Origin of the sequence: Hydrocarboniphaga daqingensis (genome assembly GCF_900129825.1) — a bacterium.
GTDB classification, from domain to species: Bacteria; Pseudomonadota; Gammaproteobacteria; order Nevskiales; family Nevskiaceae; genus Hydrocarboniphaga; species Hydrocarboniphaga daqingensis.
In genome coordinates, this window is sequence record NZ_FQWZ01000006.1 from 255,127 (window position 1) to 301,989 (window position 46,863).

At 64.3% G+C, this 46,863-nt stretch carries 38 protein-coding genes and 1 pseudogene (1 of these 39 only partly in view); 19 read left to right on the top strand and 20 right to left on the bottom strand.

Annotated features, from left to right (window positions below):
• The 3 genes in view from BUB09_RS17025 to BUB09_RS13355 are tightly spaced (at most 52 nt apart) and all read left to right on the top strand, a layout consistent with a single transcriptional unit that may run on beyond the window.
• Positions 1–2,516: the 3' portion of a hypothetical protein gene (locus tag BUB09_RS17025; protein WP_139250283.1), read on the top strand. 574 nt of this gene lie to the left of the window's left edge; the window shows 2,516 of its 3,090 coding nt (coding positions 575–3,090); its start codon lies off the left edge, out of view; it ends in the stop codon at positions 2,514–2,516.
• A gap of 52 nt (positions 2,517–2,568) precedes the next feature.
• Entirely contained in the window at positions 2,569–8,907 is a 6,339-nt protein-coding gene (locus BUB09_RS13350; protein WP_139250284.1) for a DEAD/DEAH box helicase, read from the top strand.
• Positions 8,908–8,910: 3 nt separating this feature from the next.
• A complete protein-coding gene (locus tag BUB09_RS13355; RefSeq protein ID WP_072898222.1) occupies positions 8,911–10,581 on the top strand; it encodes an NERD domain-containing protein in 1,671 nt (556 codons plus the stop codon).
• Positions 10,582–10,605: 24 nt separating this feature from the next.
• Here BUB09_RS13355 and BUB09_RS17680 read toward each other — a convergent pair whose 3' ends face one another.
• A complete protein-coding gene (locus tag BUB09_RS17680) occupies positions 10,606–10,779 on the bottom strand; it encodes a DUF4113 domain-containing protein (RefSeq protein WP_084083426.1) in 174 nt (57 codons plus the stop codon).
• Between the two features lie 46 nt (positions 10,780–10,825).
• Between BUB09_RS17680 and BUB09_RS17730 the strand changes: the two are divergent.
• Positions 10,826–11,937 (top strand): annotated as a pseudogene (locus tag BUB09_RS17730) (IS3 family transposase).
• 113 nt (positions 11,938–12,050) lie between these two features.
• Here the strand turns inward: BUB09_RS17730 and BUB09_RS16810 are convergent.
• The 10 genes from BUB09_RS16810 to BUB09_RS13415 form a co-directional block, all read right to left on the bottom strand.
• Positions 12,051–12,665: a hypothetical protein gene (locus BUB09_RS16810; protein WP_175550201.1), complete on the bottom strand. Its 615-nt coding sequence runs from the start codon at positions 12,663–12,665 to the stop codon at positions 12,051–12,053.
• 238 nt (positions 12,666–12,903) lie between these two features.
• The gene (locus tag BUB09_RS13375; RefSeq protein ID WP_217650304.1) at positions 12,904–13,323 is read right to left on the bottom strand and encodes a hypothetical protein; all 420 of its coding nucleotides are present in this window, start codon (positions 13,321–13,323) and stop codon (positions 12,904–12,906) included.
• Between the two features lie 51 nt (positions 13,324–13,374).
• The gene (locus tag BUB09_RS13380) at positions 13,375–13,686 is read right to left on the bottom strand and encodes a hypothetical protein (RefSeq protein ID WP_072898225.1); all 312 of its coding nucleotides are present in this window, start codon (positions 13,684–13,686) and stop codon (positions 13,375–13,377) included.
• A 585-nt stretch (positions 13,687–14,271) separates the two neighbouring features.
• Positions 14,272–14,877 (bottom strand): hypothetical protein, encoded by a 606-nt coding sequence (locus tag BUB09_RS13385; RefSeq protein WP_072898226.1) that lies wholly within the window; start codon positions 14,875–14,877, stop codon positions 14,272–14,274.
• Complete coding sequence (gene tldD, locus BUB09_RS13390; RefSeq protein WP_072898227.1) at positions 14,874–16,316, bottom strand: metalloprotease TldD; 1,443 nt, start codon at positions 16,314–16,316, stop codon at positions 14,874–14,876. The genes BUB09_RS13385 and tldD overlap by 4 nt, the downstream gene beginning before the upstream one ends.
• Positions 16,317–16,381: 65 nt before the next feature.
• Positions 16,382–17,206, bottom strand: coding sequence for a carbon-nitrogen hydrolase family protein (locus BUB09_RS13395; RefSeq protein WP_072898228.1), 825 nt, complete (start codon positions 17,204–17,206; stop codon positions 16,382–16,384).
• Between the two features lie 96 nt (positions 17,207–17,302).
• Positions 17,303–17,890 carry a phosphatase PAP2 family protein gene (locus tag BUB09_RS13400; protein ID WP_072898229.1) on the bottom strand — a complete coding sequence of 196 codons (588 nt, stop codon included), beginning with the start codon at positions 17,888–17,890 and terminating at the stop codon, positions 17,303–17,305.
• A gap of 27 nt (positions 17,891–17,917) precedes the next feature.
• A complete protein-coding gene (locus BUB09_RS13405; RefSeq protein ID WP_175550202.1) occupies positions 17,918–21,757 on the bottom strand; it encodes a YhdP family protein in 3,840 nt (1,279 codons plus the stop codon).
• 147 nt (positions 21,758–21,904) lie between these two features.
• Positions 21,905–23,377: a ribonuclease G gene (gene rng, locus BUB09_RS13410; protein WP_072898231.1), complete on the bottom strand. Its 1,473-nt coding sequence runs from the start codon at positions 23,375–23,377 to the stop codon at positions 21,905–21,907.
• Positions 23,374–23,979, bottom strand: a complete 606-nt coding sequence (locus BUB09_RS13415) for a Maf family protein (RefSeq protein WP_072898232.1) — start codon at positions 23,977–23,979, stop codon at positions 23,374–23,376. The genes rng and BUB09_RS13415 overlap by 4 nt, the downstream gene beginning before the upstream one ends.
• Positions 23,980–24,227: 248 nt before the next feature.
• Here BUB09_RS13415 and BUB09_RS13420 point away from each other — a divergent pair, with 248 nt between their 5' ends.
• The 8 genes from BUB09_RS13420 to BUB09_RS13455 all read left to right on the top strand — a co-directional run bounded on the left by BUB09_RS13420 (position 24,228) and on the right by BUB09_RS13455 (position 33,308).
• Positions 24,228–24,539: a rhodanese-like domain-containing protein gene (locus tag BUB09_RS13420; RefSeq protein ID WP_072898233.1), complete on the top strand. Its 312-nt coding sequence runs from the start codon at positions 24,228–24,230 to the stop codon at positions 24,537–24,539.
• A gap of 62 nt (positions 24,540–24,601) precedes the next feature.
• Complete coding sequence (locus BUB09_RS13425; RefSeq protein WP_072898234.1) at positions 24,602–26,035, top strand: TolC family outer membrane protein; 1,434 nt, start codon at positions 24,602–24,604, stop codon at positions 26,033–26,035.
• A gap of 112 nt (positions 26,036–26,147) precedes the next feature.
• Positions 26,148–28,259 (top strand): alpha/beta hydrolase family protein, encoded by a 2,112-nt coding sequence (locus BUB09_RS13430; protein ID WP_072898235.1) that lies wholly within the window; start codon positions 26,148–26,150, stop codon positions 28,257–28,259.
• A 10-nt stretch (positions 28,260–28,269) separates the two neighbouring features.
• Entirely contained in the window at positions 28,270–28,917 is a 648-nt protein-coding gene (fsa, locus tag BUB09_RS13435; RefSeq protein ID WP_072898236.1) for a fructose-6-phosphate aldolase, read from the top strand.
• A complete protein-coding gene (locus tag BUB09_RS13440) occupies positions 28,914–30,656 on the top strand; it encodes a M28 family metallopeptidase (RefSeq protein ID WP_084083427.1) in 1,743 nt (580 codons plus the stop codon). The genes fsa and BUB09_RS13440 overlap by 4 nt, the downstream gene beginning before the upstream one ends.
• An 88-nt stretch (positions 30,657–30,744) precedes the next feature.
• Complete coding sequence (locus BUB09_RS13445) at positions 30,745–32,391, top strand: ABC-F family ATP-binding cassette domain-containing protein (protein WP_072898237.1); 1,647 nt, start codon at positions 30,745–30,747, stop codon at positions 32,389–32,391.
• Positions 32,391–32,942 (top strand): YaeQ family protein, encoded by a 552-nt coding sequence (locus BUB09_RS13450; protein WP_072898238.1) that lies wholly within the window; start codon positions 32,391–32,393, stop codon positions 32,940–32,942. Before BUB09_RS13445 ends, BUB09_RS13450 begins: the two co-directional genes overlap by 1 nt.
• A gap of 81 nt (positions 32,943–33,023) precedes the next feature.
• Positions 33,024–33,308, top strand: coding sequence for a hypothetical protein (locus BUB09_RS13455; protein WP_072898239.1), 285 nt, complete (start codon positions 33,024–33,026; stop codon positions 33,306–33,308).
• A 71-nt stretch (positions 33,309–33,379) separates the two neighbouring features.
• Here BUB09_RS13455 and BUB09_RS13460 read toward each other — a convergent pair whose 3' ends face one another.
• Positions 33,380–33,823, bottom strand: a complete 444-nt coding sequence (locus BUB09_RS13460; RefSeq protein ID WP_072898240.1) for a PA2169 family four-helix-bundle protein — start codon at positions 33,821–33,823, stop codon at positions 33,380–33,382.
• A 115-nt stretch (positions 33,824–33,938) separates the two neighbouring features.
• A complete protein-coding gene (locus BUB09_RS13465) occupies positions 33,939–35,357 on the bottom strand; it encodes a dihydrolipoyl dehydrogenase (protein ID WP_072898241.1) in 1,419 nt (472 codons plus the stop codon).
• A gap of 121 nt (positions 35,358–35,478) precedes the next feature.
• Between BUB09_RS13465 and BUB09_RS17230 the strand changes: the two genes are divergently transcribed.
• Both BUB09_RS17230 and alkB read left to right on the top strand, forming a co-directional pair.
• On the top strand, positions 35,479–35,619 hold the full coding sequence (locus BUB09_RS17230) for a hypothetical protein (protein WP_175550203.1): 141 nt from the start codon (positions 35,479–35,481) through the stop codon (positions 35,617–35,619).
• Positions 35,620–35,672: 53 nt separating this feature from the next.
• The gene (gene alkB, locus BUB09_RS13475) at positions 35,673–36,317 is read left to right on the top strand and encodes a DNA oxidative demethylase AlkB (RefSeq protein ID WP_072898243.1); all 645 of its coding nucleotides are present in this window, start codon (positions 35,673–35,675) and stop codon (positions 36,315–36,317) included.
• 20 nt (positions 36,318–36,337) lie between these two features.
• Here alkB and BUB09_RS13480 read toward each other — a convergent pair whose 3' ends face one another.
• The 4 genes from BUB09_RS13480 to BUB09_RS13495 are packed head-to-tail and all read right to left on the bottom strand — an operon-like array spanning position 36,338 to position 39,223.
• Complete coding sequence (locus BUB09_RS13480) at positions 36,338–37,279, bottom strand: MBL fold metallo-hydrolase (protein WP_084083428.1); 942 nt, start codon at positions 37,277–37,279, stop codon at positions 36,338–36,340.
• Positions 37,276–37,638, bottom strand: a complete 363-nt coding sequence (locus BUB09_RS13485; protein WP_072898244.1) for a DUF1304 domain-containing protein — start codon at positions 37,636–37,638, stop codon at positions 37,276–37,278. Before BUB09_RS13485 ends, BUB09_RS13480 begins: the two co-directional genes overlap by 4 nt.
• 40 nt (positions 37,639–37,678) lie before the next feature.
• Positions 37,679–38,335 (bottom strand): glutathione S-transferase family protein, encoded by a 657-nt coding sequence (locus BUB09_RS13490; RefSeq protein ID WP_072898245.1) that lies wholly within the window; start codon positions 38,333–38,335, stop codon positions 37,679–37,681.
• A gap of 27 nt (positions 38,336–38,362) precedes the next feature.
• Positions 38,363–39,223: a uroporphyrinogen-III synthase gene (locus BUB09_RS13495; protein WP_072898342.1), complete on the bottom strand. Its 861-nt coding sequence runs from the start codon at positions 39,221–39,223 to the stop codon at positions 38,363–38,365.
• Positions 39,224–39,464: 241 nt separating this feature from the next.
• Between BUB09_RS13495 and BUB09_RS13500 the strand changes: the two genes are divergently transcribed.
• From BUB09_RS13500 to BUB09_RS13520, 5 genes are all read left to right on the top strand, one after another.
• The gene (locus BUB09_RS13500; protein WP_072898246.1) at positions 39,465–39,737 is read left to right on the top strand and encodes a hypothetical protein; all 273 of its coding nucleotides are present in this window, start codon (positions 39,465–39,467) and stop codon (positions 39,735–39,737) included.
• A gap of 1,272 nt (positions 39,738–41,009) precedes the next feature.
• A complete protein-coding gene (locus BUB09_RS13505; RefSeq protein WP_072898247.1) occupies positions 41,010–41,912 on the top strand; it encodes a DMT family transporter in 903 nt (300 codons plus the stop codon).
• A gap of 70 nt (positions 41,913–41,982) precedes the next feature.
• Positions 41,983–42,861: an alpha/beta fold hydrolase gene (locus BUB09_RS13510; protein ID WP_072898248.1), complete on the top strand. Its 879-nt coding sequence runs from the start codon at positions 41,983–41,985 to the stop codon at positions 42,859–42,861.
• Positions 42,858–43,661: a DODA-type extradiol aromatic ring-opening family dioxygenase gene (locus tag BUB09_RS13515; RefSeq protein WP_072898249.1), complete on the top strand. Its 804-nt coding sequence runs from the start codon at positions 42,858–42,860 to the stop codon at positions 43,659–43,661. The genes BUB09_RS13510 and BUB09_RS13515 overlap by 4 nt, the downstream gene beginning before the upstream one ends.
• A gap of 102 nt (positions 43,662–43,763) precedes the next feature.
• On the top strand, positions 43,764–44,729 hold the full coding sequence (locus BUB09_RS13520; RefSeq protein WP_072898250.1) for a hypothetical protein: 966 nt from the start codon (positions 43,764–43,766) through the stop codon (positions 44,727–44,729).
• 25 nt (positions 44,730–44,754) lie between these two features.
• On the opposite strand, the gene arfB is transcribed toward BUB09_RS13520, so the two are convergent.
• The 3 genes from arfB to BUB09_RS17235 form a co-directional block, all read right to left on the bottom strand.
• Positions 44,755–45,177 carry an alternative ribosome rescue aminoacyl-tRNA hydrolase ArfB gene (gene arfB, locus BUB09_RS13525; protein ID WP_072898251.1) on the bottom strand — a complete coding sequence of 141 codons (423 nt, stop codon included), beginning with the start codon at positions 45,175–45,177 and terminating at the stop codon, positions 44,755–44,757.
• A gap of 7 nt (positions 45,178–45,184) precedes the next feature.
• Positions 45,185–45,964 carry a glutathione S-transferase N-terminal domain-containing protein gene (locus BUB09_RS13530; RefSeq protein ID WP_072898252.1) on the bottom strand — a complete coding sequence of 260 codons (780 nt, stop codon included), beginning with the start codon at positions 45,962–45,964 and terminating at the stop codon, positions 45,185–45,187.
• 95 nt (positions 45,965–46,059) lie between these two features.
• Positions 46,060–46,863 (bottom strand): Calx-beta domain-containing protein (locus tag BUB09_RS17235; RefSeq protein WP_281249929.1); only part of this gene is annotated, 804 nt, incomplete at its 5' end.

Consider the following 46,863-nt stretch of genomic DNA (forward strand, 5'->3'; position numbering starts at 1 on the left):
CAGCCAAACTCTCAGCGCAGCAATTTCAAGCATTGAAATCAGAGATTGGGAGAAGTTACTTCCTGACAAAGTCGTTGCGTGACGCTGCGACTCACTCGTTCGGAAAATACGACGAACCACTTAGCGCTCGAATCCAGGATCTGGTGGATGACTGGGACGGGACTGTTCCTTCGAAACTGCGCACGACTTCTGCGTTGCACTCGAGTCAAAGTCGCGAAGATGACCATCACAATGCCGATGAATTGGCAATCCAGATTTGCTTACTTCCTGAGGGTCAAGGCGATATTGTGTGGCAAGTGGGTCTACGGTGCCCACCATCTGAAGTCGAGGGGCAGCTAGTCCTAAGTCTTGGTGGAGCGATCTGGCTTTTCAATCGGACTAGCTCTAACTGGACGACCGGACTCCCGAGTGATCGACACAACTGCCATGAGCAGGCCGTTAAAGCCCTCACGAGCAGTGTTGATCAATCAAGCAGCGAAACTGGCTTCTTAGCTTCACTGCGTCTTGGCGACGGATGCCAAGAGTTAAAACTGCAAGCAGCGCATCTGGAGACTTCTCAACTTCGGGTGTTCGTTCCAGGCGAAAACGTTCAAGAAGACCGCATTGAGCTATGGGAGGCGCCCCTTCCGTTATATGGCCCTGCCTATATTTTGTGTAGCAACAGTGCCGTCACACCTGTGCAGAGATTTCTTGATCGATCCCTATGCACGCATTTTCAAGTCTCGCCTGTGGGGCTCCCACAAGGTTGGTCATTGCATTGCATTGAGAAATGCCAGGCATTGAGCGACGCAGACAGAGCAGCATTTCCGTTCTCTGACGAGCACCATCACGCGCCTCGCTCTGTTCGCCTGACCGGAGGGCGCTCCTTCCACCAAGGCGGGGTGAGAAAGTACCCGGCATACGACCTTCCAGATGTGGAGCTAGATGCGCCGCCAGAGGCGAGCGTGAGCGCTGAGGGGCTCGAGTTACAAGAGTTGCGCGCGACGGGCGTAGGAGACTCTCAAAGGACGTTGCCGACCGTCGGCGCGGTTAAGAGATATCGAATACTTCTGCAGGACTCAGCAAAGCTCGCTTTCAGCATCCATGCGAAAAGCAAGGATGGACGAGTCCTCGGATCATGCACTCTGAGACTTTCAGCCGAAACGGTCTATGGAAGTAGTCAGATAACAAGGCATGTTCGAGTTGATCATTACGGCTCCCCCTGCGATGAGTCCATGGGACTTTCTGGTGTCAAAGCACCAGAAAGAGCGTCTAAAGGACCGTTCTATGGATACGCCGACTACCTCACCAGAAATCAGGACGACCTAGGTCGTGAGGTATCCACAAGCGATTTGAGCTCAATAACGTCAAGCCCAATTGCACAGTTTCTTGACACGCTTGCGCAAGTCAGCTCGATGCCATACCCAGCTGCACGCGATCAATTGCAGCGGCTACTAGCTCGAGGGCGCTGGAGACGTCCATCGCTAGTGATCGAGGATCTGAGGGCTCGAGGGCACTTGGAAGTCGAAACGAATCACAAGGGCCACTTCGTCCGTGTGCACTCAGTTAAAGCAACGGCCTACCGAGTTCCGATAAAGACAGACCTTTATCTGCTGATGGGACTGTCCGGAACTTTGAGGCTGGAGCATTGGCGGCTGCTGCTGCGAAGCTCAAGTCCTTGGGAGGTGATTCTGCATCCAAGCGATGACAATGAGTTGCCTGAACTTCGATTGCTGGTGCTTCCGGACGACGACAGCGCGGTAGCAAAGTGTCTTTCCCAATGCGGATTGACACTGCATCCGACTGAAAGCTGTGCAGAGTTGTTGATCTGGAGTCCTGACGTCACGGAGATCTTCGGAGAAGTACGGAGTCGTGGCACTGAATCGCTATTTGGATCCGCCTCGATTGTGCACAAGCTCAACACGGCTAAGGGCACCTTCGTGCCGGTTGCCTCGCATGGGCATTACCTAGCAAGGGGCATCAACGCCCAGCTTCTTTGCTGCGAAGACTGGCAAACAAAAAGTCACTCCTTATACGTGCTGGCATACATGGCCGAAGACCGAACTACGAGGTACTGCTTTGTTCGGGATCATCGGTGGGGAGTTTGGATCGCGACGCTCGAGTTCGGACGCTTTCTGAAAGAGCGAACGATTTGCGACGATGGCATCCCCTGGCCGATAACCTATCGCCGCTCAGACCGCTCGTTATTTCTGCCCGAGTTGTTGCGACTTCCTTGGGTGCTTGAGCGGGTTCTGATTACTTGCGCTGGCGTGCCGCCACTACACTTGCACGGAGAGAAGCTTTCCGCGCCGGCCGACGGTAGAATTAAAGTGGAGCTTAAGGGCGTTAGCTCCGAAAGGCTCACGGTGAGCGTTGCGTATGACGAACTCATATCTGGTCGTTGGAATCAGTTCCGCGCAGTTCCGATGTCGGTCGCACTAGAAGTCGCACAAAAGATCGGGGGAAGGCTCGACGTGATTGATGATGTCGAATTGCTCGCGAGCCGCCTTGCCGAGAAGTGGGTGTCGGGTGCCTAGCAACTCAATTTCGCTCATTACCCCAGACGACAACATTTAGGACGCCCACCGAGTGGAAGATCCAGTTGGTTCATTTGAGAGCATCAAGTCGGGCTTGACGCGATACATCCAGTCCGCATTTCGTACCGACTCTGCGAGTTTTGAAGCGGATCGAGAGAGGCTGCTAAGCATTCCGGGCGTGCTTTTTCAGGAGCCCTATGTAGAGCCGATACCGACATATCGTGCAGCGAAGAGCGTTCTTGAACTAAGCGTCGATGATGTGCCGACGATGACTGCAGACGAACTCGCAGCTTTCGCGGCAATTATGAATGCAGGACTGCTCGCGGGAGGATTTCCGCTCTATACGCATCAGCATGCGATGCTCAAAGAAGCCCTCGAGGGAAAACACTGCGTCGTAGTGACCGGTACAGGCTCCGGAAAGACCGAGTCGTTCCTTCTTCCAGCGATCGCGCAGATCGTAAGGGAGTCGTTTCGCAAGAACTGGAGCCCGGTTGCGAGCACTCCAGCGCACGGATCTCCGTCATCGCATCTCCCAACATGGGACCAGACGAAACCAACACTCAGGGGAGAGTCTAGAGCGCCAGCGGTCCGAGCTTTAGTGCTCTACCCAATGAATGCGCTGGTTGAAGATCAGGTATCGCGACTTCGTGGAGCGCTGGATTCAGATGAAGTAAGAGCGCAGATGGATTTACACCTGCGAGGCAACCGTATTCGCTTCGGCCGCTACAACGGTTCAACCGAAGTGTCGGGCCACCCATTTAAGTTCAAACAGCGGAAAGATGGCACGTCCGAACTCGTTCCGAACAGCGACAAACGTGAGGCTTTGAGGGAAGCGCTGGAGCGGGCTCGAAAAGAGTACACGCAGATCGTGAATGAAATCACTCGGATACGGACTGACCGAGACGATGCGGTCAAGGATGGAAATCTCGCGCGAAGCGAAGCACTAGAAAGGAATCTAGCAGACTTGGTGGAACAGTCTCGCTTCATGCCCCGCATCTCGGTTGACTCGTCTGAGGTTTTTCATCGATGGGAAATGCAGGCCTCCCCGCCGGATTTCCTGATCACGAACGTCAGTATGTTGTCGATCATGTTGATGCGACATCGTCACCCGAATATTCCAGACGACCGAGCTGATGCAGACATTTTCGATGCGACAAAAAGGTGGCTAGAGGCAGATCGGACCAATCACATCTTTCAGTTGGTCGTTGATGAGCTTCACCTTTACCGAGGCTCAGCAGGTACAGAGGTCGCTTACTTGCTTAGGCTGCTCGTTGATCGTCTCGGCCTGACGCCCGACAGCCCTCAGCTTCGGATCCTTGCCTCGAGCGCATCCCTGGATCCCGAAGACTCCAAAACGTTCGACTTTCTAGGTGGAATGTTCGGACTCTCGTCTGAGGAGGCTAAGCAGAAATTCCATCTTGAGCAGGGCAGACTGCAGTTTGAGGGTGCAGCGCGGTTCGCTGTCGGCCTCCCGGTTGAAGCTGCTTCTTGGCTAAGTGCTATAGGTGAGATGCTACGTGACGGTACGGCGCCTAAAGCGGATGAACTTCGCATGGCCGGCGAGCTTCTTGCATCCATACCGAACATAGGAAATATCGTTGTCTCGGCGTTCATCGTGGATCGTGTACGTGCTCGACCTCTCGGCGAGGCCGCAGACGAACTATTTCCGTCACTAGATCGGCAAAAAGCGCTGCTTGCAGTTCGTGGCTTCTTTCACGTGATCGCCGTAGGCCCATCGGCACTTAGGGATCGAGTCCCAAGAATTCGATTCCACTGGATGGCTAAGAACGTAGATGGCATCTGGGCGACAGCAGCACTTTCCGACGACGACCCCAAGCGGCGATGCGGTCCTTTGGTGCCAGAACCACCTCCAACAATGCTCATCGGAGGTAATCGTGCACTTGAGGTTCTCTACTGTGAGTGCTGCGGTACGCAATTGCTTTGCGGTAGCAAGATCGCGGTGGCTTCTGAGCCCGCTGACGGCCCCGTGGGGCTGCCTGGACTACAGAAGACTGAAGAACGGTATGAGCTGACTCCTTTGTCTTCGCAGCTTCAAGGGCTTCCGGAAACTATTCCCGAGACTCGGACTGATGCTCAGCCCTATCGCGATCTTGGAGTGATTTGGATTCATTCAAGCGACTGGCACCCTTCTGCTGCAGACGAAGATGCTTTGAAATGGCGACAAGGTACGATCGAGCGAGATGACAAGCGCGCTCCTAAAGATTTGCGCGATGCCTGCTGGAAGCCAGCATGGATTGATCCGGTAGTCGGCATTGTTACGGTCTCGAGCAAGACGCCTCCGTTGGGATCAGTCGCTTGTCGGTGGCTATACATCGATCCAGATCCACCTGGATTGACGATTCCAGCCATGCCTCAAGTTTGCCCGTCGTGCCATATCGACTATTCAGAGCATCGAGGTGGCAGGACTGCACCAATTCGCTCGTTCGTAACCGGTCTGGCAAGAACATCGCACCTGCTGGCGAAGCATCTGCTAGCCGCGCTTCCAGCAGGTCAAGCTCGAAAGCTTGTGGCGTTTTCTGACAGTCGTGAGTCTGCAGCCAATTTGTCGGTCGGAGTTGAGGAGGAGCAGTGGAATCATCTTCTTCGAGTTTCGATTCTCAGCGGCATCCACGAGTCCACCTCAGGGAGACTGGACGACTGGTATCGGCAGATTCGAACAGCGATTGAATCAGGTGACTTGTTGGGAGCGAACGAGGTACTCAAGAGAGGGAATGGGGTACTTAATAGCGAAGATAGACAAGCGCTAATGGCTGCGTTCGGGGCAGTTCTCAACGCTGTCAACGGTAACAAGGCAACACCTGAGTGGCAGGCAATCGCTGAGCGCCTCGATGGAAACGGAAGAGATCTAGTCGCGATTCATTCATTGCTTGCCAATCCAGATCCTATAGCTGGCACATCGCTGACCCCGGTATGGAAAGCGTTTGTCCGGCTGGGTACGAATCCCTCTGGCGCAACGATTGGAGATAAGGCAGTCGCTAAACGAGTTGACTGGACCACGCAATTCAAGAGCGATGCCTCAGGAAATCTGCTACCCGAACTATCTGACTCCGCCGTCGCAGAACGTGTCGAAGTCATTGGCAATCGCCTCCGCACAAAGTCATGGCGAGCACTTAGCGGAAGATTGCTTTATGACCTAGAGGCGCAAGGCGTCGGACATCTGGCATTGCCTGATAATGTTTTTCGAGCAAATGCCAACAAGGCGATGTCCGAGGCCGCGGAAACAGTTCTGCGCATTCTGGCGGAGTCGAATCGCGTCTCGCCGTCTCAGTACCAATCCTCAACAAGCCAAGAATGGACTGATGACCAACCCCGCGGAGCTAATAGGGAGGGAAGCGCTAAGCGTCGAGTGTTTCGATATCTCTCCGCCGTTGCCAAAAAGCAAAACCTTGCGCTTGAACTTGTTCGCTCGCAAGTAGCAACCTCTCTCAAAAGTGCCGGACATAAGGCCGCGGGTGGTGGATGGGGAATTGTGTCGCTTGGCTTCCTGTTCGTATCGGTTGCCAGGCGCGAAGATAGGCCTTGGATTTGCAATCGATGTAACCAGATACACTGGCACAAATCGGCGGGCATTTGCTCCCGCTGCTGTGACGAGCTGCCCGTCGAGAGAAACGGGAGCCAGAAGGCCAGTGAAATCGAGGCCAATCACTACAATGCAAGCGAAGCGAGAAAGCAGGGATCTGCATTTCGGATTCATGCAGAAGAACTCACTGGGCAGACCGCTAATCAAGCGCAGCGACAACGGCACTTCCGCGGAATCTTTTTCGCAGGAGAGGTGGTGGACGATCCGGTTCGCCGTAGCTTCGTCCGCAACGTTGACGAAATTGACCTGCTTTCAGTTACGACTACTATGGAAGTCGGAGTGGATATCGGATCGCTCCAGGCCGTTTTGCAGGCGAACATGCCGCCGGAGCGATTCAACTACCAGCAGCGGGCCGGTCGCGCGGGTCGAAAGGGCCAGCCATTCTCCGCCGTTCTAACCTATTGCAAAGGACAGACGCACGATCGGATCCATTTCGAGTTCCCGTCTGAAATGACAGGCGGCGTCCCCCCGCAACCGAGTGTCTCCACGGGGGACGACCAGAGAATTCTTGCCGAAAGACTGGTTGCGAAGGAAGTCCTCCGCCAGGCGTTTCGGGCTGGTGGTCTGACTTGGTCAGATTCAGGAAGCCCGCCGGATAGTCACGGGGAATTTGGGCTTGCAAGGTTTGGATCTCAATCGCCTGAATCCATCGAAGAATGGATGCGGGCCAATCAGTCGACGGTAAAGCGTATCTGCGATGTAGTTGCTCGTGGAACCTTCATCGACATCGCTTGCTTGCATCGCTCCGCTGAGCTTATTCCGATGCGAATGCGTGAGTGCCTTCAGTCTGGGCGGTCAACGGCCGAAGGCGTTGCACATCAATTGGCGGAGGGTGGCCTTCTGCCTATGTATGGGATGCCCACAAGTGTGAGGAGCCTAGTCTTTTCACTCCCTCCGAGCTCGGGAAAAGCCCCCCCGATTGCGAAGACGCTAGACCGCCCATTCGACCAAGCAGTCTCCGAATTTGTGCCCGGAGCAGAAAGAACATGGGACAAGAGGAAGCTCACTCCGATAGGGATTGCTGGTGAAATCTCGTACGACAAAATCGCCAGGGAGTGGACATCGAGCCTGTCCCCAGTTTCAGCAGCATTCGGGCAACTCGCTTGCCCGAATTGTAGGCAACTCCGAGTCATCGCACTTACGCCAGAGACTTTTGAGGCTAAGCCGGGACAACATGAGCAATGGTGGCGCCCGGAAATTGCTCACGCCCCCGCAGTCAATGTTTGTTGCCCAGGATGCAGAGCGACAAAAGCAAAAGTGTCTCTCGCCATTTCCCCCAGAACATTCATCACCGATCTCAGGGTGGATCAGTCGGCTACGGCTGCCGGAGACAAGCGAGGGCGTAGTGTCAGTGCGATGGTAGGAGCGCCTCTCATTGTTGCCGCGAATTACAGAAGGGCGGGCGGCGCGGATATCGCTCTTGCAAGCCAAGGATTGGTCTTTCGATCCAACAGCAGGGCGGGTGAGCTATTCGCCCTCAAGGCGAAAACATCCGTCTCCACCTTTGAATCGGACATCCAGCCCAATCAGTTTCTGAGAGGGCAGCTCCGCTGCAATCAGGAAGACGCGCCCACCGATCGTGACTGGCGCGTTGCAATCGTTGCTCCAAAGACTACGGACGTGATGGCAATTCTGCTTCTTGGACGCAAGGGGTTGTCGTTTTCAGACGCTCTTCAGCCATTAGATGCCCGGCGTGCCGCATGGTACTCGGCGGCGACGATCCTTCAGCGTGCCGTAGCGTTGGAGCTGGATGTCGATTCAATGGACATCGAGATTGCATCCGTTCACGGCGTGCTTGGAATGGACAGTGGAGACGACCAAAGTGGTGAGATGTACTTGGCCGACTCGCATCCCAACGGATCTGGCCTTGTTAAATGGGTGGCAGCGAACTGGATCGAATTGCTTAATGGTTGCGTAACTGGGCGCGGAAACTACGGGGGGATGGGACGCCGTCTCCGTGAGCAAGCGCGGCGTGCGATTGCTGAGCCGTGGAGTACCCCGGCGCTACTTCTGCAGGGGTTCCGAAACCGCCAGCTCCACGGACTTCTCGACTGGCAACTCGGGATCGACCTTCTGGCTGTAATGCTCGACGAGTCCTTCGTCCCTGGCCTTACTAAAGAAATTAGCGGTGCGCAGTTCATCAGTGAGGGCATGGAGTCTTGGGAGGTCAGTGCCAGGATGGCCGCGGAGCGCTATGCGCGTGCCTTCGATTCGAGCTGCACATTGCTGCCTGCCGATGGATGGATATCCGGATGGAAAACTAGCGGCGGTCAACTTATCGCAGTGGTCCATCCGCTATGGTCGGCGTCCAGCGCAACCTCCGACCAAGTGCGTCGCATATTGGCGTGGGGTCGAAAGAATGAGGCCAGAGAGATCGTTCTTGTTGATTCGTTCAATCTGCTGCGCCGCATGTCCTGGGTCCGAGGAAACCTCCACCTATTCCCTCTGCTTGACGCTTCCACTGGTCGAATTGAGCGCCCAGCAGGTGCAGCCGAAGCCGACAAAGAGACGGCTGCTGACAGTCATCTAGATATCGAATCGATACTGGCCGCGTTGCCAGGGACGCAGATGGCGTCTGGAGGAAAGGTCTGGAGGCGCATGGAGGGAGGGTCGCAATTGGCGGGGAGCTCCACAGGCGAATGGCTTGCATCGCATCCAGACGGGACCATTGTCGAACTTGTTGTCAGGGAGCTCGCGGGCGAGAAGCGTGTTAAGGCCGTCGGTGGGACCTGGATACCAAGCGAGCAATGGGGTGCATACAAGCTTTATGCGATTCGAGAGGGGCAATAGCTCATGCCGCAAGTTCTCGGCGGCATTCCGCATAACGTTTGGGAAGCGCGAGTTCTTCAGAAGCTGCGGCGTCAGCTGCCAGCCGACTGGATAGTTCTCGCCGGTGTTTCCTGGGCCGTAAGAAGCGAAGGCTACATTCGTGATGGCCAGGCCGATTTTGTTGTTCTCGTGCCTGGGTCCGGGATGTGCGTGCTTGAGGTTAAAGGTTCGAGTGCAATCCGGATCCGAGAAGATGGGAGCTGGCAACGACATCAAGGTGGAGATGTATGGATTGATGTATCCCCAACACCTTTTGAGCAGGCTACATCCAACATGCATTCGTTGGCGGCGATCGCCGAAGGATTTCTGGGGCGTCGTAACTTCCCGGGTCGATTCTCCTTCCTAGTTGCCTACCCGAATGGCGAAATCGTAGGCCGCCCCACCACCTACGACATATCGACGCTACTGTCAAAGCGAGACATGGAGGATCTGCCCGCTCGAATAAGAGCGTCTCTAAGCGCTCGTGGTGCCGAAGCCCTTGGTCTGCAGTTCGCTGGAGCAGTGGTAACTGATACTGCCAATGGCTTTGTGAACAAGTCATTCCGAGTCTCAGTTGTTGATACTTCAGACGATGCTCAGGCTGATGTGGCTGAGGTGAACAAGCTCACTAGGCAGCAGTTCTCTGCGTTGAAGGGTGTCTTCGACTTCCCAAGTGTTGCAGTTACGGGGCCGGCTGGTTCCGGCAAGACACTCATTGCCATGTGGAGGCTAAGAGCGTTGGTCACCGACGGGCGAAATGCGATTTACGTTTGCTTCAACAAGAATCTCGCTGAGTGGCTTAGGTGCACGAATGTAGATTTGGCGGATCATATTCACAGCATGCACAAGATGTTTCTGTCGATGACCGGATTGCGTGTGCCTAGCCTGTCGGGGGCGATGAATGAGTTCTTCGACGTTGTTCTTCCTAACGCGGCTTTCGATGCGGCCAGCAATCTTGACGAGAGGGATAAGTACGACGCCGTGATCGTGGACGAAGGACAGGATCTCGGCGAGGCCTCAGAGCTGGCTGTGAGAGAGATGCTCAAATCTTCCAGAGGCCAGTGGCTTCTGTTCGCAGACGAAAAGCAGAATGTTTACCAAGCTGGCACCAGCAGATATCTAACTGCGGAGGTGGTATTTCGACTCCATCATAACTGCAGAAACACAGAACGAGTCAACGCTGCGACAAACAACTACTGTGGACACAAGATTGAGTCAGTTCCAGAGATATCCCGAGGAGTGATGCCGCTGATCGACTGTCCAGGAAATCCGCTTGCCCAGATTAACGCCGCCTGGAAATTGTGCAGTGAGTGGAGAGCTCTTGGATCGGTAGCAATTCTGTCGCCGTTTCGGCTCGACAACTCAATTCTTGCAGGCGTACAGCGCGCGCATGGACTTCAGCTGTCGCAGGACATCAGTGATCTTGGCAAACCGGACGTGGTTGTCTTTTCGACAATCAAGGCATTTAAGGGCATAGAAGCATCAGCGGTTGTTGTCGTAGACGTAGACGTTCCTGAGTCAACTGTTTCTTTCACGGTCGAGGACCTGTACGTCGCCTGTACGAGGCCCACTGCACGGCTCGCTTTGATCTGTAGATCGGCGGAAGCTCGCGATTGGTTCGAGGGCAAGCAGTGCCAGAAGACTAATGACCGGTAGATTGGAACTATTGATTGCCGCAGATCACGACACCACGAAAAGCCGGGTCCAATCTGTGGTGTACGGCGGCGATGGCATCCCCGCTTTCAGGTTCCATTGTTTCTGAATGCCGGCGCCGGCGTGACCCACCCCCAATTTTTTTCTGGGCCGGCAGTTAGTAGAAAATTCGATCTCCGTAATCTTCCCCGTCCCGGACACATTTCAAAACCAGAGCTTCCTGGCATCGTAAAGCCCGGAGGCAGGAATGAAGAAGTCACGATTTACCGAAACCCAGATCGGCACGATCTTGAAGCAGGCGGACGCGGACATGGCTGTGAAGGACATCTGTCGGAAGGCCGGCATCAGTGAGCCGACTTACTACAGCTGGAAATCGAAGTATGGCGGCATGCAGGCGTCGGGTCTGAAGCGGACCAAGGAACTCGAGGCTGAGCTGCCGAAGCTCAAGCGCATGTACGCGGACCTGACGCTCGAGAATCACGCGATGAAGGATCTGATCGCAAAAAAAACTGTAGGGCCGGAGGCCAAGCGAGCGGCGGCCGGCTATCTGGTGGACACGCACGAAGTGCCCATTGCTCGCGCCTGCAGCTGCGTCGTGCTGTCGCGATCGGCGTGCTACCGCGAGCCCGATCACTGGACGGTACGCGACGCAGAAGTGGTCGCGGCCTTGGCGGCCCTTATCCAGGACCGGCCGAGCCGTGGCTTCTGAATGCGTCGCAAGCAGCTGCGCCGCCAGGGCCGGCCGTGGAATCACAAACGGATTTATCGGGTGTACGAGCTGAAGAAGCTCAACCTACGCCGGGTAGCGAAGCGCCGCCTGCCCCAGCGCGAGCGGGTGCCTCTGTATGTGCCGCGGCTGCCGGACAGCGTCTGGTCGGCCGATTTCATGAGCGACACGCTGATCTGTGGACGCCGCTACCGCCTCGTCAACGTCGTCGACGATTTCAGTCGCGAGCTGCTGTAGGTGGAGGTCGATACCGCGATCACTTCGGAACGATTGATCCGGGTCTTCGAGCGGCTGCGTAAGGAGCGCGGCCTGCCGCAGGTGCTCCGAACCGACAACGGCCCGGAGTTTCTGGGCGACGCCTTCACCCAATGGGCCACGGCGGCAAGTATGGCGATCCAGTACATCCAGCCTGGCAAGCCCAACCAGAACGCCTATATCGAGCGCTTCAAGCGCACGATGCGCAACGAGCTACTCGACCAGCATCTCTTCGTCCGCCTCGACGATGTCGCGAAGCTGTCTACTGGTGGATGCCCGAATACAACGAACAAAGACCCCATGACTCGCTCGGCGATATGGCGCCGATCGAGTACACACAAGCCGCCAGAAACTCTAGTTTCGAACTGTCGCCTTGACGGGGAAGATTACGCACTCATGCCGCCCTCCTATTTTTAAGGTCCAACACCCAACATCAGCCGCGGACTAGCCGTAGCAAAGCGGAGGCAAGTCCGCGGCTGGAGCGACATTGTTAAGAGCTTGGATCGGTTGGCGCAGGGCTTTCGCCGCTCGGATTAACAGGCTTGTCTTCGGCAGTGGGAGCGTCCGATGTCGAGGGTGTGGTGACTGAGGGAATGGACGCTGGAGGGGCTTCGGGTTTGTGCTGACCGTCAGTTGATGAGGAGGCGCTATCCTGGAACTTCAAAACATCTCTCAGTAACTGATTCGTATCCAACGGTTTGAATGCGCGAGGAGCATCTTCCTGGGGCTCCGATTGTTTGTAGAGCAGAGGTATTTCTTTCTCGATGAGTGATGCAGCTGAGTTAAATACACTCATTTGATATTCAAGAAGCTGTCTTTCGTTTATGGCGCCATTCATATACATCTGACAGACGAAATATGAGTTGGCCAAAAACAGCTGCATACCTTGTGTTCTTCTGTTTAAGACCGAGTTTGAACTGGCAGCCGCCATAATGGCGCCAATCTTCGCCGTAACTTCACTAGGCAAATCCGCTTCGGCGGTTGCCTGAAAAAAACGAGAAATATCTGAGCCAACTTCAGTTGGAGCTTCAGCGCAGAATCTGTTGCGATAGAAATTTACAAGAACTACTCGACGTTCTGGCGTCAATGAGAGCGTGCCGACCATGCCAGGAGAAAAAACGGATGCGTTTAGCTTTTCCTCAATGACTGGTCTCTCTAGCGGCGGTGTGAAGTATGCGCACCCATGCATAAGCAGGCACACCAAACCGACGCTAGCAACCTTGACTGCATGTAGATACATAACTCCCCCTGTGTGACGGTAAAATCCTTACATCCGCACTAAGCGGCTGGGTTGCAGCACCAAAGCGAAGGAAAGCGGCTCGGCTAGAGTGCGTCTTTGGCCGTCATCTCGCCGTGACTATCTGAGCAATGATTGCGCCTACTGACAAAGCTAGCGCCACAAGCGAAATCCCCAACGACCACATGAACTTAGAGTGCTCCTGATTTTGACGAGCCAAGATAGCTGCAAGGTAAGGCAAGTTGATTGCGTGACGCAGTTCTCCGGCCCGTGGCGCAAACAAGTGAACAGCGGCGTTCCCCCCGGTCCTATATTGATACTTATGATCTAGATAGGAATAGAGATAACCAAATAGAATGTGCTTGTTGCAGCCCAGCTTTTTCGCGACCGATTCAACATCGATTTCCACCCAAACCTTTCCGACGCCCTGCCCTTCGACCGGGAATGAGGTCTCATACATGCTGTAAATGCAGCGGAGGACCTCTCTTTCAGTCGGAATATAATTTGGCATGACGGCTAACGGCATGGCTCTGCCGCGGAACAGCCGTGAGGCCGTGCTGTCGGCTGGAACCGCTGGTTAGATGCCTTCCCAGCCACGCGCTTTTGCCTCTGCAAGAAGCATTGAAAGCTCTTTCGCTGGAATCATCAACGAGTATTGCCCGAAAACCCACTTGCCCTTTCGGCCTGGTTTATGGCCACTCATGTAGTAAGTGAAACGGTATTCAGTACGTTGATCTGCCTCCCATTTCATTTTCTGGAAGTAGATCAGCTTTCCTAAGCCAAATGGGATGACTATTTCGTCTTCGACATGGAATGCGACTTTCTCGCCGGAGATCGACTTGATCACCCGACGCTTGCCCTTGCTGTTGGGATATGGAAGGCCACTCATGGCATCCAGCTAGTATTCGGCATCAGAAGGGACGGCCATCACGGCACACCTCGCAGCGTCGTTATCAGCATCTTTCTCATCTGATTGATTTTCCCTTGGCTAGTCCTTGAAAAAGTCCTTTGCCGAATCAGGCGAAAGCATTACACGCCAAATCCGCAGGGCCGTAGGGCCGTTTACTCAACCGTAGCCATCCCTTGCATCAAAGCGAACAAATCTAAGGGTCGTACGTCGACTGGATCGAGTGGTTAATCTGATCACGACAAACGGCGCGCGTAATGTGACGGGTTTCGCAGAATTGCAGATGGCGTCTGCTTGCTTGCAGCTGATGCGCAATGACGATTGCTTCTTTCGGTAGGACCTATCCAAATCGCGCGGTATAAGCCGCGAAGTTGGGTGCAGTAGAGATGAGCGGCCGTTACGGGCTCAAACGCTGATAAGGGGAATGCGCTAGTTAACCGGGCGTCGATCCGCGGCCGCCGCTGCAGGGTGAAGTCAGTTGGTTCGCGACAAGTCTGTCGACGACAGCCGCACCCTTGCGGTGCGGCGACCCTGCTGAGCCGATCCCGGCCCAGCGTGCAGCTCTCTCTACCGCCCAACCTCCGCCGACACCGCCTCACTCGCCGCCCGCAGCATCGGCTGCAGTCGGCGTTCGGCCTCGGCAAGTTCAGCGTATTGGTTGGAGCGCAGTCGCAGGTACCGTTCGCCGTCGTTGAAGTCGGTCTGGATCGTGGCGGTGGCGTAGGTGCGCAGTAGGTCGGCGTAGGCGTCTTGTTCGTCGTACAGCGCCGACAGCGTCAGCAGCGTGGGTACTTGCAGGCGTGGCAGCACTTGGCTGACCAGCGCGGAGTCGTAGGCGGCGCGGGAGAAGCGGACGGCGGCGCTGCGCTGGCGGGCGGCGTCGGGGAAGATGAATTCGCCGGTCTTTTGGAAGGTTTGCGACGAGTCGCGGAACGCGATCGCCATTGCGTCCTGATACGCGAGCGCTTCGTCGATGGCGGTGGCGTTGGCCTTGATTTCCTGCACCAGCGCGATCAGCACGTTCTGCGTCAGCGCGCGCTTTTCACGGTTGTCGCGCCAGTCGTCGAGCGCCAGCGCCAGCAGCACGCTGCCGATGACCATCAGCATGTCGAACGCGACGCGGCCCAAGCCGAGCCGGCGCGGCGCGACGGCGGCGGCGCCCTCGCTGCTCACGCCTGAGTGCCGCCGACCGTGAGGCCGTCGATGCGCAGCGTCGGCTGGCCGACGCCGACCGGCACGCTCTGGCCTTCTTTGCCGCAGACGCCGACGCCACCGTCGAGCTTCAGATCGTGGCCGACCATGGACACGGCGCGCATCGCTTCCGGCCCGTTGCCGATCAGCGTGGCGCCCTTGACCGGCCGCGTGATCTTGCCGTCTTCGATCAGGTAGGCCTCGGACGCGCTGAACACGAAGTTGCCGCTGGTGATGTCCACCTGGCCGCCGCCGAAGTTCACCGCGTACAAGCCGCGCGGCACGCTGCGGATGATCTCTTCCGGATCGTGCGGGCCGGCCAGCATGTAGGTGTTGGTCATCCGCGGCATCACCAGGCTGGCGAAGGATTCGCGCCGGCCGTTGCCGGTGGGTTCCATGCCCATTAGCCGCGCATTCAAGGTGTCTTGCAGGTAGCCCTTGAGGATGCCGTTTTCGATCAGCGTGGTGCAGCGCGTCGGCGTGCCTTCGTCGTCGAGGTTCAGCGATCCGCGGCGGCCGGCAAGCGTGCCGTCGTCGACGATCGTGCAGTACTCGCTGGCGACCTTCTGGCCGATGCGGCCCGAATACGCCGAGCTGCCCTTGCGGTTGAAGTCACCTTCCAGCCCGTGGCCGACGGCTTCGTGCAGCAGCACGCCGGGCCAGCCCGGGCCGAGCACCACCGGCATGTTGCCGGCTGGCGCGGCGATCGAATCCAGCAGCGCAACAGCCTGGCGCACGGCTTCGCGTGCGTACTCTTCTGGATGCTGGCTGCCAGCAAAGTAATCGAGCGCGCTGCGCCCGCCGCCACCGACATGCGCCTGCTCGCGGCGGCCGTTGGCCTCGACGATCACGGTCACGTCCATGCGGATCAGCGGCCGCACGTCGGCCGCAAGGCGCCCGTCGGTGCTGGCCATCACCACCACTTCGTAGTTCATCGCCAGCGCGCACATCACCTGCTTTACGCGCGGATCGGCGGCGCGCGCAGCGGCATCGGCGCGGCGCAGCAGCTGCAGTTTTTCCGGCGTGGGCAGCGTGTCCAGCGGGTTGATCGCCGGGTACAGCGCGCGGCCGGTGCTCTCGGTCAGCGCGCGCAGGCTGTGCGTGGCGCCGCGATCGACGATCGCACGCGCAGCCGTGGCCGCGTCCTGCAGCGCGTCGTAGCGCAGCTCTTCGGTGTAGGCCAAGCCTTGGCGGTCGCCCGACACGGCGCGCACGCCCACGCCCTGCTCCACGTTGTGGCTGCCGCTTTTGACGATGCCCTCTTCCAGCGACCAGTGCTCCGACTTGGAAAACTGGAAGTACAAGTCGGCGGCGTCGATGCCCGGCTTCATCAGGCCGTCGAGCACGCGGCTAAGGCGCGCTTCGTCGAGTTCGGCGGGGTTCAGCAGCGTGGCGCGGGCGACGTCGAGGGCAGTGCTCATGGAATCTCGTCAGGTTTAATTGTTATTGATGATCGTAATGGGGGCGTGCCGGGCAGCGGCAAGCATCACAGGCGCCGGTGCTTGAGCGCCGGCAGCGTGCTGCGCACCTGGCGCAAGCGGTCAAAGTCCAGATCAGCCAGCACCACGCCCGGCGTGTCGTCGGTGCGCTGCGCCAGGATCGCGCCCCAGGCATCGACGATCATCGTATGGCCCCAGGTGCGGCGGCCGCTGGCATGCGTGCCGCACTGGCCCGGCGCGATCACGAAGCACTGGTTTTCGATCGCGCGGGCGCGCAGCAGCGTTTCCCAATGCGCTTCGCCGGTTTTGTCGGTGAACGCGGCCGGAATGCACAGCAGCTCGGCGCCGCGCTGCGCCAGCGCGCGATACAACTCCGGGAAGCGCAGGTCGTAGCAGACCGACAAGCCGAGCGCGCCGACGGCGGTCGGCACGACCACGTAGGCCGGCTCGCCGGGCGCGATCGTGTTGGATTCGCGATAGCGCTCGACACGGTCGCCGCGGTCCACGTCCACGTCGAACAGATGAATCTTGTCGTAGCGGGCGATGCGCCGGCCGGCGCTGCTGTAGACCAGCGACGCGGCATAGACGCGCCCGGCGTCGCTGGGCACCGCCACCGGCACCGTGCCGGCAACGATCGCGATGCCGAGTTCGCGCGCGGTCTGCGCGAGGAAGTCTTGGATCGGCCCGCCGCCGTCGGGTTCGGCCAGCGCCAGCTTGTCGGCCTCGTGTGCGCCCATGAACGCGAAGTTTTCGGGCAGTGCCGCCAGCTTGGCGCCGGCAGCCGCCGCTTCGCCGAGCAGCGCGCGGGTATCGGCTAGGTTCTGCGCCAGATCGGCGCAGGTGTTGAGCTGGATCGCAGCGACGAGGGTCATGCCGGTGGCGCACTCCGCTTGGGCCGCGCGGCGGTTCGCCCGCGGCAGCCGATCTTCGCATGCCGCAGCGTGCGCGCCTGCATCGGCCGGCTCAGCTCACGGCTGGCACAGCAGCGGCTGCATCCAGCCGGCGGCCAGACGCAACCAGGGTTCGATCGTGAAATGCGGCGTTGGCGTGGCCAGCGCAACGACGCCGACCAGCAGCAGCAACGCGGCCGCCCACCGATACGGCGGTCGGCGTCGGCCCTGATAGCGCCACGCGAACACCGCCAGGCCCAGCGCACCGGCGATCAGCCCGGCCACCACTTCGCCCGGCGTGTGCGCATGGACGACCACGCGCGACACGCCGATCAGCAGCACCCAGGCGGCGATCGCCGCGCGAAACGTCCAGGCGCGCGCGCTGCGCCGGCCAGCCAATGCAATCACCGTGTAGCCGCCGTAGGCGATCGTCGCAAACGCCGCATGGCCGCTGGGGCTGCGCAGCGCGATCCACGCTGGCGCACACGCGGCCAGATAGACCTTGGCCAGCGCCACCGTCAGCCCGACGCCGGCCACGCACAAGCACCACCACAGCGCTGCAGCACGGCCCGCCGCGTGCCACAGCCACAGCGCGATCACCAGCGCGAACGGCGTCAGCAGCGCGATCGCGCCAAAGTGCGTCAGCAGCGACATTGCGGCGCTCATCGGGTCAGGCCCCGGCGCGGGCTGGGATCATTCAGCGCGCTTCACCTGCGGGTTGTCCCAACTGCCGGTGACGCGATAGCTGAGCTGCGTGACTTGGTCGAGCGGCTTGTCGAGCACTTCTTGCGCGACCAGCGCGATCGCGCCCAGTGCCGGGCCGCCGAGCAGCAGCGCGCCCAGCGTGACGCCGCCGGACACGTCGGGATAAACCGTGATGCGCTGGTCGTAGTCGCGAGCCGCCAAGCCGATGCGACCGCGCAGGTCGATCTTCAGCGACGGCGACTGGATCTGCAGGTCGTCGGTGCTGGCATTGCCGCCCGCTGCATTGAAGCGGCCCTTGGCGCGGTCAAAGCCCAGGCCTTTGGAGACGACGTCGCGAAAGTCCAGCAGCAGCCGGCGCGGCAGCGCCAGCACATTGAGCAGGCCGAGCACGCGTCCGGCGCCGGGTTCCACGGCGCTGAAGCTGCCGCGCTCCAGGTCCAGGTCGATATGGCCCTGGGCCTGGGCCAGTTCCAGCCCGGCTGCCGCCATCGGCCAGACCAGTTCGCCGGCAAAGCGGCTGCGTTGCGCGGTCACGTTGCGGGCATAGCCAAAGCCGTCGAGCAGATCGCTGATGCTGCGCGTGTCGAGCACAAAGTTCAGCGACGCGGCCGAACCGGTGCCGCTGCGCCGCCATTCGCCACTGCCTTCGAGGTCCACATCGGCGCCGCTGGCGCGCAGCTGGGTCAAGCGCTGGCCGGCGCCGATGCGCTCGCTGGCCAGCTGGAGATGGCCGGCGCGAACATCGCCGATACGCAGGTCTTCGACGTCGATATCCAGCGTCGGCAGACGCGTCGGGTCGAGCGGTTCGGCTGGCGGCACCGGGCCCGCCGCCGCAGCGGCGCCGGGTTCGTTCGACCGGCGCATCGCCGAGCGCACCTTGAGTTTGGACAGCCGCGCCACCAGGCCGCGCGACGGCGCGCTCTGCCAGTCGAGCGTGCCTTCGGCGCCATCGCCGGCGACGGTCGCCGACCAGCCGCCGTTGGCAGCCGGGCGATAGCCGATCTGCACGCCGCCGACGCTGTAGCCCTGGTAGTGCAGCTGATCGGCATGCAGCTCGATCGACTGCAGCCGCAGCGCATCGGGGCCGCTCGCCGTGTCGGCCACGACATCGCCGGCACGCTCGACGGTGCTGCGGCCCAGCGTGGCGATCCAGTCGCCCAATTCCAGCTCGTCGACGCGGCCGGTGACGTGCACGCCGGGCTGCGTCGGCGTCGGAATCCGGCCACTGCCGACGTCGACCAACACGCGACGCGCCTGCAGTGCGCCGCCATCGGCTGCGAGTAGTTCGATGCCGGCCGCAAGACGCTCGCCGTAACGCACCGTCAACGGCAGCGGCTGCGGTTCGGGCACGGTGCCGGCCGCGACTTCCACATCCGGCGCGCCGCTGCCGATCTGCACCGTCAGCGGCACCAGCTGGTCGGCCGGCTTGCCAATCGGCGGCGGCAGGTCGACGTCGATGCCGCGCAGATCGCTGCTGACGATCAAGCCTTCGGACTGCGACCCGAGCACGATCTCGACGCGGTAATGGCTCTGGCCGCTCAAGTACGGCCGCAGCACGGCCGGCACGTAACGCGACAGGCGGCTGCCATCGGGCTGCAGTGTGTAATCGAATTCGGCGCTGAGCCGCGTGTTGCCGGCGGCGACCGGCGCCAGCGCGGCCGTGGCCGGCACGCCCAGGAAGCTGCCGGTCACGGCCGGCGCCGTGACGCCGTTGTTGTCGTAGGCCAACTCGCCTTCGAGCCCGACGAAGGGCTCGTCGAGCCCTTGATATTGCAGGTCGACGCCCTTGAGCCGGACCACGCCGCTGACGTCGGTGCGGGCCACTTCGCGCAGCGGAATCGTCAGCCGCACCGTGGTCGATGCAATGCCGCTGACCTGCGTGCGATTCAGCAGGCCGCTCAAGCGGCGGGCCAGCGGTGAGGCGCGCAGGAATTCGTAATAACGCGCGGCCTCGCCGTCGACCTCGCCGTCGATGGTCAGCACGGCGTCGCGGAAATCAGCAATCGTCGCGACCAGCTTTTCGATCCGGTTGCCGGCCAGCTTGCCGGATTCGCTGGTGATGCTCAGCCCGTTGCCAAGAAACTGCAGCCGCGCCGCCACTTGCTCCGCCGCCGGCCAGTCGGGCGAATACGCGAGCCGTGCATCGGCCACGTCGAGGTCGAGCTGGAACAAACCATCGCCGTCGCGGAACGGAAACTGCCGCAGCGGCCCCTGCAGCGTCAGCCGCCCTTGCGGCACGCGCCCGGCGACAATCGCGCGGTCGAGCCAGTCGTGCAGGTTGCGCGACCAGTACACCGGCATGTACGGCTTGAGCCGCACCGCATCGGCCGCCGAAAAACGCGCGCCGAGCTTGATCTGCGGCGAGGCGCCGGGCTCGGCCGGCAGTGTCAGCTGCAGGTCGCCCTCGCCTTGCGTGCCTTCCAGCGCCCAACCGAAGGCCGGCATCGACACCTGCCAGCCTTGCGCGTCGCGGGTCCAGTCGAGCGCACCGTCGAGGCGGTCGAAGCGCAGCGGCTGGGCAAACACGCGCGCGGCCTGCAGCTCGAACGGCTGGCCGGTCATCGCCAGTCGGCCGCCGGATTCGGTTGCGGACAGCTCGCCCTGCAAACCGGAAAACCCCGGCGCATCGTCCTTCGGCGCATAGCCCAGGCCGTCGAGCTGGGCGCGCAACGAGTAGCGCGGCGGCGCGTTGCCGCCAACGGTGCCGCGCCCGACCAGATGCCGCAGTTGCCCGGACACGCCGCCGAGCCGCGCCATCGACGGGTCATCGGCCAGCATCAGCCACGGCGCCAAGTCTTGCAGTCGCAGAAAGTCGGCGTCCGCTTGCAGCTCGCTGCCGCCACCGGCCTGCTGCCCCAGCGGCGTGTACTGCAGGTGCAGCCGCGTCGACGGCCAATCGCCGGAAGCGCCACTGAGTCGCAGTGCCGGCACTTCCAGCGTCCAGCTTCTACCGTCACGGCGCAGGCTGGCCGCAAAGTCGACCTTGCCGATCTGGGCCTGGCGCTCGCCGCGGCTGGCCTCGATCCGCGATGCGTCCAGCGTGATGTCGGCGCCGGTCAAGCGGCCTTGCTCGATATCGCCGCCGATGCTCAGGTCGGCATCGGTCAGCTGCACGCGCGGCCGGCCGGGCAGCCGCGCTTCCAGCCACGGCAGTCGCTTGAGCTGCTCCAGCGACAGGCTCCAGCGGCCCTGCCAGTCGTCGGGTCGATCCAGATCGCCGCTAATGCGCGCTTCGAACTCGGCGCTGTCGCCCATGAAGCCCGGCAGTTCGACGCTGGCTTCCAGCGACGCGCCGCCGAGCCGGCGCTGCGCCTCGGCCTGCACCAGCCGGAAGCGCGGCAAGCCGCCCGCGAGCCGCGCGTCGTCGACGGTCACCACACAGTCTTCGAGGCGGATCGAATCGAACCGGCCCAGATCACGACGCCAGTCGTGCTGCGCCTTGGCACGGCCGGCCGTGTCGAGTCCGCGCAGATGGACTTGGTTGTCGGCATCGATCTCGACGACGACCTGCAAGCCGGCCAGTTCGATCTGGTTCGGAAAGGTGTCGCCGCGCAGCAGCCGCATCAGGCCAAAGCCGATCCGCAGTTGCTCGGCCGACAGGGCCGGCGTTTCGCCGTCGTCGCTGTAGAGCACGATGTCGTCGAGCTCCAGCTGCGGCCGCAGCCGGTACCAGACCAGCGCGATGCCGCCGATGTCGATCGGCCGGTCGGCGACTTTCGATACGTAGTCGGACAGTTGCTCGCGGTAGCCGGGCAGCGCCAGCACGGCCAGCTGGAACAGGCCACTGAGCACCGCAGCGGCGACGACCAGCGACGCGAGCACGCTCACGCTCGCAGTCCACCAGCGGCGTTTCACCCGTTCCATGCGTCAGCGTGGCCTGTGACTCAAACGATTAAACGCATAGCAGACACGGCGTCACCAGCACCGGCGATGAACGCCGCCATCGGCCTGGCGCCGAATGCGGCCGAACAGGGCTCACAGCGGGACGACGTCGAAGTTCTCCTGGTGATAGGCCGGCTCGGCCTGGGTCCGGATCGGGCGGTTGAGTTGGGCTTCCAGTTCGGCCAGCCCCAGCGGCTGGTTTTCGGCGAGCCGCTGCACGACGTTGGGCGCCGCCAACACCAAAAAGGCCTTGGCCTCGAACTGACGCGCGGCGCGCTGCACTTCGCGGGCAATCTCGTGGCAAACCGTCTCGACCGTCTTGACGCTGCCGCGGCCTTCGCATGTGGCGCAGGGCTCGCACAGGATGTGGCCCAGCGATTCGCGCGTGCGCTTGCGCGTCATTTCGACCAGGCCCAGCGGCGAAAAGTCGTAGACCTGGGTCCGCGCCGAGTCGCGCTTCAATTCTTTTTCCAGCGAGCGCAGCACTTGCGCGCGGTGGTCATCGTTCCGCATGTCGATGAAGTCGAGAATGATGATGCCGCCCAGGTTGCGCAGCCGCAGCTGACGGGCGATCGCCTGGCTGGCTTCGAGATTCGTTTTCAGAATCGTCTCTTCCAGATTGCGATGGCCGGTGAAGGCGCCGGTGTTGACGTCGATCGTCGTCATCGCCTCGGTTTGGTCGATCACCAGATGGCCGCCGGACTTCAGGTCGACCTTGCGCGTCAGCGCCCGTTCGATGTCGTCCTCGACGCCGAACAGATCGAAGATCGGCGCCGATCCCGAATACAGCTCGACCCGGCCGGCCGCATGCGGCACGAACTCGCGGGCGAATTCGCGCAGCTTTTCAAATTCCGCCGCGTTGTCGATGCGCACGCGCTCGACGTCGGTGCCGAGCAGGTCGCGCAGGATGCGCATCGACAGCGGCAGGTCGCCGTGCACCATCGTGCCGGGCGCGGCCGTGCGCGCCATTGCGCTGACCGAAGCCCACAGCCGCAGCAGGAATTCCAGGTCGCGCACCAGCGCTTCTTCGTCGGCACCTTCGGCCGCAGTCCGCGCGATCACGCCGAACTGCGGGCACAAGCGCTGCTGCGCACGCGCGACGATGTCCTTGAGCCGGTTTCGCTCCAGCTCGTCCTCGATCCGCGCCGACACGCCGCTGTGCGGCTCGAACGGCAGCAGCACCAAGTAGCGCGACGGGATCGACAGCAGCGTCGACAGCCGCGCGCCCTTGCTGCCGAGCGGGTCCTTCAGGATCTGCACCAGCACGTCCTGGCCTTCGCGCAGCAACTGGCCGATCGGCGGCTGCGGCGGCGGCGCGTCGCCCGGCGCGCCGGCCGGCCCGGCCAGCATGTCGGCCACGTGCAGAAACGCGGTGCGTTCCAGGCCGACTTCGACGAACGCGGCCTGCATGCCGGGCAGCACGCGCTGCACGCGGCCCTTGTAGATGTTGCCGACCAAGCCGTGGCGCGAGGCGCGCTGCACGTGGATCTCTTGCGCGGCAGCCCCTTCGACCAGCGCGACGCGGGTTTCCTGAGGGCCGATGTTGACCAGGATTTCGGTGCTCATCGACGCGGCTCCGCGACGATGCCGAGTTGCGCGAGCAGCTCGCAGGTTTCCAGCAGCGGCAGGCCGACGATGCCGGTGTAGCTGCCATAGACCGCACGCACCCACGCCGCCGCACCGCCCTGGATGGCATAGGCGCCGGCCTTGTCGGCCGGCTCGCCGGTGTCCCAATACGCCTGCGCCGCTGCGGCGCTGATCGGCCCGAACTCAACGTCGGTGACGGTCCGCGCCTCCAGCACCCGGTCGCCGTGAACCAGCGCCACCGCCGAGCAGACCTGATGCCGCCGCCCCGACAGCGCGGCGAGCATCGCCAGCGCCTCGTCGCGTCCGGATGGCTTGCCGAGGATGCGGCCGTCGACGGCGACGTCGGTGTCGGCACCGATCACCGGCAGGCCGTCGCCGAGCCGCGCGGCCGCTGCGCTGGCCTTGCCGCAGGCCATCCGCGACGCAAATGCGGTCGGCGTCTCGCCCGGTTGCGGCGTCTCGTCGATATCGGCCGGCACCGTGTCGAAGCGGTAACCGAGCGCGCGCAACATCTCGACGCGCCGTGGCGAACGGCTGGCCAGATGGAACTGAAGGTCGGGGGCGAAAACGGTGGTCGGCATCGGCGAAACTATCGCATGCACCTGTAAATCCGGGCAAAACGCGGCGCGACCTGCGGCGGGTGCGCGGTGGGTCGCGCCAGCATGGGCATCGCGCGGTGCCGGCCCTGACGGCGCCGGTGACCGCGATGCAAACGCGTGATGCCGGTCATCCCTGACCCCCTACCTGTCCGAGTGAAATTGATTTTGGCTGCGGGCCGACCCGGGGTGATGCAATACTGCTTGATCGAATCCGCACCTCTTACTGTCTCATGCGCACGCTCGCTTCTGCTGACTTCAAAGCCCTGGTCGACTCCGGCGCCACGCTGCTCGACGTGCGCCTGCCCGAGGAACTGGAGATCGCCGCCCTGCCCGGCGCGGTCAACATCCCGCTGAATGATTTGCCCGATCGCATCGGCGAGTTAAACCCTGCGGCGCCGATCGCCGTCCTATGCCATCACGGCGTCCGCAGTGAGCGGGCGGCGCGCTTCCTGGAACGCAGCGGTTTCGTCGATGTCTCGCATCTGGAGGGTGGCATCGACGCCTGGTCACTGGAATTCGACCCGGCCGTACCGCGCTACTAGAGCGACGTGGCCGAGCGCCCGTGGGGGCTGCTTCTACTTTTCGAGTCTTGGGGGATTTACCGATGCGTTTGTCATTGATCGCTGCTGCGGTGCTCGGCCTTGCGCCGTCACTGGCCTCGGCCAACGAACTGCTCAACGTCTACCAACTGGCACTGGCCAACGACACGCAGCTGGCGGCGGCCGGCTACGCGCGCGACGCGGCGCTGGAGGCCAGGCCGCAGGCACGCGCTGCACTGCTGCCGCTGATCTCGGGCAACTATCGCTATAGCCGCGGCCGCTCCGAAGGCTCGCAGAGCCAGGTGTCCGGCATCGAGCAGCTGATCGACGCCAACGGTGACGGCGTGCCCGACGTCGACGCCGACGGCAACCCGTTGACCGAAATCGTGCCGTTTCCGATCGGCCGCGACTTCGACACCGACGACACCGACCGCAGCCTGACGGTGAGCCTGAACCAGCCGATCTTCGACTGGGCCGCGTTCCTGCGGTATTCGCAGTCGGCCGACCAGCTGGCGCTGGCCCAGGCGCGCTTCCGCAGCGCCGAGCAGGACCTGATGCTGCGCGCGTCGCGCGCCTACTTCGACTACCTCGCCGCCAACGACGACCTGCGCTTCACCGGTGCGCAGAAGGCCTCGCTGGAGCGCCAGCTCGAACAGGCCAAGAAGCGCTTCGAAGTGGGTCTGTCGGCGGTCACGGACGTGCAGGAAGCACAGGCCAGCTACGACCTGGTGCTGGCCAACGAGATCGCGGCCGAACAGCGGCTGGCCGCTGCGCGCGAGGCGCTGCTGGAGATCACCGGCAAGCGCGACGCGCGTCTGGTGCCGCTGCAGGACGAGATTCCGCTGCCGGGCCCGATGCCGGCCGACGTCAACGCCTGGCTCGACACCGCGCGTGACAACAACTTCGACCTGGCGATCGCGCGGATCAACGCGACGCTGGCGGGCCGCGATGTGTCGATCGCCCGCGCCGGGCACTATCCGACCGTAGGCTTGGTCGGCCAGTACTCCGACACCGACACCGTCAGTGATCCGCGCTCGTCGGTGATCGGCGGATTCCAGCAGGACAACGTCAGCAACAGCGTCGGCGTGCAGGTCAACGTGCCGATCTTCAACGGCTTCCTGGTGAACTCGCGGACCAGCCAGGCCAAGAGCATCGAGCAGCAGCGCGAGGCCGAGCTGGAAGGCAGCCAGCGCAGCGTGTCGCGCCGCACCCGCGATGCCTATCTGGCCGTGCAGTCCGGCAGCGCCCGCGTCCGCGCACTCAAGCAGGCCGTGGTGTCGAACCAGACCGCGTTGCAGGCCAGCGAAACCGGGCTGGAAGTCGGCACGCGCACCACCGTCGACGTGCTCAACGCGCAGAGCCTGCTGTACAGCGCCCAGCGCGACTACGCCCGCGCCCGCTACGACTACCTGATCGCAATCCTGACGCTGAAGAGCGCCTCGGGCCGGCTGACGCCGGACGATCTGGCCGAGATCGACAAGCTGCTGGTCGGCGCCTGAACGACGGCGCCGCCCGCGACGCTGCGGGCGGCGCCAGGCAGTACACGCTGAACGCGGGTGCCAAGGTCGGGTAAAGCCCTTACCATGACCCTTTCGTTCGGGACCCGCCCTCATGATCCGTGTGCTGATCGCGGCGCTGTTCGCCGCTGCCGCTGTTGCCCCCGTTAGCGGACACGCTGCCGTCGAGCGCAAACCTCTGACGATCCGCGACCTGGTGTCGCTCGAACGCCTCAGCGACCCGCAGTCCTCGCCTGACGGCCGCTATATCGCCTACGTCGTCCGCGCCACCGACCTCGACGCCAACAAGGGCGTGCGCAGCATCTGGCTGCTCGACACGCGCAGCAACACGCTGCGCAAATTCGCTACCAGCGCCACCGGCAGCTCGGACACGCCGCGCTGGTCGCCCGACGGCAAGCTGATCTACTTTTTGTCGACGCGCTCGGGCAGCTCGCAGGTCTGGCGTCAGCCGATCGACGGCGACGCGCAGCCGGTGACGCAGCTGCCGCTGGATGTCGGCAGCTATCGGCTGTCGCCGCGCGGCGATCGCATCGTCGTGTCGATGGACGTGTTCGCCGACTGCGACACGCTGGCCTGCAGCAAGCAGCGCTTCGATGAACAGGCCAAGCCCGCCGCCAGCGGCGTGGTCTACGACAAGCTGTTCGTCCGTCACTGGGACACCTGGGCCAACGGCGCGCGCTCGCAGCTGTTCGTCGCGTCGATCAAGCCCGACGGGGGCATCGGCGAAGCGCAGCTGCTGACGCGCGGCATCGACGGCGACGTGCCGTCCAAGCCGTTCGGCGATGCGGCCGACTACACGTTTACGCCCGACGGCAAGACGCTGATCTTCTCGGCGCGGATCGCCGGCCGCACCGAAGCCTGGAGCACGAACTTCGACCTGTATTCGGTCGACGTCGACGGCAAGGGCAAGCCGGTCAATCTGACCGCCGACAACCTGGCCTGGGATGCGCAGCCGGTGGTCACGCCCAATGGCCGCTCGCTGGTGTATCTGGCGATGAAGCGTCCAGGCTTTGAAGCCGACCGCTTCCACATCATGGTGCGCGACTTGCGCAGCGGCAAAACGCGCGAGCTGGCGCCCAAGTGGGACCGCTCGCCGTCGCAGATCGCGCTGTCGGCCAATGGCAGCACGCTGTACGCCACCGCCGACGAACTCGGCCAGAAGCCGATCTTTGCGCTGAACCTGTCCAGCGGCGCGATCAAGAAGCTCACCAGCGACGGCGACGTCAGCGCGTTTGCGCTGTCATCCGACGGCCTGGTGTATCTGCAGAACAACCTCGCAGCGCCGGACGATCTGTACCGGATCGCATGGAACGGCGCGGTCACGCAGCTGACGCGGCACAACGCCGAAAAGCTGGCCACGATCGAGATGGCCCCGTATGAGCAGTTCAGCTTTGCCGGCGCCGGCGGCGACACCGTGTACGGCTACGTGATGAAACCGGCCGGCTATGAGCCGGGCAAGAAGTACCCGACGGCCTTCATCATCCACGGCGGCCCGCAGGGCAGCATGGGCAACCACTTCCATTACCGCTGGAACCCGGAAGTGTTTGCCGGCATGGGCTACAGCGTGGTCTGGATCGACTTCCACGGCAGCACCGGCTACGGGCAGGCGTTCACCGATTCGATCTCCGGTGACTGGGGCGGCAAGCCGCTCGAAGATCTGAAGAAGGGCCTGGCGCACGCCGCGCGCAGCTACGACTACGTCGACGCCAGCAACGCCTGCGCGCTCGGTGCCAGCTACGGCGGCTTCATGATCAACTGGATCGCCGGCAACTGGGCCGATGGCTTCAAGTGCCTGGTCAATCACGACGGCGTGTTCGACGCCCGCGCGATGGGCTATGCCACCGAAGAACTGTGGTTCGACGAGTGGGAACACGGCGGTACGCCGTACGACAAGCCCGACAGCTACGAGCGCTTCAACCCGGTAGCGCACGTCGCCAAGTGGAAGACACCGATGCTGGTGGTCCACGGCCAGCTCGACTACCGGATTCCGGTCGAACAGGGGCTGGCCGCGTTCACGGCGCTGCAGCGCCGCGGCATCGACAGCCGGCTGCTGTATTTCCCCGACGAAAATCACTGGGTGCTCAAGCCGCAGAACAGCATCCAGTGGTACGACAACGTGCAGGCCTGGCTCGATCAGCACCTCAAGCCCGGCGCGGCGCCCAAGCCCGGCGGCAAGTCCGCGCCGGCCACCAAGAGCGATTCCTGAGCCCGATACGATGAAATTCTTTCTGGACACCGCCGACACCGGCGAACTGCGCGAAGCCGCGGCCTCCGGCCTGGTCGACGGCATCACCACCAACCCGACGCTGATCGCCAAGACCGGCCGGCCGCTGGCGGCCGTCGTCGAGGATCTGGTCAGCATCGTCGACGGCCCGATCAGCGTTGAAACGATCAGCCTGGACGCGGCCGGCATGGTCGACGAAGGGCGCCGTTTTGCGGCGATCCACAAGAACATCGTCGTCAAATGCCCGCTGACCCGCGAAGGGCTCAAGGCCACCAAGCTGCTGACGTCCGAAGGCCACAAGGTCAACGTCACGCTGTGCTTTTCGGCGATGCAGGCGCTGCTAGCGGCCAAGGCCGGCGCCACGTACATCTCGCCGTTCGTGGGCCGGCTCGACGACATCGGCCAGGACGGCATGATCCTGATCCGCGACATCTGCGAGATCTACCGCAACTACGGCTTTGCCACGCAGGTGCTGGCCGCGAGCCTGCGTCACCCGGTGCACGTGCTGGCCTCGGCCAAGGCCGGCGCCCATGTCGGCACGCTGCCGTACAAGGTGTTCCAGCAGCTGTTCAACCACCCGCTGACCGACAGCGGACTGGCGCAGTTCCTCAGCGACTGGAAAAAGGTACCGACCGCATGAGGCCGGCTCGCCTGCGCGGTTCTGATTCCCGGCGCACGGCGGCGCTGATCGGCCTGCTGCTGGCCGTGTCCGGCTGCGGCACGCGGCCGGCGACCGATGCGGCCGCTGGCCGCGCATCGGCGCCCGACGCCGCCGCATTGGCCCGCGCCGCGCAGGCGATCCAGGCCGGGCCCTTGCTCGGCCATGTGCAAGTGCTGGCCAGCGACGCGTTCGAAGGCCGCCTGCCCGGCACGCCAGGCGAAGATAAGACCGTCGCCTATCTGACCGAGCAGTTCCGCAAGCTCGGGCTGGCACCCGGCAACCCGGACGGTCGCTACGTGCAGGACGTGCCGCTGGTCGGCATCGACGGCAAGGCGCAGATGCGCCTGAGCGTCAACGGCAAGCCGATCGCCACCGCGCCGCGCACCGACTTCGTTGCAGCGACGACCCGCTTCGTGCCGCAAGTGGTCGTCAACGACGCCGACCTCGTGTTCGTCGGCTACGGCGTCAAGGCACCCGAATACGGTTGGGACGACTACAAGGGCGTCGACGTGCGCGGCAAGACCATCGTCATGCTGATCAACGACCCGGCGATTCCCGACCCGAACAACCCGTCCCAGCTCGACGAGACGATGTTCAAGGGCCGTGCGATGACCTACTACGGCCGCTGGACCTACAAGTACGAAATCGCGTCCGAACTCGGCGCGGCCGCGGCGATCATCGTCCACGAAACCGAGCCGGCCGCGTATCCCTGGGGCGTGGTGCAGAACAGCTGGTCGGGCGAGCAATTCAGCCTGGCGGCCGCCGACCGCAACATGAGCCGCGTCGCCGTGCAGTCGTGGATCACGCTGGACAAGGCGCGCGAGCTGTTCAAGGCCAGCGGCCAGGACTTCGACACGCTGAAGGCCGCGGCGCTGCGCCGCGACTTCAAGCCGGTGCCGCTGTCCGGCGCCAAGGTCGGCTACACGATCGACAACACGGTGCGCACCGTGCAGTCGCACAACGTGATCGCGCGGCTGCCGGGCAGCGACCCGGCGCTGCAGGACCAGGCGATCATCTACACCGCGCACTGGGACCACCTCGGCCGCGACACCTCGCTGACCGGCGACCAGATCTACAACGGGGCTTCGGATAACGCCACTGGCACCGCCGGCCTGCTGGCGCTGGCGCAGGCCTACAAGGCACTGCCGTCGCCGCCGCGCCGCAGCGTGCTGTTCCTGGCCGTCACCGCCGAAGAACAAGGGCTGCTCGGCTCGAAGTTCTACGCCGAAAACCCGCTGTATCCGCTGGTCAAGACCGTGGCGACGTTCAACATGGACGTACTCGGCTCCTGGGGCGCGACGCGCGACACGCAGATCGTCGGCGCCGGCCAGAACACGCTGGAAGACGACTACGCGCGGATCGTCCAGGCGCACGGCCGCGTTGTCATCAACGACGCCGAGCCGCAGAAAGGCTCGTACTTCCGATCCGACCAGTTCAACTTCGCCAAGCAGGGCGTGCCCTCGCTGTACACCAAGGCGGGCGTCGACGTGATCGGCAAGCCGGCCGGCTACGGCGAATCGAAGCGCTCGGCCTACACCGCCGACGACTATCACAAGCTGTCCGACGAAGTGAAACCGGACTGGGACTTGAGCGGCGCCGTCGACGACCTGCGGCTGCTGTTTGAAACCGGCGTGATGGTTGCCGACCGCGACACGCTGCCGACCTGGAAGCCGGGCTCGGAATTCAAGGCGCGCCGCGACGCAATGCTGGCGCGCTGAGCGCCGGGCGGCCGCGCGGGCCGATCCGCGCGGCCGGTAAACTGACAAAGAAGTAAGCCAAGCGGGCCGCCGCCCGCTAAACTGGCGAATGATCTCTGCCTCCCGCCTCACGCTGCGCCGTGGCCCGCGCGCCCTCCTCGAAGACGCTTCGTTCTCGATCCACCACGGCTGGCACGTCGGCCTGATCGGCCGCAATGGCACCGGCAAGTCGACGTTGTTTGCCGCGATTCTCGGCCAGCTGGCGCCCGACAAGGGCGAGATGTCGTCGCTGAAGAACGTCGCCGTGGCCACTGCGGCCCAGGAAACCCCGGCGCTGCCGGACCTGGCGATCGAGTTCGCACTCGACGGCGACGTCGAGCTGCGCGACCTCGAGCGGCGGCTGGCGGTGGCCGAAGCCAAGGAAGACATCGACGCGATCTGCGCGATCCACGAGCGGCTCGGCATGATCGGCGGCTATGCGGCGCGGGCCCGCGCGGCGGCGCTGCTGCACGGCTTGAGCTTCAGCCAGGAAGCGCAGCAGCGGCCGGTCGCGGACTTCTCCGGCGGCTGGCGCATGCGTTTGAACCTGGCACGCGCGCTGATGTGCCGCTCCGACGTGCTGCTGCTCGACGAGCCGACCAACCATCTCGACCTCGACGCGGTGATCTGGCTGCAAGGCTGGCTGGCGTCGTATCCGGGCCTGCTGATGGTGATTTCGCACGATCGCGAGTTCCTCGACGCGGTGACCACGCATACGCTGCATCTGGAGAGCCAGAAGGCGACGCTGTACACCGGCAACTACAGCTCGTTCGAGCGCCAGCGCGCCGAGCGGCTGACGCTGCAGGCCGGCGCCTACGCCAAGCAGCAGAAGCAGGTCGCGCATCTGCAGAAGTTCATCAACCGCTTCCGCGCCTCGGCCGCCAAGGCCTCGCAGGCACAGAGCCGGATCAAGGCGCTGGAACGGATGGAGCTGGTGTCGGCCGTGCACGCCGATAGCGAATTCAGCTTCGAGTTTCCCGAGCCGGATCGCTTGCCGTCACCGCTGGTGCGCTTCGACGACGTGTCGGCCGGCTACCAGACGGATCACGGCGACAAGGTGATTCTCGAAAAGCTGCGCGTGCTGGTTGCACCGGGCGAGCGCATCGGCCTGCTCGGCCAGAACGGCGCCGGCAAATCGACGCTGGTGCAGACCATCGCCGGTGCGATCCCACCGCTGGCGGGCGACTTGATGCGCGACGGTCATCTGCGCGTTGGCTACTTCGCGCAGCACACCACCGAAACGCTGGACGCTGACGCTTCGCCGATCCTGCACTTCCGCCGCATCGACCCCAAGGTCAGCGAACAGGAGCTGCGCGGCTTCCTCGGCGGCTTCAACTTCAAGGGCGACCGCGTCTACGAGCCGGTCGGCCCGTTCTCCGGCGGCGAAAAAGCGCGGCTGGCGCTGGCGATGGTCGTCTACCAGAACCCGAACCTGCTGCTGCTCGACGAACCGACCAACCACTTGGATCTGGATATGCGCCACGCGCTGGAGACGGCACTGATCGGCTTCCAGGGCGCGGTCATCGTCGTGTCGCACGACCGCCATCTGCTGACCAGCACCTGCGACACGCTGTGGCTGGTGGCCGATGGTCGCTGCGTCAATTTCGACGGCGACTTGGACGACTACGCCAAGTGGCTGAACACGCGCGACTTGAACGGCGGCAAGAAAGTGTCGAAGAAAGCCGCAGCCGCTGCAGCAGCGGCTGCCGCCGGCTGATGGCACTCAAGGCGACGATCTACAAAGCGCAGTTGGCGGTCGCCGATATCGAGCGCGGCCACTACGCCGACTACGCGCTGACGCTGGCGCGGCATCCGTCGGAAACCGACGAGCGGATGATGCTGCGGCTGGTCGCCTTCGCGCTGCATGCCGACGAGGCGCTGAAGTTCGGCAAGGGTTTGTCCGACCCCGATGAACCCGATCTGTGGCGGCACGATCTGACCGGCTTGATCGAAGAGTGGATCGAGCTGGGTCAGCCCGACGACCGCAACCTGATTCGCGCTTGCGGCCGCGCACGCGCGGTCACCGTCTACAACTACGGCGGCAGTGCCGCCACGTGGTGGGCCGCTGCAGCCGGCAAGCTCGAGCGTGCGCGCAACCTGCGCGTGCGCCGCTTGAACGTGGTCGGCGGCGACGTGCCGATCGCCGCACTGGCCGCGCGCACGATGACGCTGAACGCATCGATCCAGGAAGGCCAGATCTGGCTCGGCGATGGCGAGCGCACGGTGACGCTGGACTGCGTCAGCCTGCAGGATACGACGGCCGGCTAAGACGACGCGCAGCGGAACCAAGCGCGCAGCGCAGCGTCACAAACGCAACACCAAGTTTCAGCACCGGACAAGGACGCCCCGATGAAGCTAGCCACGATTCGCATCCATCTCGACAACCATCGCCAGCGCGCGCTGCAGATCGAAGCCAGCGACCGCGACGCGCCGGCGGTCTACGACGCGAACATCGCCGCGTATCTGCAGTTCTTGAAGGACCAAGCGCAGCCCCTGGGCTTTGCCATCGTCAGCGACGGCGCCAGCAGCGCCAACGGTGCGATCTTCGAGATCATCGAAGCCGATCATGCGAGCAAGAAAGCCGCTCACGACTGGCTCGAATCGCAGCCGGATATCTGGAACTGGATACCGTAGCCGGCAGGCCGGCGATGCGCTGAACCACGGCGGCAGTCTCACCGCCGCCGTGGCGTACTCATACCGCGAGATCAAGCGGCAGCGCGGTACTGGTTGCGCAGATCGCGGATGCGATCGTGGTTGGTCAGCACGCCCTGGTACTGCCGCTCGACGACGCTGCGCACCTGCGGCGGCAGCTCGGCCTTCAAGGCCTTGCCGTAATGCGCCTTGGCGTGGTCTTCGCCGCGCTCGACTTCTTCGAGCACGGCGATGTTGTCGTCGCCGACCGCCACCTTGACCTTGACCCAGCCGCGATGCGCTGCACCGGCAATGGTACCGGACTGTTCCGGCTTGCCGCCGAGCGAGGTCACTAGCGCCTGCAGTTCGCGCACGCTCTGATTGCAGGCTTGCGCGCGATCGGCGAACAACTGCTTGAGCTGCGGCGCCTTGGCCTTGTCGGCCGCTTCCTGAAAACCTTTCAGGCCGTCTTCGCTGGTTTCGATCAGACCGTTGAGAATCTTGACGGTGTCATCCATGAGATATCGCTCCTAGTGGGTGAATCGAACGCAGCACCGCATGCGGCGGCCCTGCGTGTGTTTCGACCGCACGATGCGGTCGAGTTTCAGCGACCGCGCGGCTGTGCAAGCGCCGTCAACCACCAGCGCCGAAGACGCGCTGTACGTAGCCCGACGAAATGCTCGGCGGCATCTGCGCGCACAGATCGCGCAGCGCGGTGCGCACGCCTTCTTCCAGCGTCGGGTGATAGAACGGCATGTCGAGCAGGCTGCGCACGCTCTGCCGCTGCTGCACGGCCCAGGCCAGCAAGTGACCCAGATGCTCGGCGGCGGGGCCGACCATCTCGGCGCCGGCCAGGCGGCCGTCGGCAGGATCGCCATAGAGCTTGAGCCCGCCACGGTTCGCGTTCATCACGCGCGCCCTGCCCTGGTCGGCAAAGTCGACGCGACCGGCAACATGACCGGGCGTCACGACGTCGCCGACGATCGCGATCTGCGGATCACTGAACGTGATCGCCAGCGGCACCCGCCGCGGATGGGCCTGTACACCGCTGGGGCAGGCCGCGGCGTTGCGGCCGGCAATCGTGCCTTCGTCAGCGGCTTCGTGCAGCAACGGACGGTCATGGTTGCAGTCGCCGGCGATGAACACGGCGCTGTCGCCGCAGCGCAGCGTGGCGCGGTCGTAAACCGGCACCCCGTGCGCATCCAGTGCGATACCGGCGTTGTGCAAGGCCAGCGGCTGCAACTTGGGCCGGCGCCCGGCGGCGATCAGCAGGTGTTCGAAGTCGGCCGATCCTCGTTGCTGAGGGCCTTGCCAGTGCAGGCGCAGGCCGGCGGCCAGCGGCTCGGCCTGCAGTTCGACACCGAGCCGCAGATTGAGGCTGGCGGCGTAGATGCGCGCCGCGCTGGCGTTGAGGTCATCGCTGATCAAACCGCCGATGCGGTCGCCGCGATCGAAGATCGCCGTCCTCACACCGAGGCGATGCAACGCTTGGCCCAGCTCCAGACCGAGCGGACCGGCCCCGACCACGGCAACCGAACCCGGCAGCATCACGCGCTCGAACAAGGTCTCGTGCGTCAGCACGCAGTCGGCAACGGCATCGAACATTGCGGGCACCGCCGAATACGCACCCGTGGCGATGACGATGGCCTTGGCCGTCACCTGCACGCCGTCGCCGACCTGCAGACGGCCGGGCGCAATGAACTGCGCGGTGCCGACCAGCCGCTGCGATTCGGGAATCCGCTGGTAGCTCTGCAGCACGCTGCGGACGAAGCGGTCGCGCTCGGCGCGGACGCGCGTCATCACCGCGCGTCCGTCGATCCGCAGCGGTGCGGTCTGGATACCGAACACGCTCGAGGTGCCGGCGCAGTGGGCCGCGGTCGCGGCGGCGATCAGCAGCTTGGACGGCATGCAGCCGCTGCGCGCGCAGGTGGTGCCCGGCTCACCGCCTTCGATCAACAGGACTTGCGCGCCGTCGGCGGCGGCCGCCGCGCTGGCGGCGAGTCCGGCCGTTCCAGCGCCGATCACGGCGACGTCGCAGCTGAGCATTTTCATCGTGGTCTCGTGGCCCGATCAGGGCGTGGACGCAGTGTCGGCAGGTCGAGCTTGGCTGCGCCTGAACGTCGAGGCCGGCATCGCATGCGATGATCGAGATCCTGCGCAACGGATCCCGCTCATGGACGACACCGACAGCGACGACGACCGGCTGTGGCTTGCGCGCATCGCGGCCGACGAACGATGCGACGACGTACCCGAGGCCGTGCTGGCACGCCTGGAGCGCGCGCAACGGCTGATGCGCGGCTGGGGCCAGACCTAGGTGGTCACCGCACGCGGTCGCGCATACCTGGCTGAAAGTGATCACACCGACCGATGAGTGACCTGCTCGACTCGCTGGCCGCTCGCGGTCGCGAGGCCTTGTCGGACGGCGCTTGCGTGCTGCGCGCCGCCGCCATCGACGACGCCGACGCCCTGCTGACCGCGATCGCCGACGTGTGTCGCGCGGCGCCACCGCGCCACCTGCTGGTGCCCGGCGGCAAACGGATGTCGGTGGCGATGAGCAACTGCGGTGCGCTCGGCTGGGTCAGCGATGCACGCGGTTACCGCTATGAGCGCTGCGATCCGCTGTCAGGCCAGCCGTGGCCGCCGATGCCCGAACCGATGCTGCGCGTCGCTCGCGCGGCGGCCGCCGAATCGGGCTACGACGGTTTTGCGCCCGATGCCTGCCTGATCAACCGCTACGAGCCGGGCGCGCGCATGTCGCTGCACCGCGATCATGACGAAGGCGACCTGAGCGCGCCGATCGTGTCGATATCGCTGGGCTTGCCGGCGACGTTCCTGTGGGGCGGGCTGGCGCGCAGCGACAAACCACGCCGGCTGCGCCTGGCGCACGGCGATGTCGTCGTCTGGGGTGGTGCGTCGCGACTGGCGTATCACGGCGTCGCGCCGCTGGCCGATGGCCATCACGCCGCCACCGGCCGCCTGCGCTGGAATCTGACGTTCCGAAAAGCGCGTTGAGCGACGCGCCCGCGCCGTCGCTACTGTGCGGTGTTCGGGAACACCGGCAGCGCGGCGAACGCGCGCGCATCGTGCGCCGGCAACAACTGCAGATCCGGGAACCGCTGATGCACAGCGGCGATCTGGCCGATGGCCGTGCGCACCTGCGCCGTGTCCTCGTCGAGCATTTGGCGCAGCAGCCACGGGCGTTCGGTCGGCACGTGGATGCCTTCCACCTGCCAGACCAGATCACCGAGCAGCGCGTAGCGCGTGCCGGAGGGCAGCGTGATGAACGCGACGATCGACCCCGGCGTATGACCCGGCGCCGGCACCAGCACGACGCTGCCATCGCCCCAGACGTCGTAGCTGGCAGCAAACCCCAGATAGGGGCCGTTGCCGAACGCGTAGTCGCGCAACGGCAGCGGCCCGAGCTGGTGCGCCAGCGCCGCCATTGGCCGGCCGCTGTCGATGAACGCATGTTCCGGCGCATCGACCCAGACCGGCACGCCCGGCAAGTCCTGCAAGCCGCTGACGTGATCCCAATGCGCATGTGTCAGCACCACGCCGGCCAGCTGCTTCGGGTCGTAGCCGGCGGCTGTCAGCTGCTGGCCCACCGGTGTGCCGAACTGCGTCTTGCTCATGCTGCGCATCAGCAGCGGCATCGTGTCGCGGTGCGCGGCCGCATCGCGGCCGAAGCCGGTGTCGAACAGCAAATCGCCCTTGGGATGACGCACCAGCACGGCGGTCATCGAGAAGTCGCGCCGGTCGAGAAAATCACCGCCGCGGTAGGCGAAGCCGGCGCTCGATTCCATGCTGCCGGTCGGCAGCGCGCTCAAGCTCATGCCCGGCGGCGGCGTCGCGGCGGGCAGGCTCGCATCGGCCAGCGCGGCCACCGGCAAGGCCTTGGGCATGAAGCTCGACGTCAACGCGGCCGAACCGGCCAGCACGATCAGCAGCAACGTCCACAGCACGAACTTTTTCATGCGGCCCCCAGGACCAGACCCAGTGCGATGGCCGCCGGCAGCGCCTGCACGAACAGAATCTTGCGGCTGACCGTCAGTGCGCCAAACGCCCCGGCGACGATCACGCAAACCAGAAAGAACACTTTGATCGGCAAGCCGGCGACCGGCCCAAGCAGCAAGCCCCAGATCAGGCCGGCCACCAGAAAGCCGTTGTACAAGCCCTGATTGGCGGCCAGCGCCTTGGTCGCCACCGCGAAGTCCGGCTTGAGGCCGAACGCACGGCGGCCGGCCGGCTTGTCCCACAGGAACATTTCGAGCACCAGAAAATAGGTGTGCAGTAGCGCTACCAGCGCCACCAGTACATCCGCGATCAGCGACATGTCGTCTCCGGGAACAGCCGATGGGGCGGGACGCCGCGCGTCAGCGCGCGTCGAGTTCGGCGGCCAGGCTCGCGTCGAGCGCCTTGGCACGCTGCACGGCCGGACGCGCATTGCAGCGCGCCACATAGTCGACGATCACCGGCAGCTCGGGCACCAGCTTGAAGCCGAGCATCCAGGTCAGCGCCGAACCCCACAGCACGTCGACCGCGCTGTAGCGCTCGCCGAGAAAGTACGGGCCGCGCTGCAGCGCGGCGACGTAGGTGTCCTGCATCGTCTGATCGTCGCCCCAGGGGCACATCGAGGGCGGCGGCGCGTCGCGCTTGAGCGCCTTGTCGATGATCGCCGGCTCGAAGCTCGACCCGTAATACGCCAGCCAGCGCAGGAACGGCCCTCGCTGCGGATCACCGACCGGCGGCGCAAGACCGGCCTGCGGAAAGCGTTCGGCCAGGTACTGGTAGATCGCGGGCTGTTCGGTGATCAAGGCCGTACCGTCGACCAGCGCCGGCACCTTGCCCATCGGGTTGATCGCCATGAATGCCGGCGCGCGCTGCTCGCCGCGCTTGAAGTCGATCACGCACCGTTCGTAGTCGCGTCCGGCGACGGCGCCGAGTTCTTCGAGCAGCGCGAGCACGCCGCTGGAGCGCGTGTTCGGCGCGTGGAAAAAGCGCAGGCGGGGCGTATCGGTATCGGCGGTCATCAGGGCACTCCGTTGCAGACAGACGGCTCAGCGCGGCAATGCGGCGCCGAGCGCGCGCATCAACGGCTTCATGAAGTAATCATCGGCGGGCATCGCGTGCACCGCCACACCCCGTGCCGCCAGCGCGTCAGCGACCACCGGGCCGACCGCGGCGACGATGCTGCGCGCCAGCCCGCGCGTCAGTGTTGCCTCGCGCGCGCCGTCGGCCGCGACACGATACAGCCGCTCGACCTGGGCCATGCTGGTGAACGCGATCGCCTGGACGCGGCCGTCGTCCATCGCGTCGATCAGCGCGACGACGGCATCGACGTCGGATGCGTCGGCATACACGTAAGGCGATACCGGCAAGACCACGGCGCCGGCCTGCTGCAGCGCGTCGCGCAGCGGCCAGTTCGGTTCGCTGCCGTACAGCTGCACGCCGACGCGGCGGCCGCGCAGATCGAGCGTGGCCAGCGTCTGGATCACGCCGGCCGTGGTCGGCGCGGCGGCTTCGATGTCGCTGCGCAAGCCGATCTCGCGCAGCGCACGGCCCGGCTTGGGGCCGCGCGCGATCTTGCGCACCTGCGCCAAGCGCGCGACGACGCCGGCATGCAGTGCAGCGTCGTGGCGCTGCGCGCAGGCCAGCAGCCGGCGCAGGCCTTCGCCGGTCAGCAGCACCAGATCGTCGCAAGCGCCGTCGGCGAAGCCTTGTAGCCAATCGAGCACAGGGCCCGGATCGGGCGCATCGCGGATCGCGATCAGCGGGCAACGCAGCACCTGGGCGCCGCGGCGTTCGAGCAGTGCGCTGAACACGTCCAGCTCGCGGGTCTCGGGCACGGCGATGCACGCACCGCTCAAGTCGGGCTCGCGGCGGACATCGGATGGATCGGCAGGACCAGGAGCGGGCATTCGGCGGGCGCAGGTCAACAAGTGGCCGCCAGCGTAAGCAATTGGCAGCCAGCGCGGCAGCGCGACGCCCGCGTCCGCGGTCACCCGCAGCGGACAGGCGTTCGACGGCACAGTGTCCGCGGACACTCGCGTCCACTCGCAGTGCCTGTCTTTTCTTTCGTACTTTCAGCGTGTTGCGAGATTGACGCAGCGTGGCACGGCACTGGCAATACCGATCCGGCAGACCACAGGAGCCACGACCATGACCGCCAACACCTCGACCCTCGCCCGCCGCATCCGCCCGCTCGCCATCGGCATCGCGCTGCTCGGCAGCAGCGGGGCGGCCCAGGCCAGCGACGGCATCGGCAGCCGCAACATCGCGGCCGGCGTCGGCCAGTGGATCGCCGCACAAGGCAATGCCGCGCTGCGCGAACTGGGCCACGACTTGCGCGAGCACATCGACGACCAGATCCGCCCGCTGCTGCCGCAGCCCGCCGACACGCGCCCTCTGACCCCGAAAGAGGAACAGCGGTAAGGATTGTCGACTCGGGCCGGCCTTGCTCACCTGCTGCAAGTCCCTCACCCGGCGCTACGCGCCACCCTCTCCCGGGGGGAGAGGGGATGTTGGGGGTTGGGGTTCGCGGGTAGAGCGAGGCGCGCTTCTAAAACCCCTCTCCCCTCGGGAGAGGGGCAGGGGTGAGGGCCTCTGAGACTCACCCCAAGCTCGATCCTCAAACTCCCTCACCCGGCGCTGCACGCCACCCTCTCCCGGAGGGAGAGGGGATGTTGGGGGTTGGAGCTCCTGGGCGGGCGTCGCGCTTCCTAACACCCCTCTCCCCCCGGGAGAGGGGAAGGGGTGAGGGCCTCTGAGACTCAGGCCAAGCTCGATCCTCAAACTCCCTCACCCGGCGCTAAGCGCCACCCTCTCCCGGGGGGAGAGGGGATGTTGGGGGTTGGGGTTCGTGGACGGGCACGAGGTGCTTCTAAAACCCCTCTCCCCCCGGGAGAGGGGAAGGGGTGAGGGCCTCTGAGACCCACACCAAGCCCGATCCTCAAACTCCCTCACCCGGCGCTACGCGCCACCCTCTCCCGGAGGGAGAGGGGATGTTGGGGGTTGGGATTCGTGGACGGGCACGAGGCGCTTCTAAAACCCCTCTCCCCCCGGGAGAGGGGATGGGGTGAGGGCCTCTGAGACTCACGCCAAGTTCGATCCTCAAACTCCCTCACCCGGCGCTACGCGCCACCCCCTCCCGGAGGGAGAGGGGATGTTGTGGGTTGGAGTTCCTGGGCGGGCGTCGCGCTTCCTAAAACCCCTCTCCCCCCGGGAGAGGGGATGGGGTGAGGGCCTCTGAGACTCACGCCAAGCTCGATCCTCAAACTCCCTCACCCGGCGCTACGCGCCACCCTCTCCCGGGGGGAGGGGGGATGTTGGGGGTTGGAGTTCCTGGGCGGGCGTCGCGCTTCCTAAAACCCCTCTCCCCCCGGGAGAGGGGAAGGGGTGAGGGCCTCTGAGACTCACGCCAAGCTCGATCCTCAAACTCCCTCACCCGGCGCTACGCGCCACCCTCTCCCGGGGGGAGAGGGGATGTTGGGAGTTGGGGCTCGCGGGAGGCGCGAGGCGCTTCCTAAAACCCCTCTCCCCCCGGGGAGAGCGCAGCGAGGGGGCCAAGCCGGCAGGGGTGAGGGCCTCTCCGATTCGAGCTGGCTTCATCGCGGCGAGTCCCTACCCCGCCGCTGCTTCGTCACCGGTTAATCGGCACCGCCTCGCCGGTATCAGCTCGCCGGCATTTGTTTGTAAGGTGCCACGATGAACACCTCTTCGCCCGCTGCTGCCGCAGCCCGCACCGATACCGCCGCTGGCCTGTTATTCGTGCTGATCTGGAGTACCGGCTACATCGCCGCACCGGCCGCGATGCACGGCATGGGGCCCTTCACGCTGGCCTGCTTGCGCTTCTTTGGCTCGGCGCTGCTGATCGGACTGTTCATTGCCTGGCGCAGGCCCCAGCGACCGCCGACGAGCCTGCTGATCCACGCGGCGATCGCCGGCGCGCTGCTGCAAGCGGGTTTCTTCGGCTTCACCTACACCGGCATGCGTGCTGGCGTGCCGGCCGCGGCCGCCGGCTTGATCACCGGGCTGATGCCGCTGACGACGGCGCTGGGCGCGATGCTGCTGCTCGGCGAGCCCTTGCAGCGCCGCGCGCTGGCCGGGCTGCTGATCGGACTGGCTGGCGTGACGCTGGTGGTTGCGCCGGCGCTGCGCGAACCCGGCAACCTACCCGCCTACGGCCTGCTGGTGCTGGCGCTGGCCTCGCTGTCGGGCGGCACGCTGTATCAAAAGCGCTTCGTCGTCGGCATCGACCCCGTGCTGTCGCTGCTGATGCAGTTGCTCGCGGCGATGATCGTGATGCTGCCACTGGCGATTTCGATCGACGGTTTCGAATTCCACGCCTCGACGATCGCGATCGCCGGATTGGCCTGGGCGATTCTCGTCAATTCCTGCATCGGGCTGCTGCTGTATCTGGTGCTGCTGGCGCGCGGTGCGTCGGGCCGCGTCGCCAGCTTGTTCTATCTGGTGCCGCCGACGACGGCGGTACTGGCCGCGCTGGTGCTGCACGCGCGTTTCGACGGGCACGACGCGCTCGGCTTTGCGCTGGCGGCGTGTGGCGTGTGGCTCGGCTTGCGTCCGAACACCGTGCCGCAACCGCGTTGAGGCGCAGCGTCGAACGAGCCGCCTCGCCCGGCGCCGTACAATGCGCGATGCCCTCCCCGAGACTCGCCCGATGACCGATGCCGACCCTCGCATCCGCACGCAGCGATTCGCTGGCGCGGGGCTGAGCCTGTGCGGCGATGTCGGCGGCGATGCGTCAGCACAGCCGGTGATCCTGCTGCACGGCGGTGGGCAGACGCGGCATTCGTGGCGGCGCGCGATGGTCGAGCTGATAACGCGCGGCTTCTACGTGATCAGCCTGGACGCACGCGGCCATGGCGACAGCGACTGGGCCGCCGACGCCGATTACACGTTCGCATCGCTGGCGGCCGATCTAGAAGCGGTGATCGCGACGCTGCCGCGACCGCCGGTGCTGGTCGGCGCGTCGATGGGCGGCGCCACGGCGCTGTACTTGATCGGCAACCGACAGCAGGTCGTGGCACGCGCGCTGGTGATGGTCGACGTCGTGCCGCGCTTGGAAGCCGAAGGCTCGCGCAAGATCCGCCAATTCATGGAAGCGAATCCGCAAGGCTTTGCCACCGTCGAAGAAGCGGCCGATGCGGTCGCCGCGTACTACCCGACACGCAAACGGCCACGTGATCCAAGCGGCTTGATGAAGAACCTGCGCCGTCGCGACGACGGCCGCTTGTACTGGCACTGGGACCCGCGCTTCATCGCCTCGGTGCGGCGCGCCGAGCCGCCCGAAATGGCGCGGCACATGGTCGACGCCTGCCGCGGTGTGCACGTACCGACATTGCTCGTGCGCGGCCTGGAAAGCGACATCGTCGGGCAGGCCGGCGTCGATGAATTCCGCGCGCTGCTGCCGCAGCTGCAGGTGGCCGATGTCAGCGGCGCCGGACACATGGTGGCCGGCGATCGCAACGATGCCTTCAACCGCAGCGTGCTCGACTTTCTGCACGCGCTGCCGCCCGACGTAGCCGCAGCGCGATGACGACCACGACGCGGATGCCGGTCTACTTCGTCTCGCATGGCGGCGGGCCGTGCTTTTTCATGGACTGGAATCCGCCCGACACCTGGACCTCGCTCGGCAACTGGCTGCGCGGCATCGGCGGCGAGATCAGTGCGCGGCCGACCGCGATCATCGTCGTGTCGGCGCACTGGGAAGCCGACGACTTCAGCGTGACCGGCGCCGCGCAGCCGTCGCTGATCTACGACTACCACGGCTTTCCGCCGCACACCTATCAACTGCAATACCCGGCACCGGGCGCGCCGACCTTGGCGCAGCAAATCGTCGAACGCTTGCGCGCCGCTGGCTTGCCGTCGCAGCGAGACGACGCACGCGGCTGGGACCACGGCGTATTCGTTCCGCTGATGCTGATGTTCCCCGACGCCGACATTCCAGTGGTGCAGCTGTCGCTGCGTCGCGGCCTGGACGCGGCCGAACATCTGGCGGCCGGTGCCGCACTGGCCGGGCTGCGCGATGAGGGCGTGCTGATCGTCGGCAGCGGCTACAGCTATCACAACATGCGCGGCTACGGCGGCGCCGGCGAACGCGCGGCCGCCGAGTTCGACGGCTGGCTCCAGACGACGATCACTGCGACGGCGCCGGCGCAGCGCGCGGCGGCGTTGCGCCGATGGGAAGACGCACCGAGCGCGCGCGCCGCGCATCCGCGCGAAGAACATCTGCTGCCGCTGATGGTCGCAGCCGGTGCCGCCGGCGACAGCGCGGGCACCTGCGTTTACACCGACCGCGTCTGGAACATCGCCACGTCGGGCTTCCGCTTCGGCTGAGCGCGCCGCAGGGCAGGCCCCTGCCGCGCGCACGGCATCATCGCAGCGTCATCGTCGGCCGCTAATTTGTGCGGCCTTTTGGGTCACTGACGGTTGCGATCGATGCTCTCGTTTCTACGCCCCGCGCTGCGGCACACGATCACCGCCAGCCTGATGTGGCTGGCCGCTTGCGGCAGCTCGTCCAATGGCGACACCGACAGCCCGGTCGAACCGCCACCGCCGGGAATCCCGACGCTGACCGAGTACACGATCGATACCGATCTGATCAACGAAAGCAGCGGACTGGCACGGTCGCAGCGCCGCGATGACTTGCTGTGGACGCTCAACGACAGCGGCGGCGCCACGTCGCTGTACGGCATCACCACCGAGGGCCGGCACGTCGTGACGCTCGACGTCCGGGGCGCGCTGGCGAATCTCGACTGGGAAGACCTGGCCAGCTACACGCATGATGGCGTGGCCTATCTGCTGATCGGCGACATGGGCGACAACAGCGCGTTTCGACCGGTGACGACGTTCTACCGGATCGTCGAGCCGGAAGTGACGATTGGCGACGCCGTGCAATCGCTGAGCGTCACCGTCGACCGGATCTACACGCAGGCGTATCCGGACGGCCCGCGCGACGCCGAATCCTTGGCTGTCGACGGCCGCGACCACATGGCCTACGTGCTGTCGAAGCGCGATGCGCAGCCGATGCTGTACCGCTTCCCGCTGGACTCGCTGTTGCCGCTGCCGATCGCACTGCCCGGCATCATGGAAGCGCTGGGCCCGATCGAGATTCCGCGCGCACCGGCCGATTTCAGCGGCAACGTCGACGCATTCAACTGGACCACGGCGATGGATTTCGACGACGCCGGAACAATGGCCTACGTCGGTACGCCGCTAAACGGCTACTGGTATCAGCGACAGGCCGACGAGGATTGGATCAGCGCGATGCAGCGGGCGCCGCGCGCGTTTGCGTTGCCGCCGTATTCGCAGATCGAAGCCGGCACGTTTGCCCGCACCGACGCCGCGACGCTGTACATCACCAGCGAAAACCTGCCGGCGCCGCTGGCCCGTCTGCGTCCTTGACGCGCAGACGCGCGTCGCCGTCGGACTAATCGTCGGCGTTGCGCGTGGTGCGCAGCGCCTTGATGCGGCCGGTGTGCTGCTTGTCGGCAACGCGTCGGCGCTGCGAGCTGGCTGTGGGCCGCGTTGCCTTGCGTGGGCGCGGAATATCGGCGGCGGCGGCGATCATCACGCGCAGCCGTTCGATCGCCGCATCGCGATTCTGCTCCTGGCGCCGGAACTGCTGAGCCTTGATCACGACGACGCCGTCCTGCGTGATGCGCTGATCGCGGCGACTGGCCAGCCGCTGCTTGACCTCGTCGGGCAAGGACGATGCGTGAATGTCGAAGCGCAACTGCACCGCGGATTCGGTCTTGTTGACGTTCTGCCCGCCATTGCCCTGCGAGCGCGTCGAGCTGAGCTCGATTTCGCTCAGCGGCAGACTCAGGCGGTCGGTGATCGTCAGCGTCATCCGGGACTCAGGCCGAGACGGCGTAGGTGCGGTCGAGGTAACGCAGGATTGCAGCGGACTCGTACATCGCCGTGCCGGTATTGGCGTCGATTAGATACGGCACCTGCACTTGCCCCGTGTGCTCGGCCAACCAGCGGCGGTTGCGCGACGTCCCCTTCTCGCCCTTGAACAGCTGATCGCGAAAGCTCGGCGGCCCGATGTCGCGCCAATGCGCCTTGGCCGTGCTGCGCAAACGGTAAGCAAGCTCCAGCTCGCACAAACGAGCGCGCACCGGCTTGGAGAACGGGCTGGCTTCGAAGCTGTACAGCTCCAGCAGCGTCTGCGGCGCGCGCGACGGCCGCGCACGCAAGCCGGTCATCCCGCCCAGCCGCAGCATCAGCAGCGATGCCGCTTGCGAGCTGATCACCGCCAGCGGATGCAGCATCCGCCAGCGGCGACGGCGGCCACGGCCGTACTGCGCGTACAAGTAGTCGACGATGTCGCCGGATTCGTAGATCACGCGGCCGGTGTTGTCGTCGACCAGCAGCGGAAACTGCGCTTTGCCGCCGACGCGGATCGCCTCGTTGCGATAGCGCGTGCCGTTCTTCGGGCACGGCAGGATCACCGCGTCCAGGTCGAGTTCGCTGAGCACCTCGCGCACCAGCCGGCAGTAAGGACAGGCTTCGATGTCGTACAGCTTCAACAGCTGCGGGGGCGGCGGCGTCTGTTGGTAGACCATCGCGCCGCGCCACAAGCGCAGCGTGCCGCTGAAGACGTTGATCAGCGCGTCGATCCGGGTGTCGGGCATGGCGGGGCTGCTGGCGATGGCAAGGCCTGCAAGCCTACCGCGAGCGCTCGGTACGCCGCAGCATCAGACACAGCGGCCCCAGCGCCGCCACGCGATCAATCGTTGTCGTTGATCGTCACCGTGGCCGTGCTGGTTGCACCCAATGCAGCGGTGACCGGTGCGCTGAGACGCACCTGGAAGGTCTCGGCCGGTTCCGTGAGCGTGTCGTTGGACACCGAAATCGTAAAGCTCTTGTTGGCGGCATCGCCGTTGGCCCAGGTCACGGTTCCGCTCTTGGCCGCGTAGTCATTGCCGGCCGTGGCCGTGCCATTGGCGGTGACGTAGTTGATCGACGCGGCGCCGGTGCTGCCGCCCGTGCGTTGCAGCGTGATCGTGATCGCGCCCGTGCCCTCGGTGATGGCGTAGCTGGCCGACGACAGCGCGATGCTGCCCGGCGAGCCGTCATCGTCGGCGATCGTCAGCGTCGCCGTCTTGGCGGAGCCCAGCGTCGCACCACCACCAGGGCTGCTCAAGCTCAACGTGATCGTTTCGTTGGCCTCGGCGGTGGCGTCGTTGCTGATCGGCACCGAGAAGGTTTGATTGGCTGCATCGCCGTCGGCCCAGTTCAGCGTGCCGCTGGCGGCCGCATAGTCGCTGGCGGCCATCGCCGTGCCGTTGGCGCTGGCGTAGGCCACCGACACGGCGCCTAAGCTGCCGCCGCTGCGGCGCACGGTGACCACCGCGTTGCCGACGCTTTCGGACGCCGACAGCGCGGTACTGGTGAACGACAACGCGCCGGCTGAACTGACCGTGTCGTCGTCGGTGATCGACACGGTCGCGATGCTGGACGCGCCGAGCGTCGCGCCGGTGGCTGCACTCAAGCGCAGCTGCAGCGTTTCGGTGGATTCCGCGAGCGTGTC

Coding starts and splice junctions, on each gene's coding strand:
- BUB09_RS13355 (WP_072898222.1), top strand. CDS start 8,911: ATGCCGCAAGTTCTCGGCGGCATTCCGCATAACGTTTGGGAAGCGCGA.
- BUB09_RS16810 (WP_175550201.1), bottom strand. CDS start 12,665: ATGGTCGGCACGCTCTCATTGACGCCAGAACGTCGAGTAGTTCTTGTA.
- BUB09_RS13375 (WP_217650304.1), bottom strand. CDS start 13,323: ATGCCGTTAGCCGTCATGCCAAATTATATTCCGACTGAAAGAGAGGTC.
- BUB09_RS13380 (WP_072898225.1), bottom strand. CDS start 13,686: ATGAGTGGCCTTCCATATCCCAACAGCAAGGGCAAGCGTCGGGTGATC.
- tldD (WP_072898227.1), bottom strand. CDS start 16,316: ATGAGCACTGCCCTCGACGTCGCCCGCGCCACGCTGCTGAACCCCGCC.
- BUB09_RS13395 (WP_072898228.1), bottom strand. CDS start 17,206: ATGACCCTCGTCGCTGCGATCCAGCTCAACACCTGCGCCGATCTGGCG.
- BUB09_RS13400 (WP_072898229.1), bottom strand. CDS start 17,890: ATGAGCGCCGCAATGTCGCTGCTGACGCACTTTGGCGCGATCGCGCTG.
- rng (WP_072898231.1), bottom strand. CDS start 23,377: ATGAGCACCGAAATCCTGGTCAACATCGGCCCTCAGGAAACCCGCGTC.
- BUB09_RS13415 (WP_072898232.1), bottom strand. CDS start 23,979: ATGCCGACCACCGTTTTCGCCCCCGACCTTCAGTTCCATCTGGCCAGC.
- BUB09_RS13420 (WP_072898233.1), top strand. CDS start 24,228: ATGCGCACGCTCGCTTCTGCTGACTTCAAAGCCCTGGTCGACTCCGGC.
- BUB09_RS13425 (WP_072898234.1), top strand. CDS start 24,602: ATGCGTTTGTCATTGATCGCTGCTGCGGTGCTCGGCCTTGCGCCGTCA.
- BUB09_RS13430 (WP_072898235.1), top strand. CDS start 26,148: ATGATCCGTGTGCTGATCGCGGCGCTGTTCGCCGCTGCCGCTGTTGCC.
- fsa (WP_072898236.1), top strand. CDS start 28,270: ATGAAATTCTTTCTGGACACCGCCGACACCGGCGAACTGCGCGAAGCC.
- BUB09_RS13440 (WP_084083427.1), top strand. CDS start 28,914: ATGAGGCCGGCTCGCCTGCGCGGTTCTGATTCCCGGCGCACGGCGGCG.
- BUB09_RS13445 (WP_072898237.1), top strand. CDS start 30,745: ATGATCTCTGCCTCCCGCCTCACGCTGCGCCGTGGCCCGCGCGCCCTC.
- BUB09_RS13450 (WP_072898238.1), top strand. CDS start 32,391: ATGGCACTCAAGGCGACGATCTACAAAGCGCAGTTGGCGGTCGCCGAT.
- BUB09_RS13455 (WP_072898239.1), top strand. CDS start 33,024: ATGAAGCTAGCCACGATTCGCATCCATCTCGACAACCATCGCCAGCGC.
- BUB09_RS13460 (WP_072898240.1), bottom strand. CDS start 33,823: ATGGATGACACCGTCAAGATTCTCAACGGTCTGATCGAAACCAGCGAA.
- BUB09_RS13465 (WP_072898241.1), bottom strand. CDS start 35,357: ATGAAAATGCTCAGCTGCGACGTCGCCGTGATCGGCGCTGGAACGGCC.
- BUB09_RS17230 (WP_175550203.1), top strand. CDS start 35,479: ATGGACGACACCGACAGCGACGACGACCGGCTGTGGCTTGCGCGCATC.
- alkB (WP_072898243.1), top strand. CDS start 35,673: ATGAGTGACCTGCTCGACTCGCTGGCCGCTCGCGGTCGCGAGGCCTTG.
- BUB09_RS13480 (WP_084083428.1), bottom strand. CDS start 37,279: ATGAAAAAGTTCGTGCTGTGGACGTTGCTGCTGATCGTGCTGGCCGGT.
- BUB09_RS13485 (WP_072898244.1), bottom strand. CDS start 37,638: ATGTCGCTGATCGCGGATGTACTGGTGGCGCTGGTAGCGCTACTGCAC.
- BUB09_RS13490 (WP_072898245.1), bottom strand. CDS start 38,335: ATGACCGCCGATACCGATACGCCCCGCCTGCGCTTTTTCCACGCGCCG.
- BUB09_RS13495 (WP_072898342.1), bottom strand. CDS start 39,223: ATGCCCGCTCCTGGTCCTGCCGATCCATCCGATGTCCGCCGCGAGCCC.
- BUB09_RS13500 (WP_072898246.1), top strand. CDS start 39,465: ATGACCGCCAACACCTCGACCCTCGCCCGCCGCATCCGCCCGCTCGCC.
- BUB09_RS13505 (WP_072898247.1), top strand. CDS start 41,010: ATGAACACCTCTTCGCCCGCTGCTGCCGCAGCCCGCACCGATACCGCC.
- BUB09_RS13510 (WP_072898248.1), top strand. CDS start 41,983: ATGACCGATGCCGACCCTCGCATCCGCACGCAGCGATTCGCTGGCGCG.
- BUB09_RS13515 (WP_072898249.1), top strand. CDS start 42,858: ATGACGACCACGACGCGGATGCCGGTCTACTTCGTCTCGCATGGCGGC.
- BUB09_RS13520 (WP_072898250.1), top strand. CDS start 43,764: ATGCTCTCGTTTCTACGCCCCGCGCTGCGGCACACGATCACCGCCAGC.
- arfB (WP_072898251.1), bottom strand. CDS start 45,177: ATGACGCTGACGATCACCGACCGCCTGAGTCTGCCGCTGAGCGAAATC.
- BUB09_RS13530 (WP_072898252.1), bottom strand. CDS start 45,964: ATGCCCGACACCCGGATCGACGCGCTGATCAACGTCTTCAGCGGCACG.